Below are 57,671 nucleotides of genomic sequence, written 5' to 3' on the forward strand. Positions count from 1 at the left end.
GCTCCGCCAACTCCTCGAACAACACCTCCAACCGGTCCTGGGGACTGAGCTCAGTCACCAAAGGCGTTGCGGTCGTGGACATGAACCCATCACAGCACAGGGGTCCGACAAGAAAGCGGGAGTGAGTCAGTCCAACGACTTCGACGCGGCACGCAATTCGTCGAGCGCCTCCAGTGAAAGCTCGGCGAGGTCCCGGCCGTCGTGACCGTCGCCCTCCGACCACCGGGCGTACCCCTGCTTGAAGGCCAGCACCCCGAGCTCGGCCGCCAGGTGCGCCGTCATGTCCGGAACGCCACGTGCGACGAGGGCCGCCGTCATCGCCGCCGCGAGACCAACCGACTTCAACGCATCGCGTTCCTGCAGTTCGGTGCTCGTCGCAACGGCCGCTCGGATGCGGGGACCGAGATCGCGGTTGTCCGGGCCCATCATCGTGGAGGCGCGTTCGAGCGCAGCGGCGACCGCGGTCATCGCACTCGCACCCTCGGGCGCCGAGGCGACGCCCTCGGACAGCAACTGGCACAAGCCTTCCTGACCGGCGACTAGCAATTCCCGCTTGTCCGGGAAGTGCCGGAAGAACGTGCTCTTGGTGACACCGGCGCGCTCGGCGATCTGGGCGACGGTCGTCGCGTCGTACCCCTGCTCGGTGAACAGGTCGACGGCGGCGAGCACCAACCGCTGACGCGCTCCCGGTTCCCATCGCCCCATGCCGCCATCCTAGGCGACGGGACTTTTGTCCCATCACGTTGTACGTTGATGGGACAAAAGTCTCATCACTACTGGGGAGCATCGCATGCACGTATTCGTCACCGGCGGAACCGGCACCATCGGGTCACCCGTCATCTCGGAACTCCAGGCCAATGGCCATACCGTGCTGGCTTTGGCCCGCTCGGACGCATCGGCACGGGCGTTGGTCGACGTCGGCGCCGAGGTCCTACGCGGTGACATCGGCGGCGTGGAGGTCCTGCGCGACGGCGTCCGACGGACCGATGGCGTCGTCCACCTCGCCTTCGGCCACGAGGCCGTCACCCCCGACGCACTGACGCACGCCATCGACGTCGAAACTCGGGCATTGGAGGCGATGGGCAACGAACTCGCCGGGTCCGATCGACCGATCGTCGTCGCCTCCGGGACTCCGTGGATCGACGGTCGCGCGTCGACCGAGGCCGATCCCCCACCGACGGATGGGCCCGTCGGGGGACGCGGCCGCGCGGTGCTGGCGTTGTTGGCGCTCGCGCCCCGGGGCGTTCGGGCCGCCGCGGTGCGCATTCCCCGTACCGCCCACGACGACGGAAACGGCGGCTTCGCAGGACTTCTCACGGCGACCGCGCGCCGGACCGGGGTCGCCGGCTACCCGGGTGACGGATCGCAGCGGTGGCCCGCCGTCCATGCGCGTGACGCCGCCGTGCTGTTCCGGCTGGCGCTGGAATCAGCGACGCCAGGCACGTCGTGGCACGCCGTCGACGAGGAAGGGGTGGCGGTCCGCGACATCGCGACGGTCATCGGACGCCGACTGAACCTGCCCGTGCGCTCGGTACCGGTGCAGGAGTTCGGGCCCTACGGAGAGATCTTCGCCCTGGACCAGCCGGCGTCGAGCCGACACACCCGCGAGGTCTTCGGCTGGACGCCAACACATCCCGGACTGCTCGAGGATCTCGAGAACCTCGAGCCGTGAGGGCCACCGTAGCACCAGAGGCTCAGCCACGACGTCGACCTCTAGAATCGCACCGATGACGGACCTCCATTCCTCCCTCACCGACCTGGCGCCGCTGCTCGGCACTTGGGCGGGTGCCGGTAGCGGCGAGTATCCGACGATTCCGCCCTTCGAATACCTGGAGGAGGTCACATTCGGCCACGTCGGCAAACCCTTCCTCGCCTATGCGCAGCGGACCAGGGCCGCCGACGGCGGCCGGCCGCTGCACGCCGAGGTCGGCTACCTGCGGACCCCCTCAGCCGGACGCGTCGAGCTGGTGCTCGCACATCCGACCGGTGTCACCGAGATCCAGGAGGGCACCGTGAACGCCGACGGCGACGTGATCGAACTGGAGCTGGCCGCGACGTCGATAGGTCTCACCACGACGGCCAAAGACATTACCGCCCTGACCCGTTCGTTTCGACTCGAGGGTGACGAACTGAGCTACACCCTTCAACTCGGCGCGGTGGGTAAGCCGCTGCAGCACCATTTGTCGGCGACGCTGCACAGGAAGCAGTCATGACGACCGACGGCAGGATCCGGGTGCCGGCCGACCTGGACGCGGTGACCGACGTCGCCGAGGAAGATCGCAGCGGCGTCGACTCCGCAGCCGTCGACCGCATCTGGCGGGCCACCCGGCACTGGTACTCCGCCGGCATGCATCCCGCCATCCAGGTGTGCGTCCGTCACCGCGGCCGGGTCGTACTCGACCGGGCCATCGGCCATGGCTGGGGCAACGGCCCGGAGGACCCGGTCGAGGCCGAGAAGGTCCCCGTGAAGACCACGACGCCGTTTTGCGTCTACTCGGCGGCAAAGGCCATGACCACCACGGTGTTTCACCTGTTGGCCGAGCGAGGAGTCTTCTCACTCGACGACCGGGTCTGCGAGTACCTGCCGACCTACACCAGTCATCGCAAGGATCGCACCACCATCCGGCACGTGCTGACCCACAGTGCGGGCGTGCCCTTCGCGACCGGCCCGAAGCCCGACTTGCGGCGGATGAACGACAGCGAGTACGCCCGCGAGATGCTCGGCAACCTGCGCACCATCTACCCGCCGGGCATGGTGCACGTCTACCACGCCCTCACCTTCGGGCCGTTGACTCGGGAGATCATCTCGGCCGCCACGGGCAAGGACATCCGCGACGTGCTTGCCGACGAGATCCTCGATCCGCTGGGCTTTCGGTGGACCAATTACGGCGTTGCGCCGCAGGACGTTCCGCTGGTGGCGCCGAGCCACGCCACGGGCAAGCCCCTACCTGCGCCCATTGCGGCGGCATTCAAGCTCGCGGTCGGCGGCACGACGCACCAGATCATCCCGTTCACCAACACGCCGAAGTTCCTCACCAGCGTGGTGCCGTCGTCGAGCACCGTCTCGACAGCGAACGAACTCTCGCGGTTCGCCGAACTTCTGCGCCGCGGCGGCGAACTCGACGGCGTGCGAATCATGGCACCGGAGACGTTGCGCGCCGCCACCGCCCAGGCCCGGCGTCTGCGTCCCGACATCGCCATGGGCCTGATGCCCATGCGCTGGGGCACGGGATACATGTTGGGCTCGAAGCGCTTTGGCCCGTTCGGCCTCGACGCCCCCGCCGCGTTCGGTCACACGGGTCTGGTCGACATCGCGATCTGGGCCGACCCCGAGCGCGATCTCGCCGTCGGGGTGGTCAGCAGCGGCAAGCCCGGCGGTCACCGCGAGGCCAAGCGCTACCCCGCCGTTCTCGACGCCATTGCCGCCGCCGTCCCCCGGGTGCCCACGCGTTAGCCTGTGCCCATGGCCAAGGTCGAGCTGTCCCGCAAACTGTCCATCAGCCCGGAGGAGGCGTGGTCGCACGTCGCCGACCTGTCCTCGCTCGGGGACTGGCTGACGATGCACCAGGGCTGGCGCTGCGACCTGCCCGACGAGCTCGCCGTGGGCACCACGCTCGTCGGGGTCGCGGGCGCCAAGGGCATGCGAAACCGCGTGACCTGGACGGTTCAGGAGTACGACCCGCCTGCGCTCCTCGCCATCACCGGCGACGGTCTCGGCGGCACCAGGTACGCGTTGCGCATGACGGTCAAGCCACAGCCCAAGGGCTGCGAGTTCAAGCTGAAGATCGACCTGGGGGGTGCGCCGCTGTTCGGCCCGATCGGGATGGCCGCAGCGCGTTCGGTCAAGGGCGACATCGAGAAGTCGATCAAGAAGTTCGAGGAGCTCTACGCCTAGCGAACGGCGGGGATGAGGACCATGGCGACCGACGAACCGTTGCGTGACGACCTGGTGGAGTTGCTGCACCGCCGGGCACTGACCGAGGACGCCGCCCGGCCCGACGCCGTCGAACGCCGCCACGCCGCTGGTGGACGTACGGCGCGCGAGAACGTCGCAGATCTCGCCGACGAAGGCTCCTTCGTCGAGTACGGTCGCTACGCGATCGCGGCGCAACGGCTTCGGCGTGACGTCGACGACCTCATCGCCCGCACGCCGGCCGACGGCATGATCGCGGGCACGGCCACGGTCGACGGTGCGGCCTGCGCGGTGCTCGCCTACGACTACACGGTGCTGGCGGGCACTCAGGGCGTTCTGGGGCACCGCAAGAAGGACCGGCTGTTCGACGTGATCGAGCGGCTGCGACTGCCGACGGTCTTCTTCGCCGAGGGCGGCGGCGGCCGTCCCGGCGACACCGACTACCCGGTGGTGTCCTCGCTCGACGTGCGCGCGTTCAAGCTGTGGGCGGCCCTGTCGGGTCTGGTGCCGCGGATCGCCGTGGTCAAGGGCCGCTGCTTCGCCGGCAACGCCGTGATCGCCGGCTGCTCCGATCTGATCGTGGCGACCGAGGACGCGTCGATCGGCATGGGCGGCCCCGCGATGATCGCCGGCGGCGGGTTGGGTACCGTCGCCCCCGACGACGTGGGACCGATCTCGGTGCAAGCCCCCAACGGAGTGGTCGACGTGGTGGTGCCCGACGAGGCGGCAGCGGTGACGACGGCCAAGAAGCTCCTGGGGTACTTCCGCGGCCCCGTCGCCCCCGGCCCCGCGGCCGATCAAACCGCGCTGCGCTCGATGGTTCCCGAGCGGGCGCGCCGGGCCTATTCCGTCGGCCCGATCATCGAGACCCTGGCCGACGAGGGCTCGGTGACCTTCTTGCGAGGACGATTCGCCCCCGAGATGGTGACGGCGCTGGCGCACATCGACGGCCGGCCGGTCGGCGTGCTGGCCAACGACACCCGGGTGATGGCCGGGGCGATCACCTCCGGCGCGGCGGACAAGGCCGCCCGCTTCCTGCAACTGTGCGACGCGTTCGGTCTGCCGGTCGTGTCCCTCGTCGACTGTCCCGGATACATGGTCGGGCAGGCCGCCGAGGCAGAGGCATTGGTGCGCCACGGTTCTCGGCTTCTGGTGGCAGGCGCCTCGATGCGGGTGCCACTGGTGGCGGTGGTACTGCGACGGGGCTACGGCCTTGGCGCGCAGGCGATGTGCGGTGGCGGTCTGCACGAACCGCTGTTGACGGTGGCGTGGCCGGGCGCCCATTTGGGGCCGATGGGTCTGGAGGGCGCGGTCCGGCTGGGGATGCGCAAGGAGTTGGAGGCCATCGCCGACGACGACGAGCGCGAGCAGCGCGTCCGCGAGGTAACCGCGGCGGCCCAGGACAACGCCCGGGCCCTCAACGCCGCGACGATGTTCGAGATCGACGACGTCGTCGACCCGGCAGACACCCGACGGGTGATCGCCGCGACGCTGGCCGCGGCTGCCGAACACCCGGTGGACGAGCGGCGGCCGCGGTTCGTCGACACCTGGTAGGTCAGCCCCCCATGCCGGTCACGGCGTCGCGAATGCACTGCCGAAGCCATCGGTGCGCGCCGTCGGCGTCGTGTCTGGGGTGCCAGGCCACGCTCACCTCGAGGGCCGGCAGTTCCAGCGGGATCTCGAAGGAGCGCAGGCCGAAGGCCGCCAGGGTGTCGCGGGTGATCGCCAGCGGCGCGATGCCGACGAGATCGCTGTCGGCGATCAGGTGGAAGGCCGCGAGAGCGCTCGGCGTGCACACGGCCACCCGTCGCCGGAGTCCACGCTCGGCGAGCAGGGGATCCACCGGCCCGGTGAGTCGTCCGCGCCGCGAGGACACGACGTGTTCGGCGGCGGCGAACCTCGCCACCGTGACCCGCTTCCCGTCGAGCGGATGACCCGCCCGCACGACGCCCACCATGCGGTCGGAGAACAGCGGCTCGATGTGGGTCTCGGGGTGGGTGCGGCGCATCTGGCCGAGCTCCAGGTCGACGCTGCCGTCCCGAAGTGCGTCGGTGTCCTCGTGGCTGTCACCCACGAACCGCAGCGTCACCCCGGGGGCTTCGCCACGGACGCGAGACACCAGCCGGGCGCCGATCTCGTTGGACAGCAGGTCGCCGATCTGCACCGAGAAGGTGTGACGCATGCTGGCCGGCTCGGCGCGCTCCGCGAGGCTCATCAGGCTGCGGCCCTGCTCGACCAGTTCGTGCACGCGGCCCTTCATGGCCTGAGCACGCGGCGTCGGCACCATCCCCCGACCGGCCCGCACGAGGATCGGATCGTCGAGCATCCGCCGCAGCCTCGCGAGAGTTCGGCTCATCGCCGGCGCCGAGGTGTGCAGCCGTTGCGCCGCGCCGCCGACGCTCCCCTCGTCGAGCAGCGCGTCGAGCGCGACGAACAGGTTGAGATCCAGATTGGATTCCACTTACGGCAACCATTCCCTATCAAACATGCACTGGACGGCAATACTGCTCGATCGTACGTTGGTGTCCGTCACCACGAGAAGGGATTCACACCATGACCTCCACCCTGCATACGGAATCGGTATCCGTTGTCCTGCAACGCATGTTGACCGCCGAAGAGGAGCACGACCCGCTGGCGTTCGCCGCCACCGGAGTCGACGGGTACCCGGGCCATCTCAGTGCCGAACGTCGGGCCGAGCTGTTCAAGGACGTGTACATGTCGGTCTCGTCGGATGGTGGTCGGTTGCTGTACCTGCTGACCAGGGCAACGGGCGCTCGGACCGTCGTCGAATACGGCACGTCCTTCGGCGTCTCCACCATTCACCTGGCCGCCGCAGTCCGTGACAACGGTGGCGGCACCGTCATCGGTACCGAGATGCAACGCGACAAAGCCGTTGCTGCGCAACATAACTTCGACGAGGCGGGGTTGTCCGACGTCGTCAAACTCCGCGTCGGCGATGCGCTCACCACGCTGACCGACGTGCCGGACGTCGTCGACCTGGTGCTGCTGGACGGCTGGCCGGATCTGGCGCTGCCCGTGCTGCGGCTGCTGGAGCCCTCCTTGCGGCCGGGCTCGCTGATCCTGGTCGACGACGTCGACATGGATTGGGGCAGTGACGTTCACGGTCCGCTGATGGCCCATTTGGGCGACCCGGCCAACGGCTACCTGTCGGTCAAGATCCCCACCGGGGACGGTATCGCGGCGTGCGTCAGACTCAGCTGACCCCGCGTGACGGGCGCACACCGCGGTAGATACCCCTGCGCACGATGAGCGGTTGCAGGATGCGGTCGGTCGACCATGCCGGGAATCGGAACGCACGGCCGTTGGGGGCGAAGACCTCCAGGCCGTCGGGTTGGGCGCCCAGCACCGAACCCCATCGTCGCGTCGGCGGGCGATAGCTGCGCAACGGCCGACCCTCGAACTCCGCTCGCACGTTGTGCGCCAGCAGTCCGTCGGCCCGGTTTCGGGCCGAACTGCGCAACGGGTCGGTCGCGGCGACGTCGCCGATCGCGAACACCCCCGGCCGTCCCGGCACCCGCAGATCGGGGGTCACCCGCACGAAACCGCCGTCGTCGGTCATGTCCGACGGCAACCACGCGGTATTCGGGGTCACCCGACCGACGGCCCAGAGCACCGCGTCCGCGGACACCGGCTCCTGCCCCGTGCTCCAATGCACTGCCCCGGTAGTGATCTCGTCGCACCCGAATCCATCGGCGATGACGGCGCGATGGCCGCCGTGCACGCCCACCCCCAGGTCGGCGAGTCGTCGACGGATGCGGCTCCAGACCCTCGGATGATGTGCGGGTAGGGGTCGGTCGCCGGGGTGATAGAGGTCCACCCGGGTTCCGGGCCACGTGCGGGCCACGTTGGCGGCACTGCTCACCGCGGCCGCGCCGCCACCGATCACGACGACCGACTCTGCCTGCGCGATCCGGTCGTGCGCGGCGCGCAGGTCTTCGGCGACGTCGTGGGCCGACTGCAGCGCCGGCCGCCGCCAAAAACCGTTGGCCACTCCGGTGGCGATCACCAGTGCGTCGTACTCCTCGACGTCCGACGACCCGTCGTGCCGCACGAGTTCGACGCGGCGCGCGACGGGGTCGAGCCCGGTGAGCCGGCCGTGCACGGTGCGCACGCGGTCCAGCCCTCGGAACCTGTCGAACGCGATCCAGTAGTCACGCGACCAGTCGTCGGGCCGGCTGAGCCGAAGACCCAGTTCTTGCCCGCTGACCAGAGCAGGCTTGGCCGAGATTCCCACGACGTCGGCATGCTTGGCCAGCCGCAGCGCGGTCAGGATCCCGCTGTCGCCGAGCCCTGCGACGACGACGCGCTTCCGGCTCACGGCAACGTCTCTCGGTCACTCACGCCGTCGCTCCGTTCGCCCCTGCCCTTCGGCGGCCGGGGAACGAAGCGGGACACCCGGTCGACGACGTCGCGGTAGGCGGGCCGCCGCTCGAGACTGCGTTCCTCCATCATGGGGATGCTGGCGCCCAGGAACATCGCCAGGATCGCTGCCGCCCCAATGATCAGCCACCACCAGTCCGCCGGCGCGGCCGAGATGCCGAACAGCGCGACGGCGAACCAGAAGCCAAACTCACCGAAGTAGTTGGGATGCCGCGACCAGCTCCACAGTCCGCGGTCCATCACGGCGCCGGGCTGGCGGTCGCGCACGAACCGGTGCATCTGGACGTCGGCCACCAACTCGAGCGCGACGGCCGCGAGGCCGATCACGGCGGCCAGCCACGCCAGCCAGACGATGCCCGGGCCGGGCCGGGTGACGGCGACGTAGGCGGGCACCATGGCCAGGAACACCTGACACGTCGGGATCAAGTGGATGGCGACCAGGTCGGCGATCGCCTCGAAGCGCCCCGCCCGCTGCTTGAACATCGGGTAGCGCCAATCTTCGTGGTGCAGACCGGGAAAGGCGTAGACCCAGTTGCCCGTCAGCCGAATCGCCCACAGCACCACCACGATCGAGATCAGCCAGCAGCGCAGCTGGTCGACCCCCGGGCCGGCCTGGCTCCACCAGTAGAACAGCAGCAGCGGTGGGATGACGCTCCAGTAGGCGTCGTAGAAGCTGGAGTTTCGGTAGGCCCGGCTGAAGCCGAAGATGACGAGCGTCCCCAGCGCGTCGGCGACCAGGGTGTCCAGCCAGAGCCGTCCGGTGCTGGGCGCCCACCACAACCAGGCCGCAGCCACACCGACGGCGACGACGTAGGCGACGGTGACGATCGCCAGTGACCGGGTCTTACTCATTGGCTCCTCGGGGTTCCGGGCGCCGAAAATGTAACACGTTCTAGTTGGCCGGGGCCACGATTCTCAGGGCCGCTAACGCGACGGTGCGCGTCGCCAGGTCAGCACGTGCGTCGTCGATGCTCCGCTGCGCGAGACCAACTCGGCCCGCAATTCCAGCGCGCCGTCCTCGAGTCGCCCGTGCCGCACCTGGGTGCCCCCGACCCAGTTGGGCAACAGCGACACCTCGACGTGGTGGGAGACGACGCCAGCCGACTCGTCGACGGTGAACGGTCCGCTGTAGCAGAGGTAACCCCTTGCCGCCGTGGCGGTTTGCTCGGGGGTGCCGCCGTCGGTGACGGCCTTGTCGTAACCGGGCCGGTCGCGGCGCATCAGCTGCGCGGACATGTACCCGTCAGCGGTGTACATGATGATGCCGAGGGGGTCGGGACCCAGCGGTTCGTCGACCGCCCCGTCGGATTCGGCGGTGTAGGACTGCAGGTGCCACGCGCCGAGCAGATCCTCGCGGCGCATCAACGGTTCCGCCCTGGTCGTGTGCTCACCGGACCAGGGTAGAGGCGCGGGCACGCCGGAGACCGTGCCGACCGCGAAACGTCTGGCACTCTCTAGGAGTGGAGGACACGCCAACCCGGGACGGCGTCGACCCGTTCGACGCAGCGATCGACGAGGCCATGAACTCGCTGCCCGCCGAACTCCTCGCCGCGATGGGCAACGTCGAGATCGTCGTCGAGGACGAGCCGCCCGGTGGTCAGAGGCTGCTCGGCCTGTACCGCGGCGTGCCGTTGACCCAGCGGACCAGCGCGTACAGCGGTGTGCTGCCCGACAAGATCAGCATCTTCCGAGGTCCGATCACGCGTCTGTTCGCCGGCGATCCGGACCGGCTGCACCGCGAGATCAAACACGTCGTGCTCCACGAGATCGCCCACCACTTCGGCATCAGCGACGAGCGGCTCATCGAACTCGACCGCTACTGACGCTCTACCCCCTCATCGCGTGTGCTGGGAGATCGCGATTCGAGGCGATTACGCGATCTCGCAGCACACGCGATGTGGCGAAGGGGTACCCGGTGTCGGTTGACGGGTGTCGACTTTCTATCGTGGCCAGATGAGCAACGTTGCTGATGCCGATCGGGTGGCCGATCTCGCCAAGGCGGTGGTCACCGACCACGATCCCACGTCCGTGCCCGTCCGGGAATTCCTCGGCGCCTGCTACGACGCCGGACTGTCCTGGGTGCACTTCCCCGAAGGCCTTGGCGGACTTGGCCTCTCGCGTGGAAACCAGGCCGTGGCCGACCGAATCCTGCAGGGTGCGGGCGGACCGGTCCCGCTGGGGCTCAACCCGATGGGCTACGGCATGGCGGCACCCACCATCCGCGAGCACGCACAGTCCGACGAGGTCAAGAAGTCGTGGTTGCGGCCGCTGGCCACCACCGAGGACATCTGGTGTCAGCTGTTCTCCGAGCCGGGCGCCGGCTCCGACCTGGCCGGCCTGGCCACCTCCGCGGTGCGCGACGGTGACGACTGGGTGATCAACGGCCAGAAGGTGTGGACGAGCCTCGCGCACCGCGCGCGGTGGGGTCTGCTGCTGGCCCGCACCAATCCCGACGTGCCAAAGCACAAGGGCCTCACCTACTTCGTGGTCGACATGCACTCACCCGGTGTCGAGACCCGGCCGCTGCGTCAGCTCACCGGCCAGGCCGAGTTCAACGAGGTGTACTTCACCGACGCGCGCATTCCCGACGCCCACCGCCTCGGGGAGGTCGGCAACGGCTGGGGCGTGGCGATGACCACGCTGATGAACGAGCGCAGCGCACTCGGCGGCAGCGGCAGCCGCCGCGGCGCCGGCACCATCTCCGAGGCGGTCTCGCTATGGGCCACCCGCCCGGAACGGCAGACACCCGTTCTCCGCGACCGGCTGACCCAGCTGTGGCTGCGCTCGGAGGCGCAGCGTCTGACCTCCGAGCGTTCCCGGGTGTCGGCCACCGTCGGCGACCCGGGCCCCGAGGGGTCGATCGGCAAGCTGGTCGGCGCCGAGCTCAACCAGCAGATCTATCAGTTCTGCATGGATTTGCTTGGGCCGGAAGGCATTCTGTACCACGGGTACACCAAGCCCGAGGCCGAGCGCGAGGACTCCGACTGGCGCGGGCCGATTCAACAGCGATATCTACGCAGCCGCGCCAACACCATCGAAGGCGGCACCTCGGACGTGATGCGCAACATTCTCGGCGAGCGGGTCTTGGGCCTGCCCGGTGACCTGCGTGCCGATGCCGGCATGCCGTGGAAGGAGATTCCCCGTGGCTGAGAAGCTTGCGGATCAGCCCAACGGCTCCGCTGAGAAGCTTGCGGATCAGCCCGACGGCTCCGCTGAGAAGCTTGCAACCGAACCGCACGCCGAATTCCTGTTCACCGACGAACAGCAGCAGCTGCTGTCCGCGGTCCGCAGGTTCGCGGCAGAGAACTTCGACGAGCCGACGATCCGCCGGCTCATGGAATCCGACCCGCCCTTCGACTCGAAGGCGTGGGGCCGACTCGGCGGTGAGCTCGGCGTGCTCGGGCTCTCGGTGCCCGAGGCCGACGGTGGCGTGGGCGGCACCCTCGTCGACCAGGCCGTGGCCGTCGAGGAACTCGGTGCGGCGCTGGCCTGCGGGCCGCTTTTCGGCACGGTCTTCCTCGCCATTCCCGCGCTGGTCGCGTCGTCGGCCGGCGAGGCCCGCGACGAGCTGCTGGGCGAGCTGGTCGAGGGTCGTCGCACGGCGGCCTTCGCCGTGCCCGACCGCGCGGGCGCCTTCGACGCCGCCGACGTCTCGGTGCGCGCCACCGTGTCCGATCAGGAGTCCGCCCTCACGGGAACCGTCGAGGGCGTGGTCGACGCGGGTGCCGCCGACGTGTTGCTGGTCGCCGCGACGGGCCAGGACGGCGTCAGTCTCTTCGCCGTGGACGCCGCCGGTCCGGGCGTGCACCGCGCGAACCAACTCACCGTCGACCCGACCCGGCCGCAGGCCACCGTCACGCTCTCCGACGCGCCAGGGCGCCTGGTGGCCGGACCCGACGAAGCCGACCGCGTCATCACCCACGCACTGCAGGTCGGGTCGGCGTTGCTGGCCGTGGAGCAGGTCGGCGCGGCCCAGCACCTGCTCGACGTCGCCGTGCAATACGCCAAGGAGCGCCTGCAGTTCGGCCGGCCGATCGGCTCCTTCCAGGCCGTCAAGCACCGGTTGGCCGACATGATGGTCGACCTCGAACACGCCCGCTCGACGGCGTATCACGCGGTGTGGTCACTGAGCGACGGTTCCGACGACCCGGCACTGGCCGCCAGCATCGCGCAGGCGACGTGTTCGGCGGCGTTCAGCCGGATCGCGGCCGATGCCATCCAGACCCTCGGCGGCATCGGTTTCACCTGGGAGCATCAGGCGCACCTCTACTTCAAGCGGGCGACGGTCGACGCCGCCCTGCTCGGAAGTGCGGAGGCGCACCGGTCCCGGGTGGCCGAGTTCGTCCTGGACACCGCGTCGGCCGACAAGGCCCCCCGCGTCGCCGACGGCACCCGCGGCTAGGGGCGCGGCGGCGAGACAGCGTCCACGGTCGTAGAACCCGCGCGGCGGCGACCGTCAGCGCTGTCTCGGCGCGGCGGCGACTACCACGCCGCCTAGCGGGTCAACTCGGCCCGGATCGTCGCCGCCTCCCCGCGGCTGAGCTCGACCTCGGTGATGCGCGTGCCAACCGCGTTCTGCCACAACCCGTTCCAGCCAGGGATGCCCGCGGTGTACCCGGCGCCGGGTAGGCCCGCCAGCAGCGCCCTCTCCCGTTGGTCCATGCCATGAGTCAACGCGCACCCGTCGGTGCGGATCAACTGATTTTCTCGCCCGCCTGCCTCACCACAGGGCGCGGTAGTTCACCAACGCCCCGGCGACGAGCACCACGCCGACGCCGATGAACAGGATCCGAACCGTCGTCGGACCGTACCGGGTGGTGGCCCGCACGATGTTGCGCTGGGCGCGTCGGGCCCGGATCGTCCGCCTCGTCGACCGCGCCAGCACCAACAGGGACGGCAGCAGCGCGATCGAGCAGTAGGCCAGCACGATGAGCGGCCACGGCGACGTGGTGTGCGTGGACAGCATCGTCAGCGACGTGAGATAGGGCACAGACGTCGCGGATTGGCCGAATCCGATGGCGAGGCCGACGATCGCGAAGAGCCACGGGTTGCGCCGCGTCAGGTTCAGCGCCCACAGCGGCGGGGTTGGCCGCGCGGAGCCCGTCAGGCTGGCCACCGCGATGAGGACGGCGCCCAGCACCAGCTGGCCCCAGTACCGCATCGTGGGCGTCACCTCGAGGTCGACGCGGTCGGTCAGGAAGTTCAACCCGAGCACCGTGAGCACGCCGAACGTCGAGGTCGCCGCCCAGACACCCGCGATGAAGCTCAGTCCGCCGGGCAGCGCCGACCTGCGACTGAGCCTGCTGTCGTAGACGACCGCGGAGGTCACGCCGAGGTTGAGGACGTTCAACGAATCCAGGAGCGCGAAGCCCAGAAGCGATAGCAGAAGTCCCAGCATGACTTGACGAACCTACGGGAGCCGGGCAGCGAGCGGCCAACCCGACGATCCGCCCCGGCGCGTGAACGCCGCCCGTTCGGGTATCCCTTCGGGCGACCCGCTCGTCGAAAGGACCCATGACCACCGCACGATCGCATCTCGACCAGACCGCCTTGGCCGACGCGCAACGCGTGGTGAACGCCGTGGCCGGTGCCTTCTCCGCCAAGGTCGTCGGGCAGCATCACCTCCGCGAATCCATGCTGATCGGGGTGCTCGCCGGCGGCCACGTGTTGGTGGAGAGCGTGCCGGGTCTGGCCAAGACCACCGCCGCCAGGGTCGTCGCCGAGTCGGTCGGCGGTGAGTTCCGGCGCATCCAGTGCACCCCGGACCTCCTGCCGAGCGACATCATCGGCACCCAGATCTACGAGGCCGCGACCAACTCCTTCGTCACCCGGCTCGGGCCCGTCCACGCCAACGTCGTACTGCTCGACGAGATCAACCGCTCCAGCGCCAAGACCCAGAGCGCGATGCTGGAGGCCATGGAGGAGCGGCAGACCACCATCGCCGGCGTCGAGTACCCCATCCCGGAGCCGTTCCTCGTGATCGCCACCCAGAACCCGGTCGACCAGGAGGGCACCTATCCGCTGTCGGAGGCCCAGACCGACCGCTTCATGCTCAAGGAGGTGGTGCAGTATCCGTCGACCGAGGACGAGGTGGAGGTCATCTCGCGGATGGACGCGGGGCTCTACGACAAGGACCACCGCACCGCACCGGTCGTCAGCCTCGACGACGTGCGACGCGTACGCCGCCTGGTGGCCTCGGTGCACATGGACCGGGTCTTGATCCAGTACGCCAGCCACCTGGTCGGCGTCACGCGCGAACCAGAGGCACACCTGTCGCCGGGGATCGCGCGGCTGATCGAGTACGGCGCCAGCCCCCGCGCCACGATCGCGTTCTGCCGGACGGCCCGGGCGCTGGCCGTGCTGCGCGGCCGCACCCACGTGGTGCCCGACGACATCGCGAAGCTGGCGCACCGGGTGCTGCGACACCGGCTGATCCTGGGCTTCGAGGCGGCCAGCGCCCGCGTGACGCCGGACGTGGTGGTCGACGCCGTCCTGCAGGCAGTGCGGGTGCCGTGAGTGGGCGTGCATCTCGACCGCGCCAGGACGTACTTCGGGCGCGACGGCAGCGGACTGCTCGAGGGCGGCCGGTATGCGCTGGTGCACACCCGCAGCCTGGAGTTCGACGACCTGCGGCCCTACGTGCCGGGCGACGACGTCCGTGACATCGACTGGAAGGCCTCGGCCCGCTCGGGCCAGGTGCTGATCAAGCGCTTCGTCACCGAGAAGCACCACAAGATCATGGTGGTCGCCGACGCCGGTCGGAACATGACCGCCACGGCGCCGTCCGGCGAGCTCAAGCGCGACGTCGCGGCCAACGTCATCGGCGCCATGGGACTGATCACACTGCGGCGCTCCGACGAGATCGGCATGGTGTTCGGCGACGCCCGCGGAAGCGTCGACGTGCGGTTGCGGCGGGGCGAGACCCACGTCGAGCACATCCTGCACCGCTTCGTCGACCACGCGGGCACGCGCCCGTCGTCGAGTCACATCGTCACGCAACTGGACTGGGTGGCTCGCCACCAGCGCCGACCGCTGCTGCTGTTCGTGGTATCCGACGAACCCGATCCCGACGACCGCTTGGCCGAGGTGCTCACCCGGCTCACCGCACGCCACGACGTCCTGTGGGCGATGGTCGCCGACCTGCCCGCGATCGGATCGGCCGACGACGAGGACGACGGTTTCGACGTCTCCGACGGTGGGTTCGTCTTCGGTGGCGGCGCGCTCGGAACTCGCGTGGTGGACGCCTACCGTCGAGCGGAAGCTCAACGGCGCGAAGTACTTTCGGAATTCATGATCGGCCACGGCATTCCGCACGCGGTGATCGGGGGCAGTGCCGCGATCCGCAACCAGCTGATCGCGATGACCGAGGTGTACGCCCGTGCCGGATGATCTGCTGCGCCACGTGATCGGGCCGACGCCCTACTCGTCGTGGTGGCTCTGGCTGGCGATCGGGCTGACCGCGCTCCTATTCGCCTGGTACGTCGGCGTCTTCGCGTTCACCGCGGCACGCCGTCGATTCCGTGCCGTGGCGCTCGTCGGCGCAGCCCGCGACCGCATGATTCGACATCGCGCCGCGCGCAACGTGCGGGCCATCGGGGATCGCTATCGGGCCGGTGACCTGGCCGCCGCACCCGCCGGTGAAGCCGTCAGCCGCGAACTTCGCCGCTTCCTCCACCAGGTCAGCGGCGTGCGGGCGGAGTACATGCAGATCGAGGACGTCGAGAATAGCGAGATCGCCCCGGCGGCAACGGTGTTGGCGGACCTGGTCGACGTCCGCTTCAACACCGCCTCGGTGGTCGACGTCGACGTCGTCAGCCGCGACGCCGAGGAGTTGATCCGCTCGTGGGGCTGACGTGGATGCTGGTGGTCATCGCCGGTTGCCTGGCCCTCGCGGGCTGCATCGCCGCGGTGTGGATCCGGCCGATGGGCGCTCAACGCCGCCGGCTACGCCCGCTGGCCAACACCGGGCGTCTCACCAGGCTGCCGGAGTACCTCCGAGCCGTCCGGGCCCGCACCGTGGCCGCGGTCGTGACGATCGTGCTGCTCGTCGTCATGTTCGTCGCATCGGTGGTCGTCGCCGCCCGACCCACGGGATTGCCCACGACGGCAACGCGATTCGGCGGAGGCGATCCCGAGGACGTGATGCTCTGCGCGGGCGCGCCCCCGACGGATCCGGCGGTCGCCGCGGCGCTGGGCTACTTCGCCGGCCACGTCGACGGCTTCGGCACGCAGCGCATCGGGTTGACCTCGGCGAATCGCCGGGTGATCCCGTTGACGCGGGACTACCAGTACGCCAAGCAGACGCTCTCGGACTACGCCCGGCCCGCCGATCAGCGCGGAGACGTCGCACCGTTCTCGGCCCCGGTCACCTACGTGGACTACTCGGCGAACCTCGACGATCTGCTGACCCTGTGCCTGACCGGGTTTCCGGACTTCGAACAGCCCACGGCGCAACGCCGTTCGCTGATCTACGTCGGTCCCGACTCGACGCCACCCGGTGACCCGGCGCTGTTCTCCCCCGACCGACTGCGAGCGCTCGCCGAGTCCGGCGAGGTACAGGTCAACGCCGTGGTGACCGGTCGCGACGACGGCGCCCTGTCGTCCCTGGCCCGCGACACCGGCGGCCGCGCACTCTCCTCGGGCCCGAGCGTGACGGCAAGCCTCGACGACATTCGGGGTCATCCCCCGGCCGCCCGGTGGGGCGCGAGTGCCGACGGCGACGCAGCGCCTGAGTCCCCGGACGTACCGGTGCTGATCGCGCTTGCCGCCGCGCTTGCGCTGGCCGGCTGGCCCATGGTGGAACGCCGATGACGTTCCAGCCCGTCTTGCCGCTGCTGCTGCTGGCCGCCGTCGCCGCGGTCATCCTGGTGGCCCGCGTCGCGGCGTTGCGCCGACTGTCCCCGGCGGCGCGCACCCGCGGTGCACTGTGGCGATGGGGTGGGTTGACGGCGGCGGCGCTGCTCCTCGTCGTGTCGGCCACCCGACCCGTGCTGAACCCCGACGACCCCATGACCCGCGTCGCCGATTCGCAGGCGCCCAACGTGTTCATCCTCCTGGACCGCTCACCCGACATGGCCGTGGGAGACGGACCCGACGGCGCGTCGAGGATGACCGGAGCCCGGGCCGACGTCGGCGCGCTGCTCGACCGCTACCCCGACGCCCGCGTGGCCCTCATCTCCTTCGCCAGCCGGGCGTCGCTGGACTGGCCGCTCTCGGCGGACATCTGGAGCCTTCGACCCGTGGCCTCCACCCTGACGCCGTATGCCGTCACGCCCGACGCGGTGACCGAGACCAACGCCGGCGCGGCGGGAAACATGTTGCGGTACCAGCTGATCAGTGCGGTACAGCAGTATCCGCGCGCCCGGAACCTCGTCTTCTACCTCGGCGCCGGCGCTGGCGAGGCCACCCTGCCGCCCCGTGACTTCAACCTTCCCGAGAACGCGGTCGACGGCGGGGCCGTCCTCGGTTACGGCACCGCGGCCGGCGGTCCGATCCCCGGCACCGACGTCGAGCGATCGGCCGTGAACGAGGCGGCGTTGCGCGCGGTGGCCGACCAGATCGGCGTCCCGTACGCGCAGCGCAGCGGCGCCGACCTCGCAGCGACGTTGCCCGCGGAGCCCGCCAGGCCTCCGGGGACGGCCGTCGCCGGCGGGAGCGCGACCCGCACGGAGCTGTACTGGGCGCCCTCCGCACTGGCGGCGGTGCTGGTGCTCGTCGAGCTGTACCACGTGCTGCGTGAGTTCCGCCGCACCCGGCAGACCATGACCGAGGTGGTCACATGAGTCCGCGAACGTGGTGGCGAGGCCGGTCGCTGAGGACGCGGCTGCTGGTGGCGTCCGCTCCGGTGGCGGTGGTGCTGATCGTGGCACTGATCAAACTGTGGTCCGTCGTCCTCGCGAGCGGCTCGGCCCCCGGTGACTTCGCCGTACGCGACGCCGATGCGCTTGCCGGCGACGTGTCGACGCTGAGCACGCTCGACGTCGTCGAATCGGCCCGGACCCGTTTCGCCGCAGGCACTCTCGCCGTCCTCGACGACCGGCTCACCGACGCCGACGCGCAGTTCTCCGCAGCCCTGGCCGGCACCGACGCCGCCCAGTCGTGTCCGGTACGGGTCAACCTCGAACTGGTCAGGGAGACGCTCGGCGACCGCGCGGCACAGAAGTTCGACCCCGCGGCCGCCGGCTTCTACCGCAGCGCGCTGGCCGTCGTCGGGGCGGCGCCCGCCGGTTGCTTCACCGGCAGTACCGATCCCGACCTCGACCGTCGCGCCGTGCTCGACGTCACCGTAGCCCGACTCAACGCCAAACTCGCCGCCGCAGCAGCGGCTCCGCCACCGCCTCCCCCGCCTCCGCCACCGTCGGAGCCACCACCTCCCCCGCCTCCGGGGACCCCGACCCTCACGCCGGCGGAGCGCGAACCGTTGCGGCTCAACCCCGGCGCGGGCGATCCGCTGGACCGCCTCCAGCAGATCCTGCGGGACGCCGCGGCGGCCCAGAACGGCGGCTAGACGAGGCACCGTCGCCGCCTCCCGTCTACCCTCGTGGGGTGGCAAGGGTGTTGACGGTCAACCGCACACACCTCGACCCGGGTGGCACCGGCCCGAGGACGGGCATCGACAAGCGTCCGGCGAGTGGGGCCGTCGAGGTCCGAGCGCCAGGCCCGATGCGCGGTGGTCTCGGCAGCGGGATCGTCGACGACGTAATCGGCAACCGAAAGCTGCACGGCGGTGACGACCAGGCCCTGTACGCCTACGCGCGTGAGGATCTCGACGCGTGGGCCGCACGGCTCGACCGCGAACTGACCAACGGCATCTTCGGCGAGAACCTCACCACGACGGGCGTCGACGTGACCGCAGCGGTGATCGGCGAGCGCTGGCGGATCGGCACCGACGGGCTGCTACTCGAGGTCACCAGCCCGCGGACGCCGTGTAAGACCTTTGCCAGCCGGCTCGGAATCGACGGTTGGATCAAGACCTTCGCCCACGGTGGCTCACCGGGTGCCTATCTGAGGGTGGTGCAACCGGGGAGCGTGTCGGGTGGTGACGCGGTCGACGTGGTCGACGTGCCCGACCATGGGATCACCATCGGCTTCGTCTACCGCGCCATGATGTTGGAGAAGCAGTTGCTGCCGGAGGTCCTCGTCGCCGACGCACTCCCCGAGGACATCAAGGCACTCGCGCGGCGGCGCGCGGCCGCCACATAGCAAGAGGGGCACCCGTTCCCGGATGCCCCTCGTGGTCATGCTCGATCAGCGGCCGTTGCCCACGATCGGCGCTGGCGGCCGATTCACCTGCTGCTGGATGTCGTTGATCCACTGGTGATGGTCGATGCCGGCGGAGTACCCGACCTGAGCGGGGTTGGCGACGGGCGCCGCGTCGGCGGGCCCGGCCAGCCCGACGAGGGCAGCCGCGAATGCGGTGGCGGTGATGGCGGCAAATCCGAACTTCTTCACGATTGATGCCTTCTTCCTAAATCCTCTTGGTGTTCCGATGGCTACAACAGCCAGTTCAGCGCATTGATTCCATTGGCTGGATCTGACCGGTCGATGGCAGTGACGACGCATCCGGGCATTTACCTAGCCCGGCTAGCAAACACTGGTTGCAGTCACGCATGATGGTCTGATGAGCCCCACACTCGGCGTCATCTTTCGTCCCGATTTCCCTCCGCACGAGCTGCGGCGCATCGCCACCGAGGCCGAGGCGGCCGGCGTGGACGAACTGTGGCTCTGGGAGGACTGCTTTCAGCAGGGCGGCGTGGCCCAGGTCGCAGTGGCCCTGGCCGCCACCGAGCGGCTCTGCGTCGGCATCGGCCTCATTCCCGCGCCGCTGCGCAACGTGACGGCAGCGGCGATGGAGTTCGGCACTCTGGAGGCGACCTTCCCCGGCCGCACCCGCGTCGCGGTCGGCCACGGCGTGCAGAGCTGGATGCGACAGGCCGGCGCGGCCGTCGCCTCACCGCTGACCTTGCTCCGCGAATACGTGACCGCCCTGCGGGCGCTGCTCGCCGGCGAGGAGGTCACCACCGAGGGCCGCTACGTACGGCTGTCCCGGGTACGGCTCGACTTTCCGAGCGCGCGGCCCTACCCGATCCTGGTCGGCGGTACCGGACCCAAGACCCTGCGGCTGGCCGGCGAGATCGCCGACGGCGTTCTCCTCGACAGCCGGTACACCACCGAGACGGTGACCGAGGCGCTTCGCCACGTCGCCGAGGGCCGCGCCGTGGCCGATGACCCGACCCGCTCCTTCAGCACGACGCTGTTCCTGGCCTGCGCGCCCGGTGACGGTGCAGACAGTCGGCTCGCCGCGGAGGCCGCGCGCCAGGAGGCACCAACCCCGGGAGCGTTCGGGGTGGGCGGGGACGCCGACCGCATCGCCGAAGGGCTGGCACCCTATCTCGACGCCGGCGTGGATGCGGTGGCATTGCAGCCGCTGGACTCCGTGACCGGCGCGACCGACGTCGTCGCCGTCGCAGGCCGAGTGCGCGCCCTGACGCCCTGAGACCTACCAGCGGCCGCGGTGGATGATGATGAGCTGCGGCGGCTGCTGGACGACCGGGGCGTTGGCGGTGATCTGACTGTTTCCCGGCGACACGCACTGCGTGGCCGAACCGACGTCGGTGCAGCTGAGCGGATCCGCCGTGGCCGCAGGGGCGAGGACGACCGCGAGTGCGGCGCCCCCTGCCAGGGCCAGCGGGGTCAAGAGGCGGGCTGTCACGTGCATGTCGCAATCCTTCTGGCCGCACACGGCGGCGATATCCCCAAGTCCAGCTCCTCGGTCAACGGCATTGAGACGCAGACCATTCCGGTGGTCCCGTTGCGTGTGTCACCGGACACACACGGAATGAAAACGCCGACGACGCAGGTTCCACCCTTCAGACCGGCACGAAGGAAACTCCGCTCCGGAAGAGCGTCCGAATCGCGGCACGAAGGCCACGGGACGAACACGTTCGAAGATGAAGGGATGACATCATGAAGAAGATCCAGAAGTTCGGTTTTGCCTCGATCATCGCCGGTGGGCTCGCCGCCAGCGCCCTTGGTTTCTCGGGTGCCGCGCAGGCCGACATCGACCACCACGCGTTCATCAACGACATCACTCAGCAGGTCTACGTGCCGCACGTCGACACGACGGTTCATCAGAGCCACTGACGCTGACCGGCGAAGGGGCACCCGCATCGCGGGTGCCCCTTCTTCGTGCCCGACCGAGCCTGCAGGATGACCTGATGGCATTCACCCACGACGACCTCGACGCCAATGGGATCTCGATCCACACGGTCTCGGTGGGTCGAGGCCCGCTGGTCCTGTTCTGCCACGGCTTCCCCGAGTCCTGGTACTCGTGGCGACACCAACTGCAGGCCGTCGCCGACGCCGGGTCCCGAGCGGTGGCCATGGACATGCGCGGCTACGGCAGGTCCAGCGCACCCGAGGACGTGCGCGCCTACTCGATGAGCGACCTGGTGGGTGACGCGGTGAGAGTCGTCGCCGCGTTGGGTGAGGCCGATGCCGTCATCGTCGGGCACGACTGGGGTGCGCCGGTCGCCTGGTACGGCGCCTTGATGCGGCCGGACGTCTTTCGCGCCGTGGCGGCGCTGAGCGTGCCGTACACCCCTCCGTTCGGCGGACTTCCTCCCGAGCTGACGATGAACGACCTGATGCGCTCGGCGGCCGGTGATCGGGACTACTACCGGCTGTACTTCCAGGAACCGGGAGTCGCCGAAGACGAGATCGGCGCGGACCTCGACCGGTTCGTCCGCAGCTTCCTCTACACCGCCAGCGGCGACATCGTCTCCGACGGCGTGCATCAGAGTGCCTGGGAAGGTCACTTTCCCAAGGGAGAGCGCCTCGTCGACCAGCTGGTGGTGCCCGAGCGGCTGCCGGCGTGGCTGACCGAGGACGACGTCGCGACCTACGTCTACGAGTTGTCCCGCAACGGTATTCGCGGCGGACTCAACTGGTATCGGAACCTGAACGCGCTGCCGACGGTTGTGGCGCCGTTCAGCGGCGCGACCATTCGGCAACCCGCCCTCTACCTCGCCGGCGAGTACGACCTGATCGCCGGGAACACCCCGGAAGCCCTTGACGTGGTCCGGCAGTCACTGCCCAATCTTCATGCCCTGCAGGTGCTTCCGGGCGCGGGACACTGGCTGCAGCAGGAACGCCCGCAGGCCGTCACCGACGCGCTGCTGGACTTCCTGCGCGCGCTATGAGCGGGTGATCGCGTCGATAGCTCGGTGGATCCGCTGCTCGCTGACCGGTCTCGCCGTGCCCAGCTGCTGTGCCCACAGACTCACCCGGAACTCCTCGATCAACCGCGCGACGTCCCGCACGTCCTCAGCCGCGGCGCGCGACGGCGACAGCGCCGCGACCACGTCGTCGTAGGCGTCCTGCAACCGGTGAACCCGGTCCATCCGCTCCCGATCGGCGGTCAGGCCCTGAGGGAGCCGCTCGAGCCGTCGGTTGACGGCCGTCAGGTACCGGGCGAGGTCCAGCAGGTGCGGCACGCCGGTGGCGGTGACGAAACCGCGCGGCAGCAGTGCAGCCAACTGCGCACGGATGTCGGCGATCGCGTCGGCCTGGGCGGGGGCCGGGGAGGCCGGGAGCACCACCTGTAGGTCGTGCAGTGCCGCGAGCACTCGCTGCACCCGGGTCAGCACGTCTCGCGTGGTGGGTCCGAGGCCGGCCGCCACCCGTTCACGCAGGGCAGTGAAGTCGGCGCGGTTCCACACCGGCTTCGGTGCGAGGGCGGCCACGGCCGCGTCGGCGCAATCGTCGAGCAGCGCGGCCAGCGTTCCGTCGGGATTGCTGCCGAGCACCAGGCGGGTTCGGGTGTCGAGGTTCTTCTCGAGCGCCTTGGTCGGCGACGGCACCGACAGCCGGAGTAGTCGACGGGTCCCCACGTCCATCGCGGCGCCCTGTTCGGCGGCGGTCGCGAACACCCGTAGGCCGACCGTCGTGCCCTCGTCGACGAGGGCCGGGTAGCCCCGAACCGCCCGGCCGCCGCCGTCGGTCTCGACGACGCGCGGGAGTTCGTCGAGATCGTCGGGCCAGGTGCGCAACCCGGTGCGTTCGAGGTCACCGGCGAAGGCGTCGGCGACGGCCTCGCGCACCGGTGCCGCGAGCCGCTCCTGAAGGGCTTCGAGATCCTTGCCCCGGGCCAGCTCGGTACCGTCGCCCGCCTCGACGGCGAACGTGACCCGAAGATGGTCGGGCACCTTCGTCAGATCGAACGCGTCGACGGGAACCAGAATCCCGCTACGGCGCTTCAACTCACGCTGCAGCGCGTCCAGCAGCGACCCGTCGCTCGGGTCCAGGGATCCGACGACGGCCCGTGCGGCGTCCGGCGCGGGCACGAAATTTCGCCGCAGGTCCTTGGGCAGTGACTTGATCAGCGCGGTGACCAATTCCTCCCGCAACGCCGGTACGTGCCAACCGAATTCGTCACCGCCGAGACGGGCCAGCACCTCGACCGGAACGTGCACCGTCACACCGTCGTCGTCGCGGCCCGGTTCGAAGCGATAGGTCAGCGGTAGCGACAGGTCCTCGGCCTGCCAGGCATCGGGCCGGTCGGCGTCGGCGTCGTTGCGCAGCAGATCGTCTCGGGTGAACGTCAGCAGGTCCGGCGTGCGGTGTCGCTGCTTCTTCCACCACCCGTCGAAGTGCCGCGCGGACACCACCTCCGGCGGAATCCGTGCGTCGTAGAGGGCATGGATCTCGTCGTCGTCGGCGAGCAGGTCGCGGCGACGGGCCCGCTCCTCCAGCTCGGCGAGCTCTTCGCGCAGCCGGGTGTTGTCTCGGAAGAAGTGGTGACGGGTCTGCCAGTCCCCCTCGACGAGAGCGTGCCGGATGAACAGGTCTCGCGCCACCACCGGGTCCACCTGCGCGTAGCCGATGCGCCGGTGGGCGACCAGCGGGAGGCCGTACAGCGTGACGCGTTCGTAGCCCATCACCGCGCCGCGACGCGGATCCCAGTGCGGTTCGCTGTAGATGCGCTGCACCAAGTCGCCCGCGACCCGCTCGACGACCTCGGGCTCGACGCGTGCCGCCGTCCGACCGAACAGTCGACTGGTCTCCACCAGCTCCGCCACGACGACCCAGCGTGGCGGCTTCTTCGTCAACACCGAACCCGGCGCGAGCACGAACTTCGAGTTGCGCGCCCCGGCATAGTCCCGGCCGTCCCCCTCGCGCAGACCGACGTGCGACAGCAGGCCCGCAAGCAGAGCGGCGTGCACCTTGGCCGGGTCGGCGGGTTCGGAGTCGTCGCTCTCCCGGATGCCGAGGTCGCGCGCGATGCCGCGCAACTGCCCCGTCAGGTCCTGCCATTCCCGGATGCGCAGGTAGTGCAGATACTCCGCGCGGCACATCCGTCGAAAGGCACTGCCCGACAACGTTCGTCGTTGCTCACCGAGATATCGCCACAGGTTGAGATAGGAACTGAAGTCGGAGAACTCGTCGGCGAATCGGGCGTGCTTCTGCCGGGCCGCCTCCTCGTGGTCGGTCGGCCGCTCGCGCGGGTCGGGAATCGAGAGGGCAGCGGCCACCACCAGCACCTCGCGGACGCACCCCTGTGCGTCGGCGGCCAGGATCATCCGGCCGATGCGAGGATCCAGCGGCAGCTTGGCGAGACGACGCCCCAGCTCGGTGACCGTCCCGGCCGCGTCGAACGCACCCAGCTCGCGCAGCAGCTGCACCCCGTCGCGCACGCTGCGTGCATCCGGCGGGTCGAGGAACGGAAAGTTCTCCATGTCGCCGAGACCGAGCGCGGCCATCTGCAGGATGACCGCGGCGAGGTTGGTGCGCAGGATCTCCGGATCGGTGTAACGGGGCCGCAGGTCGAAGTCGGCCTCGGAGTACAACCGAATGCAGACCCCTGGCGCGGTGCGGCCCGAGCGACCGGCCCGCTGTGCGGCCGACGCCTGGGAGATGGGCTCGATCGGCAGCCGCTGCACCTTGGTCCGCCGGCTGTACCGCGAGATGCGGGCCAGCCCGGGGTCGACGACGTAGCGGATGCCCGGCACCGTCAAAGACGTCTCGGCGACGTTGGTGGCCAACACGATTCGGCGGGCCGACCGGGAGGTCTCGAAGACCTTCTGCTGCTCGGCCGTCGGCAGTCGCGCGTAGAGCGGCAGCACCTCCGTGTTCGGATTCAGCGCATCGCGCAGCGCCTCGGCGGTGTCGCGGATCTCGCGCTCACCGGACAGGAACACCAGGACGTCGCCCCGCGGTTCGGCCTCCAGTTCCCGAACCGCGTCGACGATCGCCTCGGCCTGGTCTCGGACCTCGGTGCGGATGACGTCATGGTCGGGGTCGTCGGGATCGTCGTCGTCGGGGATCGGGACCGGGAGTTCCAGTGGGCGGTAACGAATCTCGACCGGATACGTCCGGCCTGACACCTCGACGATGGGCGCACCAGCGCTGGATCCATGTTCGGCACCGCCGCTGGATCCATGTTCGGCACCGCCGCTGGATCCATGTTCGGCACCGCCGCTGGATCCATGTTCGGCACCGCCGAAGTGGGCTGCGAACCGGCCCGGCTCGATCGTCGCCGAGGTCACGATCACCTTCAGATCGGGTCGCCGTGGCAACAGCTCCCGCAGATAGCCGAGCAGGAAGTCGATGTTGAGGCTGCGCTCGTGGGCCTCGTCGAGAATGAGCGTGTCGTAGCGCAACAGCCGGCGGTCGCGCTGGATCTCTGCCAGCAGGATGCCGTCGGTCATCAGCTTGACCAGCGTGCGGTCGCTGGCGTGGTCGTTGAACCGCACGGTGTAGCCGACGGCCTCGCCAAGCGGGACCCCCAACTCGTCGGCGATGCGCTGGCCGACGGTGCGGGCGGCCAGTCGCCGCGGCTGGGTGTGGCCGATGGTGCCCCGGATCCCGCGACCGAGTTCCAGACAAATCTTCGGCAGCTGGGTGGTCTTGCCCGAGCCGGTCTCGCCGGCGACGACGACCACCTGGTGGTCGCGAATGGCGGCGGCGATGTCGTGGCGCTTCTCGCTGACCGGGAGGTCGGGGTAGGAGATCTCGGGCACCGCGGCGAGCCGGGTGGCGACGAGGGCCTCGGCAGAGGCGAACTGGGCGGCCAGCTTGGCCACCGTCTCCGGGTCGTCCGTCGCACCCCGGAGCCGTCGCCGGAGCCGGTCGGCGTCGCGGATCGTCAGGCCGTCGAGCCGCGCTCGCAGTTCGCGCAATTCGTCGCCGGACACTCGGTCAACGATAAACGGTCCTCGACCAGGGTTCAGCGGCGCCAGAAGTCGTACTCGTCGCGGCCCGGCCGAAACCCGGCCGCTTCGACGACGTCGACGGCCACGTCGAACTTGTCCCCCACCCGGACCGGGACGTGGGCGTCGCTGCCGAAGGACACCGCGCCGCCGCCCTCCTCGTGCCACCAGCGCATCAGGTCCACCGAGGCGAGCGGGCTGAAGGTGTTGAGTTCCAACGCCCGCCCGGAGGCGGCCAGCGCCCGGAACACCGTCCGGTACTCCTCCTCGAAGTCGGCCTCGCGGTAGTGGCCCTCCCGCGCCGCGGGCCAGTAGCGGCGCGGGTAGTCGCAATGGGCGAGCACCTCGAATACGTCGGACCCCTCCACCAGGCGCAGCAGCTCGGCGAAGTAGCTCCGGACGACCTCGGCGGCAGGCCGGGACTGGAACACGTGGTTGGCGTAGACGAGCGTGCCGTCGTGGACGATCGAGTGCAGTGAACCGAGCACGCGGTCGAACCGCCCCGACCGCAGCACCGCGGCGACGCCGCCCGCGAACAGGTGTGGTTCACCGGCCTCGATACCAGACAGGATGCGCAACCCGGGAAATTCGTGCCGGCAGCGTTCGATGCTGGCCAGGTACGCGTCGACGTCGACCGGAAGCACTCGTCGGCGGGTGCCGACCCGGGTGTCCGTCGGCGGGTGGTCGTGATCGCCCCAGTCCGTGAAGTCGACGTGCTCGGTGAAGGCGACCGCGGGCAGGCCGATCTCCACGGCACGGCGGCAGGTGTTCACCATCGAGGCATCCGGACCGGTGTCCCACGAGAACTCGGTGTGGACGTGGTTGTCCGAGGGAAGAGTCATTTTGCCCGTCACGAAGCCCGTCACGAAGAACACAGTGGCATGGTCGGCGAGCCTGGGTATGAACGAATGATGGCCTCGAACCGAATCCACCGGACGGTGGTCGCGGTTCTGCTGACCGCGTTCGCGGCGACGGCCTGCGTCTCGTGCGTCGTCGCCCCGCCCGCACCCATCGCGCCGGAGCCGTCGTCCACAGCCGTCCCGGCCCCGCCGGCAGCGGCTCCCGGGTCGGGTCCGAGCTACGTGGCGATGGGCGACTCGGCCGCGGCGGCCCCGCTGGTGCCCGATCAGGCCCCGCCCGTGGGGTGCCTGAAGTCGACGAACGACTACCCGTCGGTGCTGGCCCGTCGCATCGGAGCGGCCTCGTTCGCCGACGTCACGTGCAGCGGCGCGCGCACCGAGGACCTCGTGTCCCGGTCGCAGCCCACCCGTACCGGTCCGGTGCCACCCCAACTGGCCGCCGTCACCGCCGACACCCAACTGGTCACCGTCACCATCGGCGGCAACGCCGTCGACCTGCCGACCATCGCGGCGACGTGCCGACGGACCAGCTTGGACGTCCCGCCGTGCTCGCCGAAGCTGACGGCGGGCGGCGTCGACGCCATCTCCACGGCCATCGACGACGACGCCGACGGCTGGGCGAACCTCGTCGACGCGATCCGCGACAAGGCCCCGTTGGCCCGGGTGGTGCTGGTCGGTTACGGCACCTACGTCCGGCCGGAGGGCTGCTTTCCCGCCGAGCCCATCAACCCGGTCGACGCCGCCTACTTCCAGGCCAAGGTCGACGAGTTGGACGACCGCCTGGCCCGGGTGGCCACCGATCGGGGCGCGGAGTTCTTCGACCTGCGGCCGCTGACGGTTGGACACGACATCTGCGCGGCGCCGCAGGACCGCTACTTCGAGGGTTTCGCGCCGGTCAGTCCCGCCGCCCCGCTGCATCCCAACGGGGCGGGTGCCCTTGCGGTGGGGACGGCGCTGGCGGACTACCTCGCCGCCGGCGGGTGAGTCAGCGGTCCGGCGACCAGTAGTCGAGCATCTCGGCGAAGGTGTCGAACGCGGGTCGCGAGACGCCGTAGGTCGCCTCGAAGTGCACGCTCAGGGGGAAGCCGAGGTCGCCCACCCCGTCGACGACCCGCTTGTACAGGTCGAGCATCTGCTTGCGCTTGACGGCCGGGTCGGCGGCGGCCAGTTCCTTCACGAAGGCCTGCTCGGCGGCGACGGCGGGGTTACCGGGATCCTGGATCAGCCAGTTGACCAGTCCGACCTCGGTCTCCATCTTCGGCACGAATCCGAACGACAGCAGGATCTCGGGACGGTGGTCGGTCGTCGTGGCGAAGTCGGTGAGGAAGCCGACGATCGTGTCGGAGTACAGCAGCTGCGTCATCCCGTAGGTCGCGCCCTGGTCGCACTTGAAGTTGAAGCGGCCGTGTTCACCGTCGCGGGTGGGAATCAGGATGGCGCCGCGGTTGGGCACGACGTCGCCGTAGATCGACAGGGCGTCGGTCGGTGCGACACCGGCCCCCTCGCCGTCGGCCATGGTGCGTGGCACACCCACGAAGGCGATGCCGTCGAAGCCGGCGCCCAGGAGTTCGCCGAGGCGTAGCTCGAGGGCGGGTTCGTCGAGGAAGGACGTGACCTGCGTGCACAGCCCGTTCATGTCCGGCAACTCCGGCTTGATGATCGACCAGTACTCGAGGACGTCGAGCTTGGGCTTCATCTCGATGGGACGGTCACCGTCCTCCTCGATCATGCCGGGGATCATCACGTGCTTGATGCGGCCCTCGATACCGGCGTCCTTGGCCAGCTGCAGCACCTTGCGGGCCTCGTCGACGGCGTAGGCCGCACCGCGGTCGACGTTGGGCGGGACGAGTTCCAGCGCGATGGTGTTGAGGGCCATGGGACTGCTCCAATTCACATCATCGGATTCACGTCGGGCGGCATGCCTGATGGGCGACGCTCCGTTGCGCGTGGCCCAAGTTTGCGGGCCGTCGGGACGTCACCCTACCGATCGGCCCCGCGACGGCGGACTTCACACTGACCGACCCGAGATAAGTTAGGCAATGCTAGCCTTCCAAAATGCCGATCTTCAGTCGCGCGGTGCGCGCATCTCGAGCCCTGGCCTTGGCCTCCACGGTCCTCCTCGGAGCCGCCCTCGTCGCCGGTTGCGGCAGCTCGACCACCCCCACGAACGGGTCGACGACCTCGGCGGCCGCCTCGGGCGACACCGTCACGGTGTCGCACGAGTTCGGTGAGACCACGATTCCGGCCGACCCGAAGCGCGTCGTCACCGCCGGATGGATCGACCAGGACTACGTGTTGGCCCTCGGAGTGGTGCCGGTCGGCAGCCGCGGCGGCTACTTCGAGAACTACGACGACTTCCCGTGGGTGCAGCAGGAGACCGGCGGCAAGGGCGTGCCCGCCATCGAAGGCGACTCGATCAACTTCGAGGGCATCGCCGCCGCCAAGCCCGACGTCATCTTCGCGATCAACGAGACGATCGACCAGAAGACCTACGACCGTCTCTCGCAGATCGCCCCCACCGTCGTGCAGTCCGCGGACTACCCGGCCGAGGAGACGCCGTGGGACGTCCAGCTGATGACGACGGGCAAGGCCCTCGGTCGCGAGGAGCAGGCCCAGAAGTTGGTCGACCAGGTCAACGCCAAGTTCGCCGAAGCCAAGGCTGCCCATCCCGAATTCGCGGGCAAGAAACTGGTGTCGGACTTCACCTCGGAACCCAACGCGCACTACGTAATCGGTAAGGGTGACCCCCGTAACGCCATCTTCGACGGGCTCGGTCTCGACACCGGCACCACCATCGGCGACGTCTCGGAGGAGAAGCTGAACCTGCTCGACGGCCCGGCGCTGTTCGTCAACGGCCTCGGCAAGGAGCAGATGGCCGACGTCCCGGCGTTCCAGCGACTCGACGTGGTTCGCGACGGCCGCACGCTGTACGCGGGTTCGGACTCCACCCTGAGCGGCGCGATCGCGTTCGGTGGCCCCAACGCCATGATGTACGCACTCGACCTGTTGGTCCCCCAGCTCGCCAACGCGTACGCGGGCAAGCCGGTCGCCGACCTCTCCAACGCCTAGCTTCCCTCGCGGCGTTCTCGCGGGACTTCAGTCGGCCAGCTCGGCGGCGATGAGCGGACCCAACGACTCCAGCACCTCGGCGTCCATCAACTCCGAATGGGCACAGTCGAGGGCGAGCACCCTCAGCTCTCCTCCGACGTGATTACGCCAGCCGTCTGAGGCCACCCCGGTCAGGTTCATCTCCAGCCGGGTGGCGTCGACGAAGAGCACGTCGCCGTCGTATCGACCGTAGTCCGCGCTCGCGGTCAATCGCTCTGCGGCGACGTAGTTCTCGACGACGCGGCCGATTTGCACGTCGTCGAGGATCGAGATCGCGTCGTCGCTGGAGCGCACCAAGGCGACCGCCTCCTCGACGGTCATCCGGGCACCGGGGTCGACGGCGAAGCCCATCTCCCGCAGCAGGCCGCCCAGCACGGTGGCCGGGTCGAACACGTCGGCGTCGGTGCCAACGTCGTTGCGCGCGTCGAGCATTCCCACGAACGTGACCTCGCGGCCGCGTCGCACCAGCTCCTCGGCAACCAGCAGTGCCATCGAGCCACCGAACGACCAGCCGAGCAGTCGAACCGGCCCCTGCGGGGCGACCTCGACGACCCTGTCGGTGTATTCGGCGGCGACGGTGTCGATGCGCTCGGGCAACGACCCGCCGTGAAACAGCGGCGACTGCAACCCGTAGAGCGGAACATCCTGCGGCAGATGCCGTTTCAGTCCGGCGAACTGCCAGGCCAGCCCGCTGGCCGGAGCCAGGCAGAACAGCGGAGCCGCCGCGCCGGCCGCGCGCAACGGGAGCACGGGGGCCAAGCCGTCGACGGTCTCGCCGAACTCGTCGAGCAGCGCGGCCACCTCGGCGACCGTCGGGGCGACCATTAGACTTGCCACCGGCACGTCGACCTCGAGCTCCCGCCGAATGACCGACGCCAGCCGCACCAGCAGCAGCGAATGGCCGCCGAGGGCGAAGAAGTCGTCGTCGACGCTCGTCACGGCCACCCCGAGCACGTCGGAGAACAGCTCGCACAGCCGCTGCTGCAACGGCGTCTCCGGGGGTCGTCCAGTGCCCGAGACGATCTGCGGATCCGGAAGTGCCTTGCGATCCAGCTTGCCGCTGGGCGTCAACGGATACGACGCGAGCTCGACGAACGCCGACGGCACCATGTGGATCGGCAGGGACGCGAGCGCGTGCGTCCGCAACGTGTCGCTCCCCGGCGTCTCGACCCCCTCGGCGGACAGGTAATAAGCCACCAGCACATCACCGCGGACGACGACGCGTGCCGATGCCACCGCCGGATGGGAGCCCAGAACGGTCTCGATCTCGCCGGGTTCGATCCTGACACCGCGCAGCTTGATCTGCTCGTCGGTTCGGCCTAGATACTCCAGCATCCCGTCCCGCCGCCAGCGCACGGCGTCACCGGTGCGGTACATCCGGGCGCCGTCCTCGAACGGACTGGCCACGAAGCTCGCCGCCGTCAACCCGTGCCGGTGCAGGTAGCCGTCGGCCAGTTGGACGCCGGCCAGGTACAGCTCGCCGGGGGCACCCACCGGGACGGGGTTGAGATACGGGTCGAGCACGTACGCGCGGACGTTCCAGCCCGGAACCCCCAGGGCCACCGGGCCACCGTCGGCGGTCCACCCGAGGACGTCGACCGACGCCTCGGTGGGGCCGTACAGGTTGTGCAGCGGTACGTCGAGCACGGCAGCGAACCGCGCCGCCACGTCGGCCGACAGCGCCTCGCCGCCGACGGTGACCCGGGTCAGCGACGTGCACAGCTCGGCCCGCGGCTCGTCGAGGAACAGCTCGAGCATCGACGGCACGAAGTCGACCGCGGTGACCCGTTGCGACACGATCGCCTCGGCCAGGTATCCGGGGTCCCGGTGCCCACCGGGGCGGGCGATCACCAGTGTCGCGCCAACGCTCAAGGGCCAGAACACCTCCCACACGGAGGTGTCGAAGCTGATCGGCGTCTTCACCAGCATCCTGTCCTCGGATCCGAGCGGGTAGGCGTCCTGCAGCCACGCGATGCGGTTCACGATGCCCGCGTGCGGCACCGCGACGCCCTTGGGCCGTCCCGTCGACCCGGAGGTGTACAGCACGTAGGCCAGCTGTCGTGGGTCGACGTCGGCCGGCGCCACCGCCGGGTCGCCACTGGCACACACCACCGTGTACGGATCGTTCAGTACGACGGCGGGGTTGGCGTCGGCGATCATGAACGCCAACCGATCCGGCGGGTACTCGGGGTCCAGAGCCAGGAAGGCGGCACCCGACTTCGCGACGGCGACCAGGGCGACGATCAGCTCCACCGAGCGGGCCAGCGACACCCCGACGACGGCACCGGGGTGCACACCGTCCTCGACGAGTTGGGTCGCCAGGCGGTCCGACCACGCGTCGAGCTCGGCGTAGCTCAGCTCCCGCCCCTCGAACGTCACGGCCGTCGCGGTCGGCGTTCGCGACGCCTGCCGAGACACCAACGCGCCCAGCCCCGTCGACGTCACGTCGTGATCGGTACGGTTGCGCTCGGCCACCAGGTTCTCGAGCTCACCGTCACCCAGCAGCTCGACGGCCCCGATCGGCAGGTCGACGCCCATCGCCGCTGCGCCGAGGATGCGCACCAACCGGGTCGCCAGGGTGCGCACCGTCACCTCGTCGAACAGGTCGGCCCCGTACTCGCCCATGATCGTGGCGCCGCCCTCGACGCCCCGGTCGACCACCGTGAAGCCGAGGTCGAACATGGCCGCCGACGAGTCGGGCTCGACCCATTGCGTGGGCAGGCCGAACATGTCGGCGTCCGCACCGTCGCGCCGATGGGACCCCACGAAGACGCCGAACAGCGGGTTGCGGCCTGCGACGCGCGGCGGGTTGAGATCCTCGACGAGTCGCTCGAACGGCAACTCCTGGTGGGCGAATGCGGCCAGGTCGGCCGTGCGGACTCGCGCCAGGAGATCGCGGAACGACGGGTTGCCCGACACGTCGACCCGCAGCACCACGGTGTTGACGAAGAAACCGATCACGTCGTCGAGAGCCGCGTCGGCTCGCCCGGCGACCGGTGTTCCGACGACGATGTCGTCCCCGGCGCCCAACCGGTGCAGCAGCACCGCGACCGCGGCATGCGCCACCATCAGCACGCTGACCTGATGTTCGGCCGCCAGATTGCGCACTGCGGCAGCGACTTCCGGCGGCAGGTCCACGGTGACGGTGCCCCCGACGCCGCTGGGTCTCGTCGGCCTCGGCCGATCGGTCGGCAGGGTCAGCTCGTCGGGTGCGCCGGCGAGCGCCGCGCGCCAGAAGGACAGCTGGTCGTCGCCGATGGACGCCAGCAGGTCACGTTGCCACAGTGCGTAATCCGCGTACTGCACCGGCAGGTCGGGCAGTTGCGGATCGGCGCCGGCGACCCGCGCCTCGTACGCGCGGTTGAGGTCGGCGACGAAGGGGGCGTCCGACCACTCGTCGGTGGCGATGTGGTGCAGCAACACCACCACGGTGTGGTCGTCGGCGGCGACCCGGATGACGTCGACCCGCAACGGGATCTCCGAGGACAGGTCGAAGGCGTGGGCCGTCGAGGCCGAGACCTGCGCCGCGACCTCGGTCTCGGCGCGGTCGAGCACCCGCAGCGGGACGGGGGTTCCCGACGGCAAGATTCGTTGGAACGGGATGCCGTCCCGGTCGCCGAACACCGTCCGCAGCGCTTCGTGCCGGCCGACGACGTCGCCGAGCGCGGCACCCAGCGCGTCGACGTCGAGCGGGCCACGGACCCGGAACACCAGCGGGTAGTCGTAGGCCAGCCCGGTCTCGCCAAGGCGATCGAGGATCAATAGGCGCTCCTGCGCCGGTGAGGTCGGCACCACCTCGGGGTGGCGCGCCGCCACCAACGCCGGGCGTGGCGCCCGGGCGGTCGGCTGCGAATCCACCACGGCCGCAAGCGCTCCTACCGTTGGCGCGTCGAAGACATCGCGGATCGACGTCTCGACTCCCAGCGCCGCCCGAACGGCACCGATCAGGCGGATGCTCAGCAGGGAGTGGCCACCGAGGTCGAAGAAGTCGTCGTCCACGCCGACGTCGTCGAGGTCCAGCACCTCGGCGAAGATCCGGCAGAGCGCCTCCTCGGCGGCGGTCTGGGGCGCTCGGCTGGGTGCGCGTTGGGTGGCGGGGTCGACCTGAGGCAGGGCTCGCACGTCGAGCTTTCCGTTGTCGGTCAACGGAAGCCGGTCGAGCACCGCGATCGCCGACGGCACCATGTAGCCGGGCAGCGCGCCCTTGAGGTGGGTGCGCACCTCGCCGACCAGCGACGCGGCGTCCTCGTCGGAGAGCGCCGCACCACCCGTGGGCACCACGTAGGCGATCAGCTGATGCGAGCCGGAGGTCTTCGGGTCGGGGCGGGCGACCACCGCGGCCTGCGCCACCCGCGGATGGGCGGCGACGGCACTCTGCACGTCGCCGACTTCGACGCGATAGCCGCGGATCTTCACCTGGTCGTCCGTGCGCCCGAGGAAGTCGAGGTTGCCGGCGCGGTCCTCGGTGGCGCGGCGGCGCACCACCAGGTCGCCCGTCCGGTACATCCGGCCGTCGGTCTCGAACGGGTTGGCCACGAACCGGCTCGCGCTCAACCCCGGCTGCCCGAGGTATCCGCGGGCCAGACCTGCGCCGGCGATGTAGAGCTCTCCCGCGACACCGTCGGGCACTGGCCGCAACCATGGGTCGAGGATGTGCGCCCGGGTGTTCCAGATCGGCGTTCCGACGGTCGACGTCGCGCTGTCGTCGGTCCCGCCACCGAGGGTGTTGATGGTGTATTCGGTGGGGCCGTAGAGGTTGTAGCCGTAGCTGGTGTCGCTGTCGCGCAACCGGTCCCAGACCGCGGCCGACACCGCCTCGCCACCCAGCAGCACCAGGACCGGCGGGTGGCCGTCACGCGCGAGCAGGCCCTGGTCGAACAGCAGCTGAGCGTAGGTGGGTGTCACGTTGACGACGTCGACCTCGTGGCGATGACAGTAGGCGACCAATGCGGTGGCGTCCCTGCGCAAGTCCTCGTCGCAGATGTGGACCTCGTGGCCCTCGACGAGCCACAGCAGCTCCTCCCACGACATGTCGAAGGAGAACGACACCGTGTGGGCGATCCGCAGTCGCCGCCCACCGGCCTTGGCGATGGCCGGCGCGAAGATCGCCTCGCGGTGGTTGAGGTGCATGTTGGTCAGCCCACGATGCGGGGTGACGACGCCCTTCGGCGTGCCCGTCGACCCCGAGGTGTAGATGACGTACGCGGGGTGGTCCAGCGACGCCGTGACACCGTCCCAGTCCGGGGCGTGGGCGGCGAGTCGGCCGGCCACGTCCTCGTCGTCGAGCACGACGACCGGGCAGCACGACGGCGTTACGGCCGCGATGCGCGACGCCACGGCCGTCGTCGTCAACAGTGCGACCGGTCCCGCGTCGGCGAGCATGATTGCCAGCCGCTCGTCCGGGTAGTCCAGCTCGAGCGGCAGGTAGGCGGCCCCAGCGCGCAACACCGCGAACAGCGCGACCACCGCGTCGACGGACCGCGGAATGGCAAGGGCGACCGTCTGTTCGGGACCGACACCACTACCCCGCAGCAGGCGGGCCAGGCGGTTGACCCGCTCGTCGAGCACACCGTAGTCGACGGTGTCGTCCCCGCAGACCAGTGCCGTCGCCCGGGGTGATTCCGCGCAACGTTCGGCCAGCAGGTCCATGACCGTCGCGGCGGGCAGGTCGTGGCGGGTCGCCTCGTCGTGCTGCGCCAAGGCGGTGGTCTCGGTAGGCAGCAGCATGGGCACCGCCGCCAGAGTCGCCGCACCGGCGGCGATGTGGAGCATGGTCTGGCGCAGCCGGTCGAGTAGCCGTTGGGCGTCGGCGCGGTCCACCACGTCCGGTCGGTACTCGAGTTTCACCCAGAGCTCCCGGCCGGGAGAGGCCACCCAGGTCAGCGGGTAGTGCGACGCGTCGACCGAATCGTGGCCGACGATGCCGTATTCGGTCTCCATGTCGGTGAAGGTGTCGTCGTCGAGGAAGTTCTGCAGCACGTAGAGACTGTCGAACAGCGGGCCGCTGCCCGATCCCAGTGCGCGCTGGACGTCGCCGAGACCAAGGTATTCGTGGTCCATCAGGGCCAGTCGTTCGGACTGGACGGCCCGCATCGTCTCGGTGAGCGAGCGGCCCGGTTCGAGCCGCACCCGCGTCGGGACGGTGTTGAGAAACAGCCCGATGACGTCCTCGATGCCCTCGAGATCGGTCGGCCGGCCGGCCACGGTAGATCCGAAGACGACGTCGTCGCTGCCGGTTTCGTACGCCAGCACCATGGCCAGCGCCGTCCCGATGAGGGCGTTGAGCGTGACGCCGGCGTCGCGGGCCGCCTGCAGCAGTGCCGCGCTCTGGTCCTCGGTCAGCGTGAAGTCCAGACGCAGGGCCAGCGTGGGTTCGGTGCCCACGGCGGCGGGGACCAGCAGGGTGGGGGCGGCGAGGTCGGCCAGCGCCGTGGCCCACCGCTGAGCCGACGCGTCGCGGTCCTGGCCGCCGAGCCACCGTAGATAGTCGGTGAAGTGGGCGATCGGCTCGGGCAGCCGGGCTGCGACACCGGTTCTGGCGGCGGCGTATTCGGCAAACAGCTCACGCAGCAGCTGCTCCCGGGACCAGCCGTCCAGCAGCAGGAAGTGGTAGCTGAAGATCAGCCGGTCGCGGTCGGCGGTCCGCACGATCGTCATCCTGGCCAACGGCGGTGAGGCCAGGTCGAAGGTGCGGAGCCGGTCGGCGGCGGTGACCTCCGCCAACCGGGCGTCGAGGTCGGCGGGTGCCACGTCGGTCAGGTCGACCAGTTCCGGCTCACAGACCGGGTCCGTCGCGATCGCGGCAACGGGATGCGGCAGGCCATCAGCCAGGAACGCCGATCGCAGCACCGGGTTGCGGGTCATCACCGCCGAGTACGCGCTGCGCAGGGCGTCGGGGTCGACGGGCTCGGTGAACTCGAAGACGTTCTGCACGATGTACACCGCCGCTTGGGCGTAGCTGGCTTGAAAGTACACCCCCTCCTGCAGGGGGGACAGCGGCCAGATGTCCAGCACCGCAGTCGACGTCGCAGCCGTCACCCGGTCGACGTCGGCCTGGGACAGCTCGACGAACCTCAGGTCCGACGGCGTGAGGGCCGGCGTCGACGGGCCGCCCGCGAGCCCACCGAACTCGCGCAGCGCCGCCGTCCAGTGCTCCGCCAGAGCGAGGACCGAGTCCTCGCCGAGCTCGCCGTCGGCGTAGGTGAGCGTCGCCCGCAGCACCGGTCCGTCGACGGTGTCGTCGCAGATCGCGTTGATCTCGAGCAGGTAGGGCGTGCCGAGGTCGGGGTCGGGTGCACCGCGGAGCGCGGCGACCTCCGGTGCGGAGTCCCAGTCCGCGGTGCCGTCGGCTGCCCACCGGCCGAGGTAGTTGAACAGCAGCTGCGGTGCAGGCAGACGCCCGAGCGCCGCGGCGGTGCGGGGATTGCAGTAGCGCAGCTGACCGAATCCCAGGCCGCCGTCGGCGACGGCGCGCAGTCGCTCCTTGGTCTCCTTGAGCACGGTGACGTGGTCGCCGCTCGCGTTGGCGGACAACCGCACCGGCGCGATCGCGGTGAACCAGCCGACGGTGCGCGTCAGGTCGAGCTCGCCCCAGCCGTCGCGGCCGTGACGCTCCAGGTCCAGCACGAGTGGCGCGTCCGGGTTGCCGCCTCTGGCGCTGCGCCAGCGTCGTACGGCCACGGACAAGGCGGCCACCAACGTCTCGGTGACGTCGGCGTTGGCCAGCGCGGGCACCGACGTCAGCAGTGGCGCCGTCTCGGCCGCCGTCAGACGCACCTCGTGGTCTCGGGTCGAGCCGACGGTCAGACCCACCGTGGAGGCCCGGTCGTCGAGTTCACCACCCGGCGCCAGAGTCGTCGCCCAGTGGTCGAACTCCGCCAGTCGGGCTGCCTGCTGGGCACTTTCGTTGACGATCCTGGCGTAGGACCGGATCGAGGTCGGCACCGCCGACAACGCGGGCCGGCTGCCGGTGCGCACCCGGTCGAAGGCCTCCCGCAGGTCGTCGCCGAGGATGCGCCAGGAGACGCCGTCGACCGCGAGGTGGTGCACCGTCAGCAGGAGTCGGCCCTGCCGCTGCGGCCCGAGGTCGAACCACACGGCGTCTACCAACGCCCCCGCCCCGGGGTCGAGGCGATCGGCGGCGGCATCGGACTGAAGGCCGATCGCATCGACGAGATCGTCGCCGGTGAGCCCGGTGCCGTCGATGCGCAGTACCGAGACCCGCGGCGCCACAGCCGCTTCCAGCGACCAGAGCATGGGTGCGGGCCGATGCAGTCGCATCCCGAGCGCGTCGTGACGCCCGACGACGGCGTTGACGGTCGCGTCGAGCTGCCCGGCCGTCGCTCCGGCCGGTACGAGGAGCAGCTCGGCCTGGTTGAGCCGGTCGACGCCGCCACCGAGCTCGGCGAGCCGCTGCACGATGGGCGTCACCATGACCTCGCCGAGGTCCGGTCCGGCGTCGGTGTCGTCGACGGCCGCCGCTCGCGGCGCCGCGGCGTCGGCCTCGTCGGCGAGCGCGGCGGGCGTCCGGTTGACGAACACCTGCTGCGGGGTGATCCGGACGCCCTGGCGGCGAGCCCGGTTCACCAGCTGGATGGCGACGATGCTGTCGCCCCCCATGGTGAAGAAGTCGTCGTCGACTCCGATCGTCGTGCCGAGGATCTCGGAGAACAGCGCCGCCAACAGCTCTGCCGTGCTCCCCGGCGGGTCGACGTCCGCGACGGGTCGGGGGGCCGGCGCCTCGGTGGGGGCGGGCAGCGCGGCGCGGTCCAGCTTGCCGTTGACCGTCAACGGCAGGGACTCCAAGACCACCAGCGCGGACGGCACCATGTAGTCGGGCAGCCGGGTGCCGAGCTGCGCACGGACCTCGGCGACGTCGAGATGGGTTCGGCCGACGAGGTATCCGACCAACCGGCTACGGCCCGTCTCGTCCTGGCGGACCGCGGCGGCGGCGTTCGCCACGTCGGCGATGGCGGCGAGCGCCGACTCGACCTCACCGAGCTCGATCCGGTAACCACGCACCTTGACCTGGTGGTCGGAGCGCCCGACGTAGACGAGCTGCCCATCCTCTGTCCACATCGCGGTGTCGCCGCTGCGATAGAGCCTCATCCCGTCGCCGTCGAACGGATTGGCCACGAAGCGGGCCGCGGTCAGGCCCGGCTTGCCGACGTATCCGCGGGCGATCTGGCCACCCGCGACGTAGATCTCGCCGACCACCCCCGCGGGCACGGGCACGAGGGCGTCGTCCAGCAGGTGCATGCGGAGTCCGGGAATCGCGTCTCCGATGACGCTGCCGGTCGCGGCCGCATCGGCGATCTCGAGCGGACGGTGCGAGACGTGCACGCAGGTCTCGGTGATGCCGTACATGTTGACCAGCCGCGGCGAGTCGGCGTCGTGCCGGTCGTACCAGGCGGCCAGGCGGCTGGCGTCCAGCGCCTCGCCGCCGAAGACCACGTAGCGCAGTGGGCCCAGCACCGGGGCGCGCCGCCGGTCGGCCTCGATCAGCGGGTAGAACGCCGAGGGGGTCTGGTTCAGCACCGTCACCCGCTCGGACGCCAACAGGTCCAGGAAGCGGTCGGGATCCCGGGCGACGGCCTGCTCGACGACGACCAGGTGGCCGCCGTGCAGTAGCGGACCCCACAGCTCCCACACCGAGAAGTCGAACGCCGCGGAGTGGAACATCGTCCAGACGTCGTCGTGGCCAAAGTCGAACAGCGTTGCGGTGCCGTCGAACAGCGCGGCGACGTTGCGGTGGGTGACCGCCACGCCCTTGGGCACGCCGGTGGAACCGGAGGTGTAGATGACGTAGGCGGCGTGGTCGGCATCCGACTGCGGCGCGGGCGCGGATCCGGCGCTCTGCTGGGCGGCGTCCCCGACGATCACCACCGGGGTCGAGGGCGACGAGAGCGAGCCGGGTAGCCGGTCGGCCCGGTCGACCAGGAGGCAGACCGGTGCCGAGTCGGTGACGATGTGCCGCAGACGCGCCTCCGGTGAGTCCACGTCCAACGGCACGTACGTGCCGCCCGCCTTCACCACGGCGAGTAGCGCGACGATCAGATCCAGGGACCGTGGCAGCGCGACGGCCACCCGGGATTCGGGCCGGACTCCGAGCTCGGTCAGCGTCGCGGCGACCGCCGACGCCCGTTCGTCGAGCTGGGCGTAGGTGAGGCGGTCCGCCCCGCAGCTGACCGCGGTGCGGTCGGCGTGGGCCGCGGCGGTTGCGGCGAAGGCGTCGACGAGCGTGCGGTCGGGGCCACGGCGGGACTGCGTCGCGGCGACGAGGTCGCGCTCGGCGTCGGTGCGCAGGTCGACGTCGCCGACGGCGGTGTCCGGCGTCTCGGTGAACGCCGCCAGGAGCCGCTCGACGCGCTCGGCGAAGCGGTCCGCCTGAGCGGCGGTGACCGCTGCGGTGTCGTACTTGATCTCGACGGTCAGGCGGTCGTCGAGGTAGGCGACGAGCGACACCGGGTAGTGCGGTGAATCGGTGCCGGTGAAGCCCTGAAAGCGAAGGGCCCGTGCGTCGTCCGACGGGACGCTCGCCACCGTGGGGAAGTTCTCGACGACCACCATGGTGTCGAAGAACTTGCGCACTCCGGCAAGCCGGGCCAGCTCGGCCAGACCCAGGTGCTGGGCGTCCAGCACCGCGCTCTGATGGTCCTGCAGGGCGGCCATCACCGCCGCGACGGACGTGTCGTGGTCCCAGGCCATCGGCACCGGCACCGTGTTGATGAGGAGCCCGACGATGGACTCGGTGCCCGCGAGCTCGCCGCCGCGCCCGGAGACCGTCGACCCGAACACCACGCGCCGCCGGCCGAGAAGCCGTCCGAGCAGCAGCCCCCACGCCCCGTGCACCACCGTGCCGAGGGTGACGCCCCGTTCCCGGGCCATCCGTGTCAGCGCCGCGGTGCGGTCGGCCGAGAGGTAACGCACCGAACTGCGATGCTCACCAACGGCTTTGGTCTCGTCGAAGAGCCGAGTCGGCTCGACCCCGGCCAGAGCCGCCGCCCAGGTCTGCCGGGCCGCCTCCCGGTCGCCACCGCGGACGGCGTCGACGTGGTCGCGCAGCGTTGCGGTCAACGGGGTCAGGCCCCCGCCGAGGCCGAGCGCCGCGTTGTAGTGCGTGACGACGTCACCGAACATCACGGGGTACGACCAGCCGTCGGCGACGATGTGGTGCGTGGTCTGAACCAGCCGATGGTCCTCGGCGGTCAGCGACACCAGCGCGTAGCGGATCAGTGGCGGTGCCGCGAGGTCGAACGGTCGCGACAGTTGTTCGCGCGCAACGTCGTCAAGTCGCTGGTGCGCGGTGCGCTCATCGAGGGTCTTCGCGTCGACCACGTCGAGCGCGACGGGCAGGTCGGCCCAGACGACCTGCGCGATCCGGCCGTCGCGCAGCTCGTGGAACCCGGCCCGCAAGCCCTGGTGTCGCGCCACGACGGCACTCAGGCTGTCGCGCAACGCCTCCGGGTCGACCGGTCCGGTCAGCTCGGCGATCTGCTGTACGCGGTAGACGTCGACGTGGTCGTCGGAGTCCGCACCGAGGGCGCCGTGGAAGTACATGCCCTCCTGCAGAGGCAGCAGCGGCAGGACGTCCTCGACGGGTCCGGTCGACTGCCAGTCGTCCAGGTCGGCCTGGGTGACGTCGACGAGCGGGAAGTCCGACGGCGTGTGACCGGTGAGCGCGTCGCACCGGGTCAGCGCCGTCAGCGCGGCCGACCACAGGGTGGCCAGCTCGTCGATGCCGTCGGCGTCCAGCAGGCCGCCCGGCCAGGCGAGCGTGACGGTCAGGCGGGTGCCGTCCGGACCGTCCTCGGCGATGACGTTGATCTCCAGTGCCACCGCGGGATTGGTGGGGTCGACGCCCTCGCGCAGCCCGCCGAACTCGGCGACGGGTTCCCAGGCCGTGCCGCTGCCGCCCGAGAACCGTCCGAGGTAGTTGAAGAGGATCTGGGGGGCGGCCCCGCGGACGGGCCGCTCGGCGTCGAGGTGGCGCAGCACGCCGTAGCCCAGGCCGCGGCTGGGCGTCGAGCGCAGTTGATCCTTGACCGCCTTGACCGCGGCCGCGAGTTCCTGGCCAGCCTCCAGTACGTCGCTCCAGTCGAGCGTGCCGGGATCGACGCGCACCGGGTAGATCGCGGTGAACCACCCGACGGTGCGGGACGGGTCCAGATTCCCCGCGACCAGTTCGGGTTCGCGGCCGTGTCCTTCGAGGTTGACCACCGCAGCACTCGCATCGTGCCCACGGTCGGCGCGCCAGCGGGCCAGCGCCACCGCCAGCGCGCCGAGCAGCACGTCGTTGACCCCGCCGTGGATGGCCGCCGGGACCGAGGTGAGCAGTGCCGAGCTGACGTCGCCCGGGAGCGAGAAGCTGTGCGATCGAACGGTCTTCGCCGTGTCCACGTCCCCGTCGAGCGGCCGGTGGCCGAGGTCGGGGTCGGCCGTCGACAGCACGTCGTTCCAGTAGGGCGCCTCGGCGTCGAACCGCGTCTCGGCGATGGCGCTCGACCACGTGCGGAACGACGTCGGGACGGCGTCCAGCGCGGCGGGCCGGCCGGCGGCGACGGCCGCCCAGGCGGTTGCCAGGTCCTCGGTGATGATGCGCCACGACACACCGTCGACGACCAGGTGGTGGACGACCAGCAGGAGTTGACCGTCGCGGTACCAGACGGCGCGGACCATCCGACCGTCCTCGGGGTCGAGGTCGGCGGCTGCCGCGGTAGTGGCCGCAGCGACGTCGGACGCGGCGAGACTGCCGTCGCGGACGGTCACCACCGAGTCCGCCGGCACGGTCTCCGCCGGCACCCACAGCGTCCAGCCGTCGGCGCCGACGTCGAGTCGCGCACGCAACATGTCATGGCTGTCCAACACGGCCTGCAGCACGGCTATGAGCTGACCGTTGGTGATCCCAGCCGGCGTGGCCACCACCATCGACTGGTAGAAGTTGGCCAATGGCGTGTTGGCGTCGGCGGTTTCGGCGAGCATGGGCGTCGCGGCGATCGTGCCGACACCGCTGTCGGGTTCGGCGGGCACCGTCGGCGCGGAGGACTCGACGACGGCGGCCAGCGCCGCCACGGTCCGGCGGCGGAAGACGTCGCGCGGGGTGAGGTGCAGACCTGCCTTGCGCGCCCGACCCGACACCGCGATCGACGAGATGCTGTCGCCGCCGAGGGTGAAGAAGTCGTCGTCGATGCCGACGTGCGGCAGACCCAGCACCTCGGCGAAGACGTTGGCCAGCAACGCTTCCCGGTCGTCCCTTGGGTCGCGAGACTCACCCGCGGCCGGGACGACGGGTTCCGGCAGCGCACGGACGTCGAGCTTGCCGTTCACGGTCAGTGGGATCTCGTCGACGAACCCGTACAGCGCGGGCACCATGTAGTCGGGCAGGGTCTGCGACACCGCCGCGCGGAGTTCGGCGGCGAACGCCTCCAGGTCCGTTCGCGGCTCGTCCTGCACGACGTAGCAGACCAGTTGCTTCACCGACGCCGACGGGCCGGGCCGCGCGACGGCGACGGCCTGCCGCACCCCCGGCAGCGCGGACAGTGCCGCCGCGACCTCGCCGAGTTCCACCCGGTAGCCGCGGATCTTTACCTGGTCGTCGCTGCGGCCGAAGAAGTCCAGCGTGCCGCCGGCATCCGGCCGGCGGGCGACCAGGTCGCCCGTGCGGTACATCCGGCCACCGTCGGAGAACGGATCGGCGACGAACCGGTCGGCGGTCAGGGCGGGCCGGTCTAGATAGCCCCGCGCCAGACCGGCGCCGGCGATGTACAACTCGCCGACCACGCCGTCGCCCACGGGACGCAACCACGAGTCGAGCACGTACGCCCGGGTGTTCCAAATGGGTTGCCCGACAGTTGGACTGGCACTGTCATCGGTGCCTGCGCCCAGGGTGTTGATGGTGTACTCGGTCGGACCGTAGAGGTTGTACCCGGTGCCGTCCGGCAGGTCGCGGAGGCGACGCCAGACCTCGTCGGACACGGCCTCACCACCGAGCAGCACCAAAGTCGGCGCATGAGAACCCGCGTCCAGTAGGCCTTGCTCGAACAGGTGATACGCATAGCTCGGCGTCACGTTGACGACGTCGATGCGGTGCTCGTGGCAGTACGCCACCAATGCCGTGGCGTCTCTGCGCAACTCCTCGTCGCAGATGTGCACCTCGTGCCCCTCGACGAGCCACAGCAGCTCCTCCCAGGACATGTCGAAGGAGAACGACACCGTGTGTGCCACGCGCAGCCGTCGGCCGCCTGCCGTGGCGATCGCCGGTTCGAAGATCTCGGCCCGGTGGTTGAGCTGCATGTTGGTCAGACCGCGGTACGGCGTCACCACGCCCTTCGGGCGTCCGGTGGAGCCCGAGGTGAAGATGACGTAGGCCGGGTGGTCGAGGCGTTGCGCCCCGGCACTTCTCGCGAACGTGCCGAGTTCGGCCTCGGTGAGTGCCGTCGTCGACGTGGCGGCCAACGCGTCGCGGACCGTCGGGTCGTCGAGCCGCAGGACGTCACCGCCGCGGCGCTCCTGGTGCTCGGCCACCTCGGCGCTCGCGCCATGGCAGACCAGCAGCACCGGGCGGCCGTCGTCGACCATCGCGGTGAGCCGCGCCAGCGGGTAGTCCCGCTCCAGCGGCAGATAGGCGGCGCCGGTGCGCAACACGGCGAACAGGGCCACCACCATGTCCACCGACCGCGGCAGCGCCAGTGCGACGATGCGCTCGGGGCCCGCGCCGCCGTCGAGCAGTCGGCGGGCCAGCTGGTTGATCCGGCCGTCGAGGTCGGCGTAGGTCAGCCGAGTGTCGCCGAAGACCAGCGCGGTCTCGTCGGGGCAGACGCGCACCCGCTCGGCCAGCAGGTCGGCGATGGTGTCCTCGCCGATGTCGTGTTCGGTGCAACGCCATTGCACGTCGAGCGCCGCGCGCTCGGCGGGCAGGGCCAGGTCGAGATAGCCCACCGCGGCGTCCGGCTGGGTCAGGAGCAGGTCGACGGCCCGGACGAGCCGCTCGACCATGGCCGCCGCGGCATGCGCGTCGACGACGTCGGGCCGGTACTCGAGTTTGATCGTCAGCCGCTCGCCCGGGGTCAGCACCCACGTGAGCGGATAGTGCGTGGTGTCGACGAAGTCGACGCCGATGATGCCGTGCTGACGCTCGAAGTCGGTGAACGTGTCGTCGTCGAGGAAGTTCTGCAGGACGTAGAGCGTGTCGAACAGCGGCTGGTGACCGGTGCTGCGGGTGACCTCACCGAGCCCGACGTACTCGTGTGCCATGAGGTCGAGCCGGAAGTCCTCGACCCGCCGAAGGAGTTCGGCCACCGTCATGTTCGGCGCCGTCTGGATGCGTACCGGGACGGTGTTGAGGAACTGTCCGATCACGTTCTCGACACCGGGGAGCTCGGGCGGGCGGCCCGCGACGGTGGTGCCGAACACGACGTCGGTGCTTCCCGTCTCGAAGCCCAGCACCATGCCCAGCGCCGTGGTCAGAACCGTGTTGGCCGTCGTCGGCCGGGTCCTGGTGTGCTCCTCGAGTCGGGTGGTCACCTCGTCGGACAGCTCGCCGTAGACGCGTCGGGGCAGTGCGGGTTCGCGGCCGACCGCATCCGGCGCCACCAGTGTCGCCTCGGACAGCCCGGCCAGGGCGTCGGACCAGGCCCGGATGGATGCGTCCTGGTCCTGCTCGTCGACCCATCGCAGGTAGTCGACGTAGGTGCTGCCGACCGCGGGCAGGGCTCCTCGGATACCACGGGAGTCATACAGCGCGAACAACTCTCGGAGCACGAGTTCACGGGACCAGCCGTCCCATAGCAGGAAGTGGCAGGTGAGGAGCAGCCTGTCCCCAAGTCCCGGCCGCCGGATCACCGTCAGTCGGACCAGGGGTGGCATGCGAAGGTCGAAGGGCTTCTCGGCGTCGGCGCGCATGACCTCGGCGAGCTGATCGGCGACCGCCTCCGGCGTCAGGTCCGACAGGTCGACCAGCGCGACGTCGGCGGGCACGAAGCGACCCACGTACTGCACGGGTCGCGTCAGATCCTCGCTGGTGAAGCCGGCCCGCAGGTTGTCGTGACGGGACAGCAGCGCGCCGAACGCCGTGCGCATCGCATCGACGTCGAGCTGGCGGTCGAAGTCGAAGACGTTCTGCGCCAGATAGGTGTTGACGTCGTCGGTGTAGGTGGATTGGTAGTAGACGCCCTGCTGCAGTGGCGACAGCGGCCACACGTCCTGCACCTCGACGGGGCAGCCCTCGACCAGGCGGGCCAGCTCGTCGTCGGCCAGGCCGTGCCACGCCGCGGTCGGGGCGTCCTCGGGTGCGGGCTCGGACGCCGCGCCACGGGTAGCCAACACGTCTTCCAGTGCGCGGGGGGTGCGCAGCTGGAACAGCTCCTTGGTCTGGATCGTCACGTCGGTGCCCGCGAGGCGGTTGACCACCCGCAGCGCCAGCAGGCTGTCCCCGCCGAGGGCGAAGAAGTCGTCGTCGATGCCGATCGGGTCCCCGCCGATGCCGAGCACGTCTTGGAAGACACCGCAGATCAACGATTCTCGCGACGTCCGCGGACCGATCCTGGAGATCGAGAGCATGGGCTCCGGGAGTGTCGCGCGGTCGCGCTTGCCGTTGGGCAGTAGCGGGACCTCGGGCAGCTGGGTCACCGTCGCGGGCACCAGGTGGGTGGGCAATCGGTCGGCGAGCGCGGCGCGAATCGTCGCCTGGTCGACCGGCGATGCGCCCCGAGCCACCACGTAGGAGTCCAGCCGGGCCGAACCGTGGGCGCCGTGGTGAACGGTGACGACGGCGTGGGCGATGCCGGGCAGGTCCACCAGTTCCGCCTCGACCTCCCCCAGCTCGACGCGAAAACCGTTGATCTTGACCTGGTCGTCGGCGCGACCGACGAATTCGACCTCACCGCTCGGGGTCCAGCGGGCCAGATCGCCCGTCCGATAGAGCCTTTCCCCGTCCGCGCTGAAGGGGTCGGCGACGAAGCGGGTGGCGGTCGTGCCGCCCTGACCGTGATAGCCGCGGGCCAGTTGGTCTCCGCCCACGTAGATCTCGCCGACGAATCCAGGTGCCACCGGCGCGAGGTCGTGTCCCAGCAGCAGGATGCGCACTCCCGGCACGGGTCGGCCCAGGGTGACCGGGCCGTCGGTGGCCACCGCCCCGGCGAGCACGTCGCCGGTCACCTCGGAAGACCCGTAGGAGTTCACGATCTCGGCAGCCGGCGACACCCGACGCAGCGCGGCGACGGTGGCGTCGTCGAGTGCCTCGCCGCTGCAGATCCACCGCCGGAGGTGGCCCAGACCCGCGGGTGCCGATTCGGTCATCGCCATGGCCAGGCTCGGCACGACGAGAAGCTGGGTGGCACCGGCACTCTCGACCAGGGCGGCGAGCGCGGCGGCGTCGCGGGCGGTGTCCTCGTCGGCGATCACCGTGGTGGCACCGGCCGCCAGCGCGCCCAGCAGTTCGGTGGTGCCGTCGACGAAGCTCGCCGAGCTCTTGGCGACCCGCACGTCGTCCTGGTCGTGCGACCACGCCTCTGCGGCCCACCGCAGGCGGTTGGCCAGCGCGCCATGGGTTCCGACGGTGCCCTTGGGCCGTCCGGTGCTCCCGGAGGTGTAGACGACCGATGCCGCGTCGTCGAGTCCGACCTCGACGGTGCCGTACCGCTCCGCCGGGCGAGCGTCGACGGGGACGGTAGGCAGGTCGTGCGGCGGCAACCGTCGGCTGTCGGTGACGATCACGCGGGGCCGGGTGTCGTTCAGCATGAGAGCGATTCGGGTCTCGGGATACCGAGGGTCGACGGGTAGATACGCCGCACCGGCCCGCAAGACCGCCAGTAGCGCGACCGCCAGGTCGGTGGTGCGGCCGGTGGCCACCGCCACCACGTCGCCGCGTCGCACACCGGCCTCGACGAGCGCGCTCGCCAACCGGGTCGCCTCCCCGTCCAGGTCTGCGTAGGTCAGCCGTCCCGCGCCATCGGCGACGGCCACGGCGTTCGGCACGCGGCGCACCTGGTCGTCCAACGCGTCCAGGACGGTACCCCGCCACGCCGGTGCCCCGGTGCCGGCGGCCAGCACCGCGTCACGTTCGGCGGGTGTTAGTAATTCGACTTCGCCACAGGGCATGTCGCTGGCGGCGACGATCGTGGCGAGGATGCGTTGGTAGAACTCCAGGACGCGGCGCGCCGTCGCGGAGTCGACGACACCGAGGTCATGAGTCATCGCGACGGTGAAGGGGACGGCCGGCTTGACCATCAGGGTCAGTGGATAGTGCGGTGCCTCGACGACGTCGACCGACGCGACCCGAATGCCGGAGTCCGGGTGCTCCGGGGCCGGATTGTTCTCGACGACCACTAGGGTGTCGAACAGGTCGTCGATGCCGACGGCCTGCTGGACGTCGGCGAGGGCCACGTGGTGGCATTCGAGCAGCGCGGTCTGCGCGTCGGCGTAGCGACGGACGACGGTCTCGAGGGAATCCCCAGTGGTCCAACCTGTTCGAGCCGCGACGGTGTTGATCAGCAGCCCGACCATGTCGTCGATGCCCGCGACGTCGAGCCCGCGGCCCGAGACCGTGGAGCCGAAGACGACGTCGGTGCGCCCGGTCAGCCGACCCACCGCAATGCCCCACGCCGCGCCGACGACGGCGCCGACGGTGACGCCGTGACGCGCGGCCCACTGCACGAGGTCCCCGGCGAGGTCTGGTGCCAGGACCGCGTCGACCTTGCCGAAGCCCTCGGCGGGGGACGTTCGGCGCGGCAACGCGTCGACCAGTCGGGTCGGTCCCTCGACGTCGTCCAACTCGGCTCGCCACGCGGTCAGGGCCTGCTCGCCCGGGGCCGTGGTGATTGCATTCAGATAATCGGCGTAACGGGGTGCGGCGGGCAGTGGTGCGCTCGCGTCGGCGTGCAGGGCCAGGAGTTCGCGCAGGACGATCGGCACCGACCAACCGTCGGCGACCACGTGGTGGACGGTCTGAATCAGAACGTGCCGATCGGCTGACAGCCTGATCAGCGCATAGCGCATCAACGGCGGTCGGGCCAGGTCGAACGGCCGGCTGCGCTGCTCGGCGGCCACGTCGTAAACCCGCCCCGCGGCCGTTTCGGCATCGGCATCAGCGAGATCGACCGATTGCCAGGGCATCTCGAGCGGTGGGCCGATCACCGAGACGACGCTGCCGTCGTCGGTGGGCCGGAAGGCGGCACCGAGATGCGGGTGCCGCTCGAGGATGCGGTTGGCGGCGGTACGCAGACGCTCACCGTCCACCGATCCACTCAGCTCGACGATCTGCTGGACCACGTACGGGTCGATCTCGGCGTAGGTGGAGTGGAAGTAGATGCCGGCCTGCAGCGGTGACGGCGGCAGCACGTCGCGCACGTTCCCGAACGAGTCGACGTCCGCCTGGCTGAGCGTGACCAGCGGGAAGTCCGACGGTGTTGGCCCGCTCACCGCGTCGCTGGCCGCGATGGCACCCAGAATCTCGTTCCACAGGACCGAAAGGGCTCGTACCCGTGCCTGATCCAGGATGCCGGCGGGCCAGCTGAACGTGGCCTGCAGCCGCGGGCCCTCGTCGGTGTCCACGGTGACGGCGTTGACCTCGAGGGCCCTCGGCAGCGGCATGCGGGGATCGCGGTCCTCGGCGACGGCGCCCTCGACGAGGGTCCACGGGGCATCCCCCGCACCGCTGAACCTGCCCAGGTAGTTGAACAACACCTGCGGCTGGACCACCAGGTCCGGGCGCGCCCGGCCCGAGAGGTAGCGCAGCGCACCGTAGCTCAAACCGTTGCGGGGCACCGCCCGCAGCTGGTCCTTGACCGCCTTGACGGCGGCGCCCAGCTCCCGGCCACCGGACGTCAGGCGCTCCCACGGTGCCGCACCGGGATCCACCCGGACGGGAAACAGGGTGGTGAACCAGCCGAGCGTGCGGGTGAGGTCGAGGTGCTCGCCCATCTCACCGAGGTGTTCGGCCTCGCGGCCGTGCCCCTCCAGTTCCAGGGACACCGAGGACGATTCGCCGTCACGCCACTCGGTCAGCGCCATCGCCAGCGCCGCCACCAGGATGTCGTCCACGCCTCCGCGGATGGCGTTGGGCACCGGTCCCAGCAGGCGGGCCGTGACGGCCGCGTCGAGGCGCACCGTCAGCCTCTCCTCGGTCGCCACCACGTCGACGGCCAGGTCCAGCGGTCTGCTGCCGATCGGGGGTTCGGCCGAGGCGCGCGCGACACGCAGCCAATGGTCTTCGTCGGCGGCGAAGACGCCGCTTCTCGTCGCGGTGCGTAGCGCATCGGACCACTGGCGGAGCGGTGTGTCCGTCGATGCGAGCGTGATCGGCTGTCCTGCTTGCACATTGGTCCACGCCGCGGTGAGATCATCGCCCAGCAGCCGCAGCGAGACGCCGTCGACGACGACGTGATGCAGCACGAGGATCAGACGTCCGGGCAGGCCGGCGCCGGCGTCGAGCCACACGACCTCGATCATGCGTCCGCGGCGAGGGTCGAGGCGGGCCACTGCCTGCGAACGCTGCTCGGCCGTCACGGCGTCCGCGTCGCCGTCGAGAGGCACCCTGGAGAGCACGTCGGCCGCCGTCGTCGCGCCGCGCGGGGGCACCGTCAGCCCAGTGGCGCCCGTGCTGGCGCGCAGGACGTCGTGGCCGTCGAGCAGGGCGTCGACCATGGTGGTGAGCGCTGCCATCGTCAACCCGGTGGGGGTGTGCAGCGTGACCGACTGGAAGAACCCGTCCATCGCGTTCCCGACTTCGTCGAGCCACGCCAGGATCGGGGTCGCGCCGACCTCTCCGACCGGATCGACGGCAGCGCGTGGTGCGGTGTCCACGTCGGTTGCCACATGGGCCAATTCGGCCGGGGTACGGGAGGTGAAGACGTCGCGTGGGCGTAGTCGCAGCCCGATCTTGCGGGCGCGACTGATCAGGCCCATCGCCACGATGCTGTCGCCACCCATGGCGAAGAAGTCGGCATCGGCGCCGACGTCGGGCACCCCGAGGAGTTGGGCGAAGATGTCGCAAATGGCCTGGGTGCGCGGGTCACTCGGCGCGACGCCGGTGCCGGTGACCGCCGTCGGCGGTGCCGGCAGCGCCCGCCGGTCCAGCTTGCCGTTCGCGGTGACCGGAAACTCGTCGAGGACCATCACCGTCGTGGGCACCATGTGCTCCGGCAGCTTCGACGCGCACCAGCCCAGGAGATCGTCGGGCGTGAGGTCGGTGCTGGTGACGACGTAACCGGTCAACTGCGCTCCACCAGAGGGGGTTTGCCGCAGAATGACCGCCGCATGGCGCACCTTGGGGTGCGCTGCCAGGATGACCTCGATCTCCTCGAGTTCCACCCGCATCCCACGGATCTTGACCTGATTGTCGGCCCGGCCGAGGAATTCGAGGACGCCCTCGGCGGTCCACCGCGCGAGGTCGCCGGTGCGATACATCCTCGATCCGTCACCGTCGAAGGGGTTGGCGACGAAGCGTGACCCGGTCAGTCCCGGGGCGTGAATGTAGCCGCGGCCCAACAGGAATCCCGCGGCGTAGAGCTCGCCGCCGACGCCGACCGGGACCGGGTGGAGGTCGTCGTCGAGGACGTAGAGCTGGGTGTGCGGGTTCGGCCGCCCGATGGAGGTCTCGATGCGTTCGGCACTGTCGCGGTAGACGACGTGCGAGACGCCGATGGTGGCCTCGGCCGGTCCGTAGCCGTGGTAGAGCGTCGTGCTCAGTTGCGAGCGGAACCTGTCGAACAGTGCCGGGGTGAGAACCTCCCCACCGCACCACACGTGTTCGAGCCCGGACAGCAGGCTGGTCCCCTGGGCGAGATCGAGGAGCACGTCGAGCATCGACGACACCAGGTAGACGAAGGTGACCTTCTCCCGCGAGATGAGGTCGAGCAGGTACTGCGGGTCGCGTTCACCGCCGGGGTCGGCCACGACGACGAATCCACCGGAGACCAGCGGGAGCAGGATCTCGTTGACGGAGATGTCGAACGACAACGGCGCCTTGAACAGTGAGGCGTCACCCGGACCGAACCCGAGGACCTCCTCGACCTGCCAGGTGAGCCGCTCGGCGATGGCCTCGTGACGGATCATCGCACCCTTGGGCCGCCCGGTCGACCCCGAGGTGAAGATGACGTAGGCCAGCTGACTGCCGTCGACGGTGACCGTCGGCGCGGCTGTCGGAAGGTCCGCGAAAGACCATGCCTCGAGGTCGATCTCGACCGGCGTCGGATCCCCCGGCATGGCTGCACCCGGCATCATCACGGCGCAGATGGCCCTGGTGTCCGAGAGCACCTGGCGCCTGCGTTCGGCGGGCCACTGAGGATCGACGGGAACGAAGGCCCCACCGGCGGCGAGAATCGCGAGCGTCGCCACCACCATCTCCGCAGAGCGCGGCAACGCGATCGCCACCATCTGTTCGTGCTCGACTCCGGTGGCCCGCAGATGATTGGCGAGTTGGTACGCGCGCTCGGCCAATTCGCGATAGGTCAGCCGCACGTCCCCCGCGACGACGGCCAGCGCGTCGGGGGTCAACTCGACCTGCTGGGCGAAGGCCGCCGTCACCGTCGTCGTGGTGTCGGGCCAGCTCTGGTCGTTCCACTTGCGCAGCAAGTCCAGCCGCGCACTGGAGGTCAGCCCGTCGTCGATGTCGGTGGTCGTCATGTCTCTGGTTGCTCCCCGTGAGAATGGTCGGCTGCCCAGGCGCGCCACAGCTGGGCATAGCGCCCACCGGCCGCGACCAGGTCGTGGTGGCTTCCTTCTTCGACGACCCGGCCGTGGGCCATCACGATCACCCGGTCCGCAGACGCGGCCTGGGTGAGGCGGTGCGCGATGATCAGCGTCGTGCGGCCCGCCGTCGCGGCGGCGGCGGCGCGCTCCAGTTCCCGGGCGCCCTGGCTTCCGGCCTCGGCGGTGGCCTCGTCCAAGACCGCGACGGTGGGGTCACCGAGCAGCAGACGCGCCAGCGCAAGTTGTTGTGCCTGAGCCGATGTCAGCTCATGGCCGCCCTCGCCGACGACTGTGTCGAGTCCGTCGTCGAGTGTCGCGACCCAGACGTCGGCGCCCACCGCCCTCAGAGCGTCGCGCACCTCGTCCTCGGTGGCATCGGCCTTCGCCAGCCTGAGGTCCTCGACGAGGCGTCCGGCGAAGACGTGCACTTCCTGGCTGACGATCGCAACGTGCTTGCGGCGCTGCTCGTGGGTCAGACTGGACATCTCGACGCCGCCGATGCGCACGACCCCTCGTCGGGGTGACACTGCGCCAGTGGCGATCGAGGCCACCGTGGACTTGCCGGCGCCGGTCGCACCAACGAGGGCCACGCGCCGTCCGGACTCGACGCGGACGTCGACCCCCCGCACGACGTCGTGTTCACCGTCGTAGCTGAAGTGCAGGTCGACGAGTTCCAGCGATGCGTCCCGGGGCTCCGGTCCGGGGGCCGTCAACCAACGGCCGGGCTCGTCGGGCATGTTCACCAACCCGACGAGGCGCGCCAAGCTCGCACCGGCGTCCTGGGCCTCGTCGAACGTGAACAGCAGTTCGCTGATGGGGCTGAACAGGCGATGGAAGAGCAGCGCCGCCGCGGTCGTCTGACCCACCGTGCCGTCGCCGGTCTTCACCACCCAGAAGCCGGTCACGAGGATGACGGCCAGCCCGACGAACTCGGCGCGGTTGATGCGACCGACGAATCGGGTGAAGAGTGTGAACACCGCCAGCGAGATGTCACGCACGCGCGCCGAGGCGGTGGCAACGGCGTTCTGGTGCTCGGCGTGCAAGTCGTAGGCGTGGACCGTCGGCGCGCCGATCATGCTCTCCATCAACACCTGTGAGCGTTCGGCGATGGCCCGGCGCTCCTCGGCGTACCGCGGCGCCGACCGTGGCAGGTACCACCGCAGCGCGAGGACGTAGAGCGGGACGGCCACCGCGCCGGCGAGGCCGAGGCGCCAGTCCAGACCGGCCATCGCGGCGAGTGAGAGAGCGCCCAGCAGGATCGACGAGAACATCGTCGGGATGACGTCGGAGACCGCCTTGCCGATCGTGGCGACGTCGGTACTCACGCGGGAGAGCACGTCGCCGCGTCCGACGCGTTCGACGACCGCCGTCGGCAGCGTCAGGGCCCGCTCGACCCCGGCCTCGCGCACGTCGGCCAGCGCGATCGCGCCGAGCCGTCCGATCAGGTAGTCGGACAACCCATTCGCCAATCCGCCCACGACTGCGGCGATGGTGAGGACGACGGCGATCATCACGATCACCGACGGTGGCGATCCGTCGACGATGCGGTCGACGAGCACCCCGAGCACGTACACGGGCAGCACCGCGGCGGCGGCGGCGATGAGGCCGACCAGCAGGGTCGCCGATCCCGCTCCAGCACGGTGGCGCATCTCCCGGCGCAGCCAGGCCCACGTCTCCGGACCGGTCGCCACCGGGAGGATGTCGCCGGCGACGGTCGCGCCCGCGCTCATCGCAACCCTCGGCTCTTCGCGCGAGCGCTCATCGCAAGACCGCCGATCGGTAGTCGTCTCGCCCCATCAGTTCGACGTGCGCACCGGAGGCCAGTACGCGGCCCTCGTCGACGAACACCACCCGGTCGGTCGCAGCCAGCAGCGCCGGACTGCAGGTGACGATCAAGGTCGTGTAGCCCACCGCGGCTGCACCATGGCGCATCTCGGCGATGCCCTGAGCAACAGCACCTTCGGTAACCGCGTCGACCGCCGTCGTGGGCTCGTGCAGGACGAGGATTGGCGGACGCCGGATCAGGGCGCGAGCCAGCGTCAACCGTTGCCGCTGACCACCCGACAGGCTCGCGCCTCGCTCGGTCACACCGTGGTCGAGCCCCGCAGCGTGCACCTCGACGACGTCGGCTGCGCACGACGAGCGCAACGCGACGTCCACGTGCTGCTCGTCGGTCGACGGGTCGGCGAGCAGATTCGACCGCAGAGATCCGGTGAAGAGGTCGGTGCGGTGCGGTTCGACCAGAAGCGTCCGGTGCGACTCGGCGAGGGCCAGCTCATCGAGCCGGACACCTCCGACGCGTACCTCACCGCGGTACTCACCCGGTGCCAGTCGACCGGACAGCACGTCGACGAGGGCGTCGGCGTCCGCCGATCGAGCGGCGACGACCCCCACCATGGCGCCGCCATCGACGGACAGCGTGACGCCGTCCAGTGACCGGTAGCCGACATCGACGAGATCCAGCGCGTACGGAGCCGGACCGAGCCGGGCGGACCCGGGTGCCAAGGCGACCGGCGCGTCCTCGACCCAGCCGACGCGTACCGCGGAGGCGCGGGCCTCCGCGATCCAACTCGGCACCTCGGCCATCGTCTTGAACGGCTCCAGCAGGAACTGGGCCAGTCCGATCACGGTGACCAGTTCACCTATCGAGATCTGTCCACGCAGCGCGAACCAGCCTGCGAGCACGGCGATCCCGACGGCGAGCAGTGCGCTCGTGGCATGGGAGACAGCGACGTAGACGCTCTGGGACCGAGTGGCCCGGAGGGTGGCGGTCAGCGCCTCCTGGCTGACGGCGCGATACCGCCGCGCGGCGGCCTCCTCGGCGCCGATGCCGCGCAGCGGCCGTAGACCGGCGACCAAGTCCGCCGACATCGCCGTCGCCTTGCCGGCGAGCTCCTGTTGATCCGCGACCCGCCGGGTGATCACCGGACCGCCGAAGTGAAGTAGGTACAGGATGACCGGGGTGCCGAGCAGCACCACCAAGCCCAGCGGCACGTCGACGGAGAGCAGCACGCCTGCGCAGACCACGATCGCCGTCACCGAGCCGGCGATGCGGGGAACGTAGTCCAGCAGGTAGGACGTCTCGTCGGCGTCAGTGCTTGCGATGGAGAGCAATTCGCCGCTCCGCAGTGCCGTCCGCAGCCGGAAGGGGTGCAGGATCCGCAGCGAGAGGTCGACCCGCAGCTGGTGCCCCTCGGTCGCGATGGCACGCATGAGCTGCCTCGCACCTGCCTGGTAGCAGACCGTGAGGGCGAGGAACAACGCCGCGAGAGCCGCGACCCACACGATCAACTGGCCGACGTCACCGGTTTCCACTGCACGTCCGACGACGGCGCCGATCATCACGGGGACCATGGCCTCGCACAGCTGGTGACCGCAGATCAGCAGTGATCCCACGGTGAGCAGCCGGGCGTTGCGAGTGACGGTGCGCCGCAGGATCGCACCGCCCGTAAGCGCATCCCCCGTGGTCGTTGGCGATTCCACCACCGTGGCTACGATGTCGAGTCAACCCTTGACGCCGCCGCCATGCGATCGCGAAGGCTCTTGGGACGCATGTCGGTCCAGTTCTCGTCGACGTAGTCCAGACACGCCTGTCGGCTCGCCCCGCCGTCGCCGCCGAAGACGATCGTCCAGCCACCCGGCACCTGCTTGAAGGTCGGCCACAGCGAGTGTTGTTCCTCGCCGTTGACCAGAACGTAGAAGCTGGCCGCGTCGTCGTCGAATGGATTGCCCGACATGCGTTCTCCTCGATGGTGATGTGGAAACCGGGATGGCTCCGGGCGGGACCGCAGCCCGCCCACCGGAACCACGCAACCCTATCAAAGGTTAGGCTATCCATATCTAGGCACACATGGCCGGGTACACATGGGAGGTCGATCATGCGGGTGGCAACGTTCGGATACCAGACCTGGGGTCACAAGACCCTCGAGGCGTTGGTCAAATCGAATCACGACGTCGTGCTGGCGGTGACCCATCCACCGAGTGATCAGCCCTACGAGTCCATTTGGGCCGATTCCGTCGAGCAACTGGCACGCGATCACGGCATCCCGGTTCACTTGGCGCAGCGGCCCGACGAGGAGCTCGTCGAACGCGTCCGGGCCGCCGAGCCCGACATCATCGTCGCCAACAACTGGCGCACCTGGCTGCCCAGGGAGCTGTTCGACCTTCCGCCGCACGGCACCCTGAACCTGCACGACTCCCTGTTGCCGAAGTTCACCGGCTTCTCCCCCGTCATCTGGGCGATGATCAGTGGTGCAACGGAAGTCGGTCTCACCGCGCACCGGATGGACGACGAACTCGACACGGGTGACGTCGTGCTGCAGCGGTCCATTCCGATTGGACCGACGGACACCGGCACGTCGCTGGTGCGTGCGACCATCGACCTCATCCCAGACGTGCTGATCGAATCGCTAGACCTCATCGAGCAGGGCACCGCCACGTGGACACCCCAGAATCTCGACGAGCGCACCTTCTTCCACAAGCGCTCCGCCCGCG

38 protein-coding genes (1 of these 38 running past the window's edge) are annotated in these 57,671 nt (G+C 70.1%); 22 read left to right on the plus strand and 16 right to left on the minus strand.

Going from position 1 to position 57,671, the window contains the following annotated elements; genetic code table 11:
- Positions 1 to 126: 126 nt before the first annotated feature.
- The gene (locus tag ABZ195_RS23230) at positions 127 to 705 is read right to left on the minus strand and encodes a helix-turn-helix domain-containing protein (RefSeq protein WP_355221927.1); all 579 of its coding nucleotides are present in this window, start codon (positions 703 to 705) and stop codon (positions 127 to 129) included.
- A gap of 85 nt (positions 706 to 790) precedes the next feature.
- Between ABZ195_RS23230 and ABZ195_RS23235 the strand changes: the two genes are divergently transcribed.
- The 5 genes from ABZ195_RS23235 to ABZ195_RS23255 are packed head-to-tail and all read left to right on the plus strand — an operon-like array spanning position 791 to position 5,467.
- On the plus strand, positions 791 to 1,672 hold the full coding sequence (locus ABZ195_RS23235; protein ID WP_355221929.1) for an SDR family oxidoreductase: 882 nt from the start codon (positions 791 to 793) through the stop codon (positions 1,670 to 1,672).
- A gap of 55 nt (positions 1,673 to 1,727) precedes the next feature.
- A complete protein-coding gene (locus ABZ195_RS23240; protein WP_355221931.1) occupies positions 1,728 to 2,213 on the plus strand; it encodes a peroxynitrite isomerase in 486 nt (161 codons plus the stop codon).
- Positions 2,210 to 3,454 (plus strand): lipase LipE, encoded by a 1,245-nt coding sequence (gene lipE, locus ABZ195_RS23245; RefSeq protein WP_355221933.1) that lies wholly within the window; start codon positions 2,210 to 2,212, stop codon positions 3,452 to 3,454. The genes ABZ195_RS23240 and lipE overlap by 4 nt, the downstream gene beginning before the upstream one ends.
- A gap of 9 nt (positions 3,455 to 3,463) precedes the next feature.
- Entirely contained in the window at positions 3,464 to 3,895 is a 432-nt protein-coding gene (locus ABZ195_RS23250; RefSeq protein ID WP_355221935.1) for an SRPBCC family protein, read from the plus strand.
- Between the two features lie 12 nt (positions 3,896 to 3,907).
- Entirely contained in the window at positions 3,908 to 5,467 is a 1,560-nt protein-coding gene (locus ABZ195_RS23255; protein WP_355221937.1) for a carboxyl transferase domain-containing protein, read from the plus strand.
- 1 nt (position 5,468) lies between these two features.
- Here the strand turns inward: ABZ195_RS23255 and ABZ195_RS23260 are convergent, their stop codons facing one another.
- Entirely contained in the window at positions 5,469 to 6,374 is a 906-nt protein-coding gene (locus ABZ195_RS23260; protein ID WP_355221939.1) for a LysR family transcriptional regulator, read from the minus strand.
- A 92-nt stretch (positions 6,375 to 6,466) separates the two neighbouring features.
- On the opposite strand from ABZ195_RS23260, the gene ABZ195_RS23265 reads away from it, so the two are divergent.
- Positions 6,467 to 7,135 carry a class I SAM-dependent methyltransferase gene (locus tag ABZ195_RS23265; RefSeq protein WP_355221940.1) on the plus strand — a complete coding sequence of 223 codons (669 nt, stop codon included), beginning with the start codon at positions 6,467 to 6,469 and terminating at the stop codon, positions 7,133 to 7,135.
- Here the strand turns inward: ABZ195_RS23265 and ABZ195_RS23270 are convergent.
- From ABZ195_RS23270 to ABZ195_RS23280, 3 genes are all read right to left on the minus strand, one after another.
- On the minus strand, positions 7,128 to 8,252 hold the full coding sequence (locus ABZ195_RS23270) for an FAD-dependent oxidoreductase (RefSeq protein ID WP_355221942.1): 1,125 nt from the start codon (positions 8,250 to 8,252) through the stop codon (positions 7,128 to 7,130). The two genes, ABZ195_RS23265 and ABZ195_RS23270, sit on opposite strands and share 8 nt — an antisense overlap.
- Positions 8,249 to 9,166, minus strand: coding sequence for a DUF1295 domain-containing protein (locus ABZ195_RS23275; RefSeq protein ID WP_355221944.1), 918 nt, complete (start codon positions 9,164 to 9,166; stop codon positions 8,249 to 8,251). The genes ABZ195_RS23270 and ABZ195_RS23275 overlap by 4 nt, the downstream gene beginning before the upstream one ends.
- 72 nt (positions 9,167 to 9,238) lie before the next feature.
- Entirely contained in the window at positions 9,239 to 9,730 is a 492-nt protein-coding gene (locus tag ABZ195_RS23280) for a lipocalin-like domain-containing protein (protein ID WP_355221946.1), read from the minus strand.
- A gap of 44 nt (positions 9,731 to 9,774) precedes the next feature.
- Between ABZ195_RS23280 and ABZ195_RS23285 the strand changes: the two genes are divergently transcribed.
- The 3 genes from ABZ195_RS23285 to ABZ195_RS23295 all read left to right on the plus strand — a co-directional run bounded on the left by ABZ195_RS23285 (position 9,775) and on the right by ABZ195_RS23295 (position 12,716).
- Complete coding sequence (locus tag ABZ195_RS23285) at positions 9,775 to 10,137, plus strand: metallopeptidase family protein (RefSeq protein WP_355221947.1); 363 nt, start codon at positions 9,775 to 9,777, stop codon at positions 10,135 to 10,137.
- A gap of 130 nt (positions 10,138 to 10,267) precedes the next feature.
- Positions 10,268 to 11,464, plus strand: a complete 1,197-nt coding sequence (locus ABZ195_RS23290) for an acyl-CoA dehydrogenase family protein (protein ID WP_355221949.1) — start codon at positions 10,268 to 10,270, stop codon at positions 11,462 to 11,464.
- Complete coding sequence (locus tag ABZ195_RS23295; RefSeq protein ID WP_355221950.1) at positions 11,457 to 12,716, plus strand: acyl-CoA dehydrogenase family protein; 1,260 nt, start codon at positions 11,457 to 11,459, stop codon at positions 12,714 to 12,716. Before ABZ195_RS23290 ends, ABZ195_RS23295 begins: the two co-directional genes overlap by 8 nt.
- A 92-nt stretch (positions 12,717 to 12,808) precedes the next feature.
- Here ABZ195_RS23295 and ABZ195_RS23300 read toward each other — a convergent pair whose 3' ends face one another.
- Complete coding sequence (locus ABZ195_RS23300; RefSeq protein ID WP_355221951.1) at positions 12,809 to 12,976, minus strand: hypothetical protein; 168 nt, start codon at positions 12,974 to 12,976, stop codon at positions 12,809 to 12,811.
- 58 nt (positions 12,977 to 13,034) lie between these two features.
- Positions 13,035 to 13,712 (minus strand): GAP family protein, encoded by a 678-nt coding sequence (locus ABZ195_RS23305; protein WP_355221953.1) that lies wholly within the window; start codon positions 13,710 to 13,712, stop codon positions 13,035 to 13,037.
- A gap of 116 nt (positions 13,713 to 13,828) precedes the next feature.
- On the opposite strand from ABZ195_RS23305, the gene ABZ195_RS23310 reads away from it, so the two are divergent.
- From ABZ195_RS23310 to ABZ195_RS23340, 7 genes are read left to right on the plus strand one after another with little or no spacing between them, the layout of a single operon-like run.
- A complete protein-coding gene (locus tag ABZ195_RS23310) occupies positions 13,829 to 14,830 on the plus strand; it encodes an AAA family ATPase (RefSeq protein ID WP_355221954.1) in 1,002 nt (333 codons plus the stop codon).
- Positions 14,831 to 15,703: a DUF58 domain-containing protein gene (locus ABZ195_RS23315; RefSeq protein ID WP_355221956.1), complete on the plus strand. Its 873-nt coding sequence runs from the start codon at positions 14,831 to 14,833 to the stop codon at positions 15,701 to 15,703. It abuts the gene before it with no gap.
- Positions 15,693 to 16,166, plus strand: a complete 474-nt coding sequence (locus ABZ195_RS23320) for a hypothetical protein (RefSeq protein ID WP_355221958.1) — start codon at positions 15,693 to 15,695, stop codon at positions 16,164 to 16,166. Before ABZ195_RS23315 ends, ABZ195_RS23320 begins: the two co-directional genes overlap by 11 nt.
- Positions 16,157 to 17,125: a hypothetical protein gene (locus ABZ195_RS23325; protein ID WP_355221959.1), complete on the plus strand. Its 969-nt coding sequence runs from the start codon at positions 16,157 to 16,159 to the stop codon at positions 17,123 to 17,125. The genes ABZ195_RS23320 and ABZ195_RS23325 overlap by 10 nt, the downstream gene beginning before the upstream one ends.
- A complete protein-coding gene (locus ABZ195_RS23330; RefSeq protein WP_355221960.1) occupies positions 17,122 to 18,096 on the plus strand; it encodes a peptidase in 975 nt (324 codons plus the stop codon). The genes ABZ195_RS23325 and ABZ195_RS23330 overlap by 4 nt, the downstream gene beginning before the upstream one ends.
- Positions 18,093 to 18,821, plus strand: coding sequence for a hypothetical protein (locus ABZ195_RS23335; RefSeq protein WP_355221962.1), 729 nt, complete (start codon positions 18,093 to 18,095; stop codon positions 18,819 to 18,821). The genes ABZ195_RS23330 and ABZ195_RS23335 overlap by 4 nt, the downstream gene beginning before the upstream one ends.
- 38 nt (positions 18,822 to 18,859) lie before the next feature.
- The gene (locus ABZ195_RS23340; protein ID WP_355221964.1) at positions 18,860 to 19,516 is read left to right on the plus strand and encodes an MOSC domain-containing protein; all 657 of its coding nucleotides are present in this window, start codon (positions 18,860 to 18,862) and stop codon (positions 19,514 to 19,516) included.
- Positions 19,517 to 19,561: 45 nt separating this feature from the next.
- Here ABZ195_RS23340 and ABZ195_RS23345 read toward each other — a convergent pair whose 3' ends face one another.
- The gene (locus ABZ195_RS23345) at positions 19,562 to 19,765 is read right to left on the minus strand and encodes a hypothetical protein (protein ID WP_355221965.1); all 204 of its coding nucleotides are present in this window, start codon (positions 19,763 to 19,765) and stop codon (positions 19,562 to 19,564) included.
- 169 nt (positions 19,766 to 19,934) lie between these two features.
- On the opposite strand from ABZ195_RS23345, the gene ABZ195_RS23350 reads away from it, so the two are divergent.
- Complete coding sequence (locus tag ABZ195_RS23350; protein ID WP_355221966.1) at positions 19,935 to 20,810, plus strand: LLM class flavin-dependent oxidoreductase; 876 nt, start codon at positions 19,935 to 19,937, stop codon at positions 20,808 to 20,810.
- A 3-nt stretch (positions 20,811 to 20,813) separates the two neighbouring features.
- Here the strand turns inward: ABZ195_RS23350 and ABZ195_RS23355 are convergent, their stop codons facing one another.
- A complete protein-coding gene (locus tag ABZ195_RS23355) occupies positions 20,814 to 21,032 on the minus strand; it encodes a hypothetical protein (RefSeq protein WP_355221968.1) in 219 nt (72 codons plus the stop codon).
- A gap of 248 nt (positions 21,033 to 21,280) precedes the next feature.
- Between ABZ195_RS23355 and ABZ195_RS23360 the strand changes: the two genes are divergently transcribed.
- Complete coding sequence (locus ABZ195_RS23360) at positions 21,281 to 21,457, plus strand: hypothetical protein (protein ID WP_355222116.1); 177 nt, start codon at positions 21,281 to 21,283, stop codon at positions 21,455 to 21,457.
- A 74-nt stretch (positions 21,458 to 21,531) separates the two neighbouring features.
- Positions 21,532 to 22,515 carry an alpha/beta hydrolase gene (locus tag ABZ195_RS23365; RefSeq protein ID WP_355221969.1) on the plus strand — a complete coding sequence of 328 codons (984 nt, stop codon included), beginning with the start codon at positions 21,532 to 21,534 and terminating at the stop codon, positions 22,513 to 22,515.
- On the opposite strand, the gene hrpA is transcribed toward ABZ195_RS23365, so the two are convergent.
- A complete protein-coding gene (gene hrpA, locus ABZ195_RS23370) occupies positions 22,510 to 26,508 on the minus strand; it encodes an ATP-dependent RNA helicase HrpA (RefSeq protein ID WP_355221970.1) in 3,999 nt (1,332 codons plus the stop codon). The two genes, ABZ195_RS23365 and hrpA, sit on opposite strands and share 6 nt — an antisense overlap.
- Before the next feature lie 32 nt (positions 26,509 to 26,540).
- On the minus strand, positions 26,541 to 27,389 hold the full coding sequence (locus ABZ195_RS23375; protein ID WP_355221972.1) for a PHP domain-containing protein: 849 nt from the start codon (positions 27,387 to 27,389) through the stop codon (positions 26,541 to 26,543).
- A gap of 45 nt (positions 27,390 to 27,434) precedes the next feature.
- Between ABZ195_RS23375 and ABZ195_RS23380 the strand changes: the two genes are divergently transcribed.
- Positions 27,435 to 28,367 (plus strand): SGNH/GDSL hydrolase family protein, encoded by a 933-nt coding sequence (locus ABZ195_RS23380; RefSeq protein ID WP_355221974.1) that lies wholly within the window; start codon positions 27,435 to 27,437, stop codon positions 28,365 to 28,367.
- 1 nt (position 28,368) lies between these two features.
- Here ABZ195_RS23380 and ABZ195_RS23385 read toward each other — a convergent pair whose 3' ends face one another.
- Entirely contained in the window at positions 28,369 to 29,259 is an 891-nt protein-coding gene (locus ABZ195_RS23385) for a mycobacterial-type methylenetetrahydrofolate reductase (RefSeq protein ID WP_355221976.1), read from the minus strand.
- Between the two features lie 179 nt (positions 29,260 to 29,438).
- Between ABZ195_RS23385 and ABZ195_RS23390 the strand changes: the two genes are divergently transcribed.
- Positions 29,439 to 30,452 (plus strand): ABC transporter substrate-binding protein, encoded by a 1,014-nt coding sequence (locus ABZ195_RS23390; RefSeq protein ID WP_355221978.1) that lies wholly within the window; start codon positions 29,439 to 29,441, stop codon positions 30,450 to 30,452.
- A 27-nt stretch (positions 30,453 to 30,479) separates the two neighbouring features.
- Here ABZ195_RS23390 and ABZ195_RS23395 read toward each other — a convergent pair whose 3' ends face one another.
- Genes ABZ195_RS23395 through ABZ195_RS23410 form a run of 4 tightly spaced genes read right to left on the minus strand, consistent with a single transcriptional unit; the run spans position 30,480 to position 56,914 of the window.
- Positions 30,480 to 53,111, minus strand: a complete 22,632-nt coding sequence (locus tag ABZ195_RS23395; RefSeq protein WP_355221980.1) for a non-ribosomal peptide synthase/polyketide synthase — start codon at positions 53,109 to 53,111, stop codon at positions 30,480 to 30,482.
- Positions 53,108 to 54,907, minus strand: a complete 1,800-nt coding sequence (locus ABZ195_RS23400; RefSeq protein WP_355221981.1) for an ABC transporter ATP-binding protein — start codon at positions 54,905 to 54,907, stop codon at positions 53,108 to 53,110. The genes ABZ195_RS23395 and ABZ195_RS23400 overlap by 4 nt, the downstream gene beginning before the upstream one ends.
- 28 nt (positions 54,908 to 54,935) lie before the next feature.
- Positions 54,936 to 56,663: an ABC transporter ATP-binding protein gene (locus ABZ195_RS23405; RefSeq protein WP_355221983.1), complete on the minus strand. Its 1,728-nt coding sequence runs from the start codon at positions 56,661 to 56,663 to the stop codon at positions 54,936 to 54,938.
- A 5-nt stretch (positions 56,664 to 56,668) separates the two neighbouring features.
- Positions 56,669 to 56,914: an MbtH family protein gene (locus ABZ195_RS23410; protein WP_355221985.1), complete on the minus strand. Its 246-nt coding sequence runs from the start codon at positions 56,912 to 56,914 to the stop codon at positions 56,669 to 56,671.
- A 141-nt stretch (positions 56,915 to 57,055) separates the two neighbouring features.
- On the opposite strand from ABZ195_RS23410, the gene ABZ195_RS23415 reads away from it, so the two are divergent.
- Positions 57,056 to 57,671, plus strand: partial view of a methionyl-tRNA formyltransferase gene (locus tag ABZ195_RS23415; protein ID WP_355221987.1) — the 5' portion only. 329 nt of this gene lie beyond the right edge of the window; 616 of the gene's 945 nt are visible here — the first part of the coding sequence; the start codon lies at positions 57,056 to 57,058; the stop codon falls past the right edge of the window.

This window comes from Mycobacterium sp. NPDC006124, from assembly GCF_040614235.1.
Taxonomy (GTDB): Bacteria; Actinomycetota; Actinomycetes; order Mycobacteriales; family Mycobacteriaceae; genus Mycobacterium.

Excerpts from the sequence above, each read along its gene's own strand:
- ABZ195_RS23310 (WP_355221954.1), top strand. The coding sequence starts at position 13,829 with ATGACCACCGCACGATCGCATCTCGACCAGACCGCCTTGGCCGACGCG.
- lipE (WP_355221933.1), top strand. The coding sequence starts at position 2,210 with ATGACGACCGACGGCAGGATCCGGGTGCCGGCCGACCTGGACGCGGTG.
- ABZ195_RS23380 (WP_355221974.1), top strand. The coding sequence starts at position 27,435 with ATGGCCTCGAACCGAATCCACCGGACGGTGGTCGCGGTTCTGCTGACC.
- ABZ195_RS23255 (WP_355221937.1), top strand. The coding sequence starts at position 3,908 with ATGAGGACCATGGCGACCGACGAACCGTTGCGTGACGACCTGGTGGAG.
- ABZ195_RS23335 (WP_355221962.1), top strand. The coding sequence starts at position 18,093 with ATGAGTCCGCGAACGTGGTGGCGAGGCCGGTCGCTGAGGACGCGGCTG.
- ABZ195_RS23330 (WP_355221960.1), top strand. The coding sequence starts at position 17,122 with ATGACGTTCCAGCCCGTCTTGCCGCTGCTGCTGCTGGCCGCCGTCGCC.
- ABZ195_RS23360 (WP_355222116.1), top strand. The coding sequence starts at position 21,281 with ATGAAGAAGATCCAGAAGTTCGGTTTTGCCTCGATCATCGCCGGTGGG.
- ABZ195_RS23275 (WP_355221944.1), bottom strand. The coding sequence starts at position 9,166 with ATGAGTAAGACCCGGTCACTGGCGATCGTCACCGTCGCCTACGTCGTC.
- ABZ195_RS23395 (WP_355221980.1), bottom strand. The coding sequence starts at position 53,111 with ATGACGACCACCGACATCGACGACGGGCTGACCTCCAGTGCGCGGCTG.
- ABZ195_RS23300 (WP_355221951.1), bottom strand. The coding sequence starts at position 12,976 with ATGGACCAACGGGAGAGGGCGCTGCTGGCGGGCCTACCCGGCGCCGGG.
- ABZ195_RS23265 (WP_355221940.1), top strand. The coding sequence starts at position 6,467 with ATGACCTCCACCCTGCATACGGAATCGGTATCCGTTGTCCTGCAACGC.
- ABZ195_RS23390 (WP_355221978.1), top strand. The coding sequence starts at position 29,439 with ATGCCGATCTTCAGTCGCGCGGTGCGCGCATCTCGAGCCCTGGCCTTG.
- ABZ195_RS23240 (WP_355221931.1), top strand. The coding sequence starts at position 1,728 with ATGACGGACCTCCATTCCTCCCTCACCGACCTGGCGCCGCTGCTCGGC.
- ABZ195_RS23355 (WP_355221968.1), bottom strand. The coding sequence starts at position 21,032 with ATGCACGTGACAGCCCGCCTCTTGACCCCGCTGGCCCTGGCAGGGGGC.
- ABZ195_RS23385 (WP_355221976.1), bottom strand. The coding sequence starts at position 29,259 with ATGGCCCTCAACACCATCGCGCTGGAACTCGTCCCGCCCAACGTCGAC.
- ABZ195_RS23250 (WP_355221935.1), top strand. The coding sequence starts at position 3,464 with ATGGCCAAGGTCGAGCTGTCCCGCAAACTGTCCATCAGCCCGGAGGAG.
- ABZ195_RS23400 (WP_355221981.1), bottom strand. The coding sequence starts at position 54,907 with ATGAGCGCGGGCGCGACCGTCGCCGGCGACATCCTCCCGGTGGCGACC.
- ABZ195_RS23365 (WP_355221969.1), top strand. The coding sequence starts at position 21,532 with ATGGCATTCACCCACGACGACCTCGACGCCAATGGGATCTCGATCCAC.
- ABZ195_RS23230 (WP_355221927.1), bottom strand. The coding sequence starts at position 705 with ATGGGGCGATGGGAACCGGGAGCGCGTCAGCGGTTGGTGCTCGCCGCC.
- ABZ195_RS23350 (WP_355221966.1), top strand. The coding sequence starts at position 19,935 with ATGAGCCCCACACTCGGCGTCATCTTTCGTCCCGATTTCCCTCCGCAC.
- ABZ195_RS23305 (WP_355221953.1), bottom strand. The coding sequence starts at position 13,712 with ATGCTGGGACTTCTGCTATCGCTTCTGGGCTTCGCGCTCCTGGATTCG.
- ABZ195_RS23410 (WP_355221985.1), bottom strand. The coding sequence starts at position 56,914 with ATGTCGGGCAATCCATTCGACGACGACGCGGCCAGCTTCTACGTTCTG.
- ABZ195_RS23290 (WP_355221949.1), top strand. The coding sequence starts at position 10,268 with ATGAGCAACGTTGCTGATGCCGATCGGGTGGCCGATCTCGCCAAGGCG.
- ABZ195_RS23235 (WP_355221929.1), top strand. The coding sequence starts at position 791 with ATGCACGTATTCGTCACCGGCGGAACCGGCACCATCGGGTCACCCGTC.